General features: G+C 44.3%; 36 protein-coding genes, 1 pseudogene and 1 riboswitch. Of the genes and pseudogenes, 19 read left to right on the forward strand and 18 right to left on the reverse strand.

What is annotated here, in order from left to right:
- The 9 genes from AC4IFO_RS19995 to rpoC form a co-directional block, all read left to right on the forward strand.
- Positions 1-74 (forward strand): EF-Tu C-terminal domain-related protein (locus tag AC4IFO_RS19995; protein ID WP_202932829.1); only part of this gene is annotated, 74 nt, incomplete at its 5' end.
- A 581-nt stretch (positions 75-655) separates the two neighbouring features.
- Positions 656-1,042 carry a preprotein translocase subunit SecE gene (gene secE / locus AC4IFO_RS20000; protein ID WP_004265885.1) on the forward strand — a complete coding sequence of 129 codons (387 nt, stop codon included), beginning with the start codon at positions 656-658 and terminating at the stop codon, positions 1,040-1,042.
- Positions 1,043-1,588 carry a transcription termination/antitermination protein NusG gene (nusG, locus tag AC4IFO_RS20005; protein WP_490737086.1) on the forward strand — a complete coding sequence of 182 codons (546 nt, stop codon included), beginning with the start codon at positions 1,043-1,045 and terminating at the stop codon, positions 1,586-1,588.
- 174 nt (positions 1,589-1,762) lie between these two features.
- A complete protein-coding gene (rplK, locus tag AC4IFO_RS20010; protein ID WP_004264379.1) occupies positions 1,763-2,191 on the forward strand; it encodes a 50S ribosomal protein L11 in 429 nt (142 codons plus the stop codon).
- A gap of 4 nt (positions 2,192-2,195) precedes the next feature.
- A complete protein-coding gene (gene rplA, locus AC4IFO_RS20015; protein WP_490737088.1) occupies positions 2,196-2,897 on the forward strand; it encodes a 50S ribosomal protein L1 in 702 nt (233 codons plus the stop codon).
- 325 nt (positions 2,898-3,222) lie between these two features.
- Complete coding sequence (gene rplJ, locus AC4IFO_RS20020; RefSeq protein ID WP_102140205.1) at positions 3,223-3,720, forward strand: 50S ribosomal protein L10; 498 nt, start codon at positions 3,223-3,225, stop codon at positions 3,718-3,720.
- Between the two features lie 60 nt (positions 3,721-3,780).
- Entirely contained in the window at positions 3,781-4,149 is a 369-nt protein-coding gene (gene rplL / locus AC4IFO_RS20025; protein WP_219245466.1) for a 50S ribosomal protein L7/L12, read from the forward strand.
- Positions 4,150-4,505: 356 nt separating this feature from the next.
- The gene (rpoB, locus tag AC4IFO_RS20030; protein ID WP_490737091.1) at positions 4,506-8,534 is read left to right on the forward strand and encodes a DNA-directed RNA polymerase subunit beta; all 4,029 of its coding nucleotides are present in this window, start codon (positions 4,506-4,508) and stop codon (positions 8,532-8,534) included.
- Positions 8,535-8,642: 108 nt separating this feature from the next.
- Entirely contained in the window at positions 8,643-12,866 is a 4,224-nt protein-coding gene (gene rpoC, locus AC4IFO_RS20035; protein WP_490737093.1) for a DNA-directed RNA polymerase subunit beta', read from the forward strand.
- Positions 12,867-12,943: 77 nt separating this feature from the next.
- Here rpoC and AC4IFO_RS20040 read toward each other — a convergent pair whose 3' ends face one another.
- The gene (locus AC4IFO_RS20040) at positions 12,944-13,453 is read right to left on the reverse strand and encodes a pyridoxamine 5'-phosphate oxidase family protein (protein ID WP_490737095.1); all 510 of its coding nucleotides are present in this window, start codon (positions 13,451-13,453) and stop codon (positions 12,944-12,946) included.
- Positions 13,454-13,494: 41 nt separating this feature from the next.
- Complete coding sequence (locus tag AC4IFO_RS20045) at positions 13,495-14,211, reverse strand: class I SAM-dependent methyltransferase (protein WP_490737097.1); 717 nt, start codon at positions 14,209-14,211, stop codon at positions 13,495-13,497.
- A 337-nt stretch (positions 14,212-14,548) separates the two neighbouring features.
- Between AC4IFO_RS20045 and AC4IFO_RS20050 the strand changes: the two genes are divergently transcribed.
- Positions 14,549-15,466, forward strand: coding sequence for a VWA domain-containing protein (locus AC4IFO_RS20050; protein WP_490737137.1), 918 nt, complete (start codon positions 14,549-14,551; stop codon positions 15,464-15,466).
- Positions 15,467-15,535: 69 nt separating this feature from the next.
- Here the strand turns inward: AC4IFO_RS20050 and dcuC are convergent, their stop codons facing one another.
- Complete coding sequence (dcuC, locus tag AC4IFO_RS20055) at positions 15,536-16,909, reverse strand: C4-dicarboxylate transporter DcuC (protein WP_490737099.1); 1,374 nt, start codon at positions 16,907-16,909, stop codon at positions 15,536-15,538.
- Positions 16,906-18,159: a peptidase T gene (pepT, locus tag AC4IFO_RS20060; protein ID WP_490737101.1), complete on the reverse strand. Its 1,254-nt coding sequence runs from the start codon at positions 18,157-18,159 to the stop codon at positions 16,906-16,908. Before pepT ends, dcuC begins: the two co-directional genes overlap by 4 nt.
- 787 nt (positions 18,160-18,946) lie before the next feature.
- Here pepT and AC4IFO_RS20065 point away from each other — a divergent pair.
- The 3 genes and pseudogenes from AC4IFO_RS20065 to AC4IFO_RS20075 all read left to right on the forward strand — a co-directional run bounded on the left by AC4IFO_RS20065 (position 18,947) and on the right by AC4IFO_RS20075 (position 20,852).
- Positions 18,947-20,248 (forward strand): uracil/xanthine transporter, encoded by a 1,302-nt coding sequence (locus AC4IFO_RS20065; RefSeq protein WP_490737103.1) that lies wholly within the window; start codon positions 18,947-18,949, stop codon positions 20,246-20,248.
- Positions 20,249-20,331: 83 nt separating this feature from the next.
- Positions 20,332-20,583 carry a type II toxin-antitoxin system Phd/YefM family antitoxin gene (locus AC4IFO_RS20070; RefSeq protein WP_490737105.1) on the forward strand — a complete coding sequence of 84 codons (252 nt, stop codon included), beginning with the start codon at positions 20,332-20,334 and terminating at the stop codon, positions 20,581-20,583.
- Positions 20,573-20,852 (forward strand): annotated as a pseudogene (locus AC4IFO_RS20075) (type II toxin-antitoxin system RelE family toxin). The gene AC4IFO_RS20070 and the pseudogene AC4IFO_RS20075 overlap by 11 nt, the downstream one beginning before the upstream one ends.
- Before the next feature lie 59 nt (positions 20,853-20,911).
- Here AC4IFO_RS20075 and thiH read toward each other — a convergent pair.
- From thiH to AC4IFO_RS20135, 12 genes are all read right to left on the reverse strand, one after another.
- On the reverse strand, positions 20,912-22,033 hold the full coding sequence (gene thiH / locus AC4IFO_RS20080; RefSeq protein WP_490737107.1) for a 2-iminoacetate synthase ThiH: 1,122 nt from the start codon (positions 22,031-22,033) through the stop codon (positions 20,912-20,914).
- A complete protein-coding gene (locus tag AC4IFO_RS20085) occupies positions 22,030-22,800 on the reverse strand; it encodes a thiazole synthase (protein WP_219245475.1) in 771 nt (256 codons plus the stop codon). Before AC4IFO_RS20085 ends, thiH begins: the two co-directional genes overlap by 4 nt.
- 2 nt (positions 22,801-22,802) lie before the next feature.
- Positions 22,803-23,003, reverse strand: a complete 201-nt coding sequence (gene thiS, locus AC4IFO_RS20090) for a sulfur carrier protein ThiS (RefSeq protein ID WP_490737109.1) — start codon at positions 23,001-23,003, stop codon at positions 22,803-22,805.
- Complete coding sequence (locus tag AC4IFO_RS20095) at positions 22,991-23,749, reverse strand: HesA/MoeB/ThiF family protein (protein WP_490737111.1); 759 nt, start codon at positions 23,747-23,749, stop codon at positions 22,991-22,993. Before AC4IFO_RS20095 ends, thiS begins: the two co-directional genes overlap by 13 nt.
- A 74-nt stretch (positions 23,750-23,823) precedes the next feature.
- Positions 23,824-24,489, reverse strand: a complete 666-nt coding sequence (gene thiE / locus AC4IFO_RS20100; protein ID WP_490737113.1) for a thiamine phosphate synthase — start codon at positions 24,487-24,489, stop codon at positions 23,824-23,826.
- Entirely contained in the window at positions 24,473-26,458 is a 1,986-nt protein-coding gene (gene thiC / locus AC4IFO_RS20105; RefSeq protein WP_490737115.1) for a phosphomethylpyrimidine synthase ThiC, read from the reverse strand. Before thiC ends, thiE begins: the two co-directional genes overlap by 17 nt.
- A gap of 146 nt (positions 26,459-26,604) precedes the next feature.
- Positions 26,605-26,717, reverse strand: a riboswitch (TPP riboswitch).
- Positions 26,718-26,966: 249 nt separating this feature from the next.
- The gene (locus AC4IFO_RS20110; protein ID WP_490737117.1) at positions 26,967-27,629 is read right to left on the reverse strand and encodes an HAD family hydrolase; all 663 of its coding nucleotides are present in this window, start codon (positions 27,627-27,629) and stop codon (positions 26,967-26,969) included.
- An 18-nt stretch (positions 27,630-27,647) separates the two neighbouring features.
- Positions 27,648-28,664, reverse strand: a complete 1,017-nt coding sequence (locus AC4IFO_RS20115) for an ABC transporter ATP-binding protein (RefSeq protein ID WP_490737139.1) — start codon at positions 28,662-28,664, stop codon at positions 27,648-27,650.
- Complete coding sequence (locus AC4IFO_RS20120) at positions 28,664-29,488, reverse strand: ABC transporter permease (protein ID WP_490737119.1); 825 nt, start codon at positions 29,486-29,488, stop codon at positions 28,664-28,666. Before AC4IFO_RS20120 ends, AC4IFO_RS20115 begins: the two co-directional genes overlap by 1 nt.
- Complete coding sequence (locus tag AC4IFO_RS20125) at positions 29,478-30,380, reverse strand: ABC transporter permease (RefSeq protein ID WP_490737121.1); 903 nt, start codon at positions 30,378-30,380, stop codon at positions 29,478-29,480. The genes AC4IFO_RS20120 and AC4IFO_RS20125 overlap by 11 nt, the downstream gene beginning before the upstream one ends.
- Positions 30,380-31,195 carry an alkaline phosphatase family protein gene (locus tag AC4IFO_RS20130; protein WP_490737123.1) on the reverse strand — a complete coding sequence of 272 codons (816 nt, stop codon included), beginning with the start codon at positions 31,193-31,195 and terminating at the stop codon, positions 30,380-30,382. The genes AC4IFO_RS20125 and AC4IFO_RS20130 overlap by 1 nt, the downstream gene beginning before the upstream one ends.
- 32 nt (positions 31,196-31,227) lie before the next feature.
- Complete coding sequence (locus tag AC4IFO_RS20135) at positions 31,228-32,280, reverse strand: ABC transporter substrate-binding protein (protein WP_490737125.1); 1,053 nt, start codon at positions 32,278-32,280, stop codon at positions 31,228-31,230.
- Between the two features lie 266 nt (positions 32,281-32,546).
- On the opposite strand from AC4IFO_RS20135, the gene nudC reads away from it, so the two are divergent.
- From nudC to AC4IFO_RS20165, 6 genes are all read left to right on the forward strand, one after another.
- Positions 32,547-33,338 (forward strand): NAD(+) diphosphatase, encoded by a 792-nt coding sequence (nudC, locus tag AC4IFO_RS20140; protein WP_490737127.1) that lies wholly within the window; start codon positions 32,547-32,549, stop codon positions 33,336-33,338.
- Between the two features lie 92 nt (positions 33,339-33,430).
- On the forward strand, positions 33,431-34,495 hold the full coding sequence (gene hemE, locus AC4IFO_RS20145) for a uroporphyrinogen decarboxylase (protein ID WP_219245485.1): 1,065 nt from the start codon (positions 33,431-33,433) through the stop codon (positions 34,493-34,495).
- Between the two features lie 108 nt (positions 34,496-34,603).
- Entirely contained in the window at positions 34,604-35,275 is a 672-nt protein-coding gene (nfi, locus tag AC4IFO_RS20150; protein WP_490737129.1) for a deoxyribonuclease V, read from the forward strand.
- A 74-nt stretch (positions 35,276-35,349) separates the two neighbouring features.
- On the forward strand, positions 35,350-35,937 hold the full coding sequence (locus AC4IFO_RS20155) for a YjaG family protein (protein WP_430255374.1): 588 nt from the start codon (positions 35,350-35,352) through the stop codon (positions 35,935-35,937).
- A gap of 199 nt (positions 35,938-36,136) precedes the next feature.
- Positions 36,137-36,409 (forward strand): HU family DNA-binding protein, encoded by a 273-nt coding sequence (locus AC4IFO_RS20160; RefSeq protein WP_206086787.1) that lies wholly within the window; start codon positions 36,137-36,139, stop codon positions 36,407-36,409.
- Positions 36,410-36,498: 89 nt separating this feature from the next.
- Complete coding sequence (locus tag AC4IFO_RS20165; RefSeq protein ID WP_490737131.1) at positions 36,499-37,125, forward strand: DUF1481 domain-containing protein; 627 nt, start codon at positions 36,499-36,501, stop codon at positions 37,123-37,125.
- A 320-nt stretch (positions 37,126-37,445) separates the two neighbouring features.
- Here AC4IFO_RS20165 and purD read toward each other — a convergent pair whose 3' ends face one another.
- Together purD and purH are read right to left on the reverse strand one after the other, a co-directional pair.
- Positions 37,446-38,729: a phosphoribosylamine--glycine ligase gene (gene purD, locus AC4IFO_RS20170; protein WP_490737133.1), complete on the reverse strand. Its 1,284-nt coding sequence runs from the start codon at positions 38,727-38,729 to the stop codon at positions 37,446-37,448.
- Between the two features lie 18 nt (positions 38,730-38,747).
- Positions 38,748-40,337 (reverse strand): bifunctional phosphoribosylaminoimidazolecarboxamide formyltransferase/IMP cyclohydrolase, encoded by a 1,590-nt coding sequence (gene purH, locus AC4IFO_RS20175; protein WP_490737135.1) that lies wholly within the window; start codon positions 40,335-40,337, stop codon positions 38,748-38,750.
- Between the last annotated feature and the right edge of the window lie 370 nt (positions 40,338-40,707).

The following is a 40,707-nucleotide window of genomic DNA, read 5'->3' on the forward strand; positions in this document are numbered from 1 at the left end:
ACGGTTTACGTTTCGCAATCCGTGAAGGTGGCCGTACTGTAGGTGCGGGTGTTGTTGCAAAAATCATTGCATAATACCGCTCTTTCTGAATAAGAAAGAACTACTTAGTAAAAAGGGCGTCTTATAGACGTCCTTTTTATACGTTGCAAAATTAAGAACCTATCTCATCAATCATTTCTCAATAATTATTGGTGAGATAGGCTCTGAAACAACGAATTGATAATTGCGTGAACTCCTTTGCGCAGTTATATGAGATTTATTAAGGTTTTGCTCAGAAGATATGGTATATTTTACCGCTGCCACAAAAAGAACCTAATTTTTCCAATTGGTGTGGCTGAAAATTTACTGAGCATGCTGAAAATTCCTGCAAAATGGATAGCACTTGTGAAATGGAAAGTACTGACGAACGAATAGTACTTGCGAAATAGAATGTGGCTGCATGGGCTGTATTTGCAGAACGAATAGCGCTAATTACCTCCATCAACAAGGCTAATTGTTTTAACTCGCGGGTGATGTTATTGATATCCCTATCAAATTTTGCAGGCTTGGTTTGTAGTAATTGAGGGATATGTTGGCATATTCTATTGGTTTGGCTTGATTACTTACCCTTGTAGGTAACAGGCTTTGTACATACTTCATGGTAACAGGTTGAATTATGAGTGCGAATAGCGAAGCTCAAGGAAGTGGACGCAGTGCAGACATTTTCAAATGGGTAATTGTCTGTGCCCTATTAATAATTGCGATTGTTGGCAACTATTACTTCCGTCAATATAATCTCGCGCTGCGTGCTTTTGCAGTTGTGGCTGTGGTCGCTATTGCAGGTGCTGTCGCTTTATGGACAACAAAAGGTAAAGCAACACTGGCGTTTGCACGCGAAGCTCGTGTCGAGATGAGAAAAGTCATTTGGCCAACTCGCCAGGAAACATTACAAACTACTTTAATTGTTGCTGCAGTAACGGCTGTAATGTCATTAATACTGTGGGGATTAGATGGTATCCTGGTGCGTTTAGTTTCATTTATTACAAGCCTGAGGTTATTCTAAATGTCCGATTCACCTAAAAAGCGCTGGTATGTCATTCAGGCATTCTCTGGTTTTGAAGGTCGCGTAGCTCAATCTTTACGTGAACATATCAAATTACATGCTATGGAAGATTCTTTTGGCGAAGTTATGGTTCCAACAGAAGAAGTTGTTGAAATTCGTAGCGGTCAGCGCCGTAAGAGTGAACGTAAATTCTTCCCAGGCTATGTCTTAGTCCAAATGGTCATGAATGATGACTCTTGGCACTTAGTACGTAGTGTTCCTCGTGTAATGGGGTTCATTGGTGGGACGTCAGATCGTCCAGCACCAATTAGCGATAAAGAAGTTGATGCTATCATGAACCGCTTGCAACAAGTTGGTGATAAACCACGTCCGAAAACACTGTTCGAACCAGGTGAAATGGTTCGTGTTAGCGAAGGTCCATTTGCTGACTTTAATGGTATTGTCGAAGAAATCGACTACGAAAAGAGCCGCTTAAAAGTCTCTGTTTCTATCTTTGGTCGTGCAACTCCAGTCGAATTAGATTTTGGTCAAGTAGAAAAAGCTTAATCTAAACGACAAAACTGACTTGCAAAAGGCGTGAAATTTGACTACAATTTCGCGCCTTTTGTTTTTATGCTTTGCCAATTTGCTTCTTAATTGAGCTTACATAGGCGGGGCATGTTTAATTAACGGGGAGCCTTACAAACGTTAAGGCGTTATCACCCATCTAGAGGAAATATCATGGCTAAGAAAGTTCAAGCCTACGTCAAGTTGCAAGTTGCAGCTGGTATGGCGAACCCAAGTCCACCAGTTGGTCCAGCTCTGGGTCAACAAGGTGTTAACATCATGGAATTCTGTAAAGCGTTCAACGCAAAAACAGATAGCCTGGAAAAAGGTTTACCAATTCCTGTTGTTATTACTGTTTACGCAGACCGTTCTTTCACTTTCGTTACCAAAACTCCACCTGCAGCAGTTCTGCTGAAAAAAGCAGCTGGCGTTAAGTCTGGTTCAGGCAAGCCTAACAAAGACAAAGTTGGTAAAGTGACCTCTGCTCAGATTCGCGAAATCGCTGAAACTAAAGCTGCGGACATGACTGGTGCTGACGTTGACGCTATGATGCGTTCAATCGAAGGTACTGCTCGTTCCATGGGCCTGGTTGTGGAGGACTAAGACAATGGCTAAACTGACTAAGCGCATGCGCAATATCCGTGAGAAAGTTGATGCTACTAAACAGTATGACATCGCTGAAGCCGTTGCACTGCTGAAAGAATTAGCGACTGCTAAATTCGTTGAAAGCGTTGACGTTGCTGTTAACCTGGGCATCGATGCTCGTAAATCTGACCAGAACGTTCGCGGTGCAACTGTACTGCCACACGGTACTGGCCGTTCAGTTCGCGTTGCTGTGTTCGCACAAGGCGCAAACGCTGAAGCTGCTAAAGCGGCTGGCGCTGAACTGGTTGGTATGGAAGATCTGGCTGATAAAATCAAAGCTGGCGAAATGGACTTTGACGTTGTTATTGCTTCTCCAGATGCAATGCGCGTTGTTGGCCAATTAGGTCAAGTTTTAGGCCCACGTGGTCTGATGCCAAACCCGAAAGTTGGTACTGTAACTCCTAACGTTGCTGAAGCAGTTAATAACGCTAAAGCTGGTCAGGTTCGTTACCGTAACGACAAAAACGGAATCATCCACACCACTATCGGTAAAGTTGATTTCGACGCTGACAAACTGAAAGAAAACCTAGAAGCACTGCTGATCGCGCTGAAAAAAGCAAAACCAGCTTCTGCTAAAGGCATTTTCATCAAGAAAGTTAGCCTGTCTACCACTATGGGTGCAGGTGTTGCTGTTGACCAAGCTGGTCTGTCAGCGACAGTTTAATTGCTATAGCTTCGGCTAATAAGTAATTAGGCTTTACCTTTGCGTCAAATTTGTATAAAATTTGACGCCTTGAGTTTGTTGGGTGTAGCAATATATCCAACAAACCACAAATTTCGGTATGGAGTCTGGCCTTTCCAGACCCCGTCCAAGACCGCAGGTGTGCTATTTATAGTCACTTAATTTACCTGCGTAGACGGTGACAGAGATACCTAGAATTTTATTCTGGATTCTATTCTGCTCACCGTGTTTTAGCGCTCAAATACATGTTGTATCTGAGTGATGTGAGTCCCGGGGTTTTCCCGGTTAATCCAGGAGCAAGAAGCTAATGGCACTAAATCTTCAAGACAAACAAGCGATTGTTGCTGAAGTCAGCGAAGTAGCCAAAGGCGCGCTTTCTGCAGTTGTTGCTGATTCACGCGGCGTAACTGTAGCAAAAATGACTGAACTGCGTAAAGCAGGTCGCGAAGCTGGCGTTTATATCCGTGTTGTTCGTAACACACTGATTCGCCGTGCTGTTGAAGGTACTTCTTACGATGTACTGAAAGACGTGTTTGTCGGTCCAACCTTAATTGCTTTCTCTAACGAACACCCGGGCGCTGGCGCTCGTCTGTTCAAAGAGTTCGCGAAAGCGAATCCAGCATTTGAGATTAAAGCTGCGGCCTTTGAAGGTGAGTTAATCCAAGCGAAAGATATCGATCGTCTGGCAACTCTCCCAACTTACGATGAAGCAATCGCACGCCTGATGGCAACCATGAAAGAAGCCGCTGCCGGCAAATTGGTTCGTACTCTGGCTGCTCTGCGCGATCAGAAAGAAGCTGCATAAGCCCTTTCCTTCGTTGCTTTTTAACGTATAAACTATTTCTGAATTTTAGGAACACTTGTTATGTCTATCACTAAAGACCAAATCCTTGATGCAGTTGCAGAAATGTCTGTAATGGACGTTGTTGAACTGATTACTATGATGGAAGAAAAATTCGGCGTTTCTGCTGCTGCGGCTGTTGCTGTTGCTCCAGGTGCTGCTGCTGAAGCTGCTGAAGAAAAAACTGAATTCGACGTTGTTCTGTCTGCTATCGGCGGTAACAAAGTTGCAGTTATCAAAGCAGTTCGTGGCGCAACCGGTCTTGGCCTGAAAGAAGCTAAAGACATGGTAGAATCAGCTCCAGCAACTATCAAAGAAGCTGCAAGCAAAGACGAAGCTGAAACTCTGAAGAAAGCTCTTGAAGAAGCAGGCGCTTCTGTTGAACTTAAATAAGTTCAATTTCAAGAACGCAGCTTAATCTAATTAGGCTGACGGCTGGTGATTTTTTAATCACCAGCCTTTTTGCGCTGTAAAGCGTGATGGGTGTTAACAGCTTTTCACGCAGTTTTATTGTTAACAACAACCCTCCAATACTTCTTTCTATTGACGACTTAATATACTGTGTTCTTCGCTACGACCCGCTCGGGTAGCTCGGTAGCCAAAGCGCACAATGAAATGATTTAAGAGTAATAGCAATGAGTATTACGGAAAGTATTCATTTTCCATTTCTTATATAAAACGCGTTGCGGTTAAGACTCTTTTTTAAGAGCTAACCACTTGGGTCACTGATCAACGAGCTGAGGAAACCTATGGTTTACTCCTATACCGAGAAAAAACGTATTCGTAAGGACTTTGGTAAACGTCCACAAGTTTTGGACATACCTTACCTCCTTTCTATCCAACTTGACTCGTTCCAGAAGTTTATCGAGCAAGATCCCGATGGCCAGAATGGGCTGGAAGCAGCTTTCCGTTCTGTGTTTCCAATTCAGAGCTACAGTGGTAATGCTGAACTGCAATATGTCAGCTATCGTTTAGGCGAGCCTGTTTTTGATGTTAAAGAATGTCAAATTCGCGGTGTAACTTATTCTGCTCCTCTGCGTGTTAAATTACGCCTCATCGTTTATGAGCGTGAAGCACCAGAAGGCACCGTTAAAGATATCAAAGAACAAGAAGTCTACATGGGTGAAATTCCACTCATGACTGAAAACGGAACTTTCGTTATCAACGGTACAGAGCGTGTTATCGTATCCCAGTTACACCGTAGTCCAGGTGTATTCTTCGATAGCGATAAAGGTAAAACACACTCTTCAGGTAAAGTGTTATATAACGCACGTATTATCCCTTACCGTGGTTCATGGCTTGATTTCGAATTCGACCCGAAAGATAACCTGTTTGTACGTATTGACCGTCGCCGTAAATTACCTGCGACCATTATTCTGCGTGCAATGGATTACAATACCGAAGAAATCTTAAATCTGTTCTTCGATAAAACTGTATTCCAAATCCGTGATAATAAACTGATGATGACGCTGGTTCCTGAGCGTCTGCGTGGTGAAACTGCTTCTTTTGATATCGAAGCGAACGGTAAAGTCTATGTTGAAAAAGGCCGCCGTATCACTGCACGTCATATTCGTCAGTTAGAAAAAGAAGAAGTTAACAACATCGAAGTTCCTGTTGAATATATCGCAGGCAAAGTTGTTGCAAGAGACTACATCGATGAAAGCACCGGTGAGCTGATTTGTGCAGCGAACATGGAGCTTTCTTTAGACATGTTGGCACGTCTGAGCCAATCTGGTCATAAAACAATCGAAACATTGTTTACCAATGACTTAGACCACGGTGCTTACATTTCTGAAACCGTTCGTGTCGATCCAACTAACGACCGTCTGAGTGCATTGGTAGAAATCTACCGCATGATGCGTCCTGGTGAGCCACCGACCCGTGAAGCGGCAGAAAACCTGTTCGAGAACCTGTTCTTCTCTGAAGACCGTTACGACTTGTCTGCTGTAGGTCGTATGAAGTTCAACCGTTCACTGAACCGCGATGAAATCGAAGGTTCTGGTATCCTGAGCGAAGAAGACATCATCGAGGTGATGCGCAAACTCATCGATATCCGTAACGGTAAAGGCGAAGTCGATGACATCGACCACTTAGGTAACCGTCGTATTCGTTCCGTTGGCGAGATGGCAGAGAACCAATTCCGTGTCGGTCTGGTTCGTGTTGAGCGTGCAGTGAAAGAGCGTCTTTCTCTGGGCGACCTCGATGCATTGATGCCACAGGATATGATCAACGCTAAGCCTATTTCAGCCGCAGTTAAAGAGTTCTTTGGTTCCAGCCAGCTGTCACAATTTATGGACCAGAACAACCCACTGTCTGAAATTACGCACAAACGTCGTATCTCTGCATTAGGCCCAGGTGGTTTGACTCGTGAACGTGCGGGCTTTGAAGTACGTGACGTACATCCAACTCACTACGGTCGTGTATGTCCAATCGAAACGCCTGAAGGTCCAAACATCGGTCTGATCAACTCATTATCTGTTTATGCACAGACCAATGAGTACGGTTTCTTAGAAACCCCATACCGTTTAGTTCGTGATGGCTTAGTGACTGATGAAATCCACTATCTGTCTGCGATTGAAGAAGGTAACTTCATCATTGCTCAGGCGAACACCGTATTAGGTGAAGATGGTAGCTTTATCGAAGAATTAGTCACTTGTCGTAACAAAGGTGAATCAAGCTTATTCAGCCGCGAACAGGTTGAATATATGGACGTTTCGACTCAACAGGTTGTTTCTGTTGGTGCGTCACTGATCCCATTCCTTGAACACGATGACGCCAACCGTGCATTGATGGGTGCGAACATGCAACGTCAAGCGGTTCCAACTTTACGCGCTGACAAACCATTAGTCGGTACAGGTATGGAACGTGCAGTAGCGGTTGACTCTGGTGTAACAGCTGTTGCAAGACGTGGTGGTTCAGTTCAGTACGTTGATGCCTCTCGTATCGTTATCAAAGTTAACGAAGATGAGATGTATCCGGGCGAAGCTGGAATCGACATTTATAACCTGACTAAATATACCCGTTCTAACCAGAACACCTGTATTAGCCAGATGCCTTGTGTATCTTTAGGTGAGCCAGTTGAACGTGGTGATGTGTTAGCAGATGGTCCTTCAACAGACCTCGGCGAATTAGCACTGGGTCAAAACATGCGCGTGGCATTCATGCCATGGAATGGTTATAACTTCGAAGACTCCATCTTAGTTTCTGAGCGTGTTGTTCAAGAAGACCGTTTCACAACTATTCACATTCAGGAACTGTCTTGTGTGTCTCGTGACACCAAATTAGGGCCTGAAGAAATCACTGCGGATATTCCAAACGTCGGTGAAGCTGCACTTTCTAAACTGGATGAATCTGGTATCGTTTATATCGGTGCAGAAGTGAAAGGCGGCGACATTCTGGTTGGTAAAGTAACACCGAAAGGTGAAACTCAGTTAACCCCAGAAGAGAAACTGCTGCGTGCTATCTTCGGTGAAAAAGCGTCAGACGTTAAAGACTCTTCTTTACGTGTTCCTAACGGTGTTTCTGGTACGGTTATCGACGTACAAGTATTTACCCGTGATGGTGTAGAGAAAGACAAACGTGCGTTAGAGATCGAAGAAACTCAGTTACGTGATGCGAAGAAAGACTTAACAGAAGAGCTGCGTATTTTCGAAGCTGGCCTGTTTGCTCGTATCCGTTCTGTACTGGTTAACGGCGGAATTGAAGCTGAAAAACTGGACAAACTGCCTCGCGACCGTTGGTTAGAGTTATCTTTAGCTGATGAAGAGAAGCAAAACCAGTTAGAGCAATTAGCTGAACAGTATGACGAACTGAAATCTGAGTTCGAGAAAAAACTCGATGCTAAACGTCGTAAGATTACCCAAGGTGATGATCTGGCACCTGGCGTACTGAAAATTGTTAAGGTTTATCTGGCTGTTAAACGTCAGATCCAACCGGGTGATAAAATGGCGGGTCGCCATGGTAACAAAGGTGTTATCTCAAAAATCAACCCAGTTGAAGACATGCCTTATGATGAAAACGGTAACCCAGTTGACATCGTTCTGAACCCACTGGGCGTACCATCACGTATGAACATCGGTCAGATTTTGGAAACCCACTTAGGGATGGCAGCAAAAGGTATTGGTGAGAAAATCAATGCTATGCTTAAACAGCATGAAGAAGTTGCCAAACTGCGTGAGTTTATCCAAAAAGCGTACGATTTAGGTGATGATCCACGCCAGAAAGTTGACTTGAACACTTTCTCTGACGAAGAAGTTATGCGTTTGGCTGAGAACCTGAAAAAAGGTATGCCAATTGCGACACCAGTGTTTGATGGTGCGAAAGAGAAAGAAATCAAAGAACTGCTGAAACTGGGCGGTCTACCAACTTCAGGTCAGATTACATTATTCGATGGTCGTACTGGCGAGCGTTTTGAGCGTCAAGTTACTGTCGGCTACATGTACATGCTGAAACTGAACCACTTGGTTGACGATAAGATGCACGCCCGTTCAACAGGTTCTTACAGCTTGGTTACTCAGCAACCGCTGGGTGGTAAAGCGCAGTTCGGTGGTCAGCGTTTCGGGGAGATGGAAGTGTGGGCACTGGAAGCATACGGTGCAGCCTATACTCTTCAAGAAATGCTTACAGTTAAATCGGATGACGTTAACGGCCGTACGAAGATGTATAAAAACATCGTCGATGGCAGCCATCAGATGGAGCCTGGCATGCCGGAATCTTTCAACGTATTGCTGAAAGAAATCCGCTCACTGGGTATCAACATCGAGCTGGAAGACGAGTAATTCGTTTTGTGCCGGAGGGTTCGCCTTCCGGCCAATGTAAGCACTGGGATTTGGGGAGAGTGGCTTTGAACACTCACCTGACAGGTCTAACTCCGACAGGAGCATTTTGTGAAAGACTTAATAAAGTTTCTGAAAGCGCAAACCAAGACCGAAGAGTTTGATGCTATCAAGATTGCTCTGGCATCACCTGATATGATCCGTTCATGGTCATTCGGTGAAGTGAAAAAGCCAGAAACCATTAACTACCGTACGTTCAAACCTGAGCGTGATGGTCTTTTCTGTGCGCGTATTTTCGGGCCAGTAAAAGACTACGAATGTCTGTGCGGTAAGTACAAACGTTTAAAACACCGCGGTGTGATTTGTGAGAAGTGTGGCGTTGAAGTTACACAAACCAAAGTCCGTCGTGAGCGCATGGGTCACATTGAACTTGCTTCTCCGACTGCACATATTTGGTTCTTAAAATCACTGCCATCCCGTATCGGTTTGCTGCTCGATATGCCACTGCGCGATATCGAACGCGTTCTGTACTTTGAATCATATGTGGTTGTTGAAGGCGGTATGACTAGCCTTGAGCGCGCACAGATTCTGACAGAAGAGCAATACTTAGATGCGCTGGAAGAATTCGGTGACGAATTTGATGCGAAAATGGGTGCGGAAGCTATCCAAGGCCTGCTGAAAAACCTCGATCTTGAGAACGAGTGTGAAACGCTGCGTGAAGAGTTAAACGAAACTAACTCTGAAACTAAGCGTAAAAAGCTGACCAAACGTATCAAACTGCTGGAAGCGTTCATTCAATCTGGTAACAAACCAGAGTGGATGATCTTAAACGTGCTGCCAGTATTACCACCGGATCTGCGTCCATTAGTTCCACTGGATGGTGGCCGTTTCGCTACGTCGGATCTGAACGATCTGTATCGTCGCGTGATCAACCGTAATAACCGTCTGAAACGTCTTCTGGATCTGGCTGCGCCAGACATCATCGTACGTAACGAAAAACGTATGTTGCAAGAAGCGGTTGATGCGCTGTTAGATAACGGTCGTCGTGGTCGTGCTATCACAGGTTCTAACAAACGCCCTCTGAAATCTTTGGCAGATATGATCAAAGGTAAACAAGGTCGTTTCCGTCAGAACTTACTTGGTAAGCGTGTTGACTACTCAGGTCGTTCTGTTATCACCGTAGGTCCATACCTGCGTCTGCATCAGTGCGGTCTGCCGAAGAAAATGGCTCTTGAATTATTCAAACCATTTATCTATGGCAAATTAGAATTACGTGGTCTGGCTACAACCATCAAAGCTGCGAAGAAAATGGTTGAGCGCGAAGAAGCGGTTGTTTGGGATATCTTGGATGAAGTTATCCGCGAACACCCAGTTATGCTGAACCGTGCACCAACACTTCACCGTCTGGGTATCCAAGCGTTCGAGCCAATTCTGATCGAAGGTAAAGCTATCCAATTGCACCCACTCGTTTGTGCGGCATACAACGCCGACTTCGATGGAGACCAAATGGCGGTACACGTTCCTCTGACTCTGGAAGCTCAGTTAGAAGCACGTGCGTTGATGATGTCAACCAACAACATCCTGTCACCAGCAAGTGGTGAGCCTATCATCGTTCCTTCACAGGACGTTGTATTGGGTCTCTACTACATGACGCGTGACTGCGTAAACGCGAAAGGCGAGGGCATGGTATTAGCCGGTCCTAAAGAAGCTGAGCGTGTTTATCGTTCAGGTCATGCTTCACTGCATGCCCGCGTTAAAGTCCGTATCACTGAAGAAGTAAAAGATTCGGAAGGTAACATCACTATCAACACGGGGTTAGTTGATACCACGGTTGGTCGTGCAATTTTATGGATGATCGTACCAAAAGGTCTGCCTTACGCGCTGGTTAACCAAGCGTTAGGTAAGAAAGCGATCTCTAAAATGCTGAACACCTGTTACCGTGTTCTGGGCCTGAAGCCTACGGTTATTTTTGCTGACCAAATCATGTATACCGGATTTGCCTATGCGGCACGTTCAGGTGCATCAGTTGGTATCGACGATATGGTTATTCCAGAGAAAAAAGCTGGGATCATCGCCGAAGCAGAAGCGGAAGTGGCAGAAATTCAGGAACAGTTCCAGTCTGGTCTGGTTACAGCAGGCGAACGTTACAACAAGGTTATCGATATCTGGGCAGCGGCAAACGAACGTGTTGCTAAAGCGATGATGGAAAACTTGTCAACTGAATCCGTTATCAACCGTGATGGCGTCGAAGAACAACAAGTTTCTTTCAACAGTATCTTTATGATGGCCGACTCCGGTGCTCGTGGTTCCGCCGCTCAGATTCGTCAGTTGGCGGGTATGCGTGGTCTGATGGCTAAGCCAGATGGCTCCATCATCGAAACACCAATCACGGCAAACTTCCGTGAAGGTCTGAACGTTCTCCAGTACTTTATTTCAACGCACGGTGCGCGTAAAGGTCTTGCCGATACCGCATTGAAAACAGCGAACTCCGGTTATCTGACTCGTCGTTTAGTCGACGTTGCACAGGACTTGGTTGTTACTGAAGACGACTGTGGAACTCATGAAGGTATCCTGATGACTCCGGTTATCGAGGGTGGCGACGTTAAAGAACCATTGCGTGAGCGTGTACTGGGTCGTGTGACTGCTGAAGATATCCTGATCCCAGGTACAGCGGACATTCTGGTTCCACGTAACACTCTGCTTCACGAAAAACTGTGTGACCTGTTAGAAGCTAACTCTGTCGACAGCGTGAAAGTGCGTTCAGTTGTAAGTTGTGAAACTGACTTCGGTGTGTGTGCTCACTGTTATGGTCGTGACCTTGCTCGTGGTCATATCATTAACAAAGGTGAAGCTATCGGTGTTATCGCGGCACAGTCAATCGGTGAACCGGGTACACAGTTAACGATGCGTACGTTCCACATCGGTGGTGCGGCATCTCGTGCGGCAGCTGAATCTAGCATCCAAGTACGTAACACAGGTACGCTGAAACTGTTCAACGCGAAATACGTGACGAACTCAGAAGGCAAACTGGTTATTACTTCACGTAATACTGAACTGCGTCTAATTGACGAATTCGGTCGTACGAAAGAAAGCTACAAAGTTCCTTATGGTGCACACCTGTCTAAAGGTGATGGCGCTGCGGTAACGGGTGGCGAGACTGTTGCGAACTGGGATCCACATACCATGCCAGTCGTCAGTGAAGTTTCTGGTTTCATCAGCTTCTCTGACATGCTTGATGGTCAAACAATGACACGTCAGACTGATGAATTAACCGGTCTGTCTTCAATCGTTGTTCTGGATTCTGCGGAACGTACCAGTGGTGGTAAAGACCTGCGTCCTGCTCTGCGTGTTATTGACGCAAATGGTAACGATGTTCTTATCCCTAACACGGACATGCCAACTCAGTACTTCTTACCGGGTAAAGCAATTGTTCAGTTAGACGATGGCGTTGCTATCAATGCGGGTGATACTTTAGCGCGTATTCCACAAGAATCTGTGGGTACTAAAGATATCACGGGTGGTCTGCCACGCGTAGCTGACTTGTTCGAAGCACGTCGTCCGAAAGAGCCTGCAATCTTGGCTGAAATCAGCGGTATTATCTCGTTTGGTAAAGAAACCAAAGGGAAACGTCGTCTGGTTATCACGCCATTAGATGGTAGCGATCCGTACGAAGAGATGATCCCTAAATGGCGTCAGCTCAACGTGTTCGAAGGTGAGATTGTTGAACGTGGTGACGTTGTTTCTGATGGTCCAGAATCTCCACATGATATTCTGCGTCTGCGTGGTGTCCATGCTGTTACGCGTTATATCACGAACGAGGTTCAGGAAGTTTACCGCTTACAAGGCGTTAAGATAAACGATAAACACATCGAAGTTATCGTTCGTCAGATGCTGCGTAAAGTCACCATCGCGGATGCAGGAAGCTCTGAATTCCTCGAAGGTGAACAAGTCGAGTACTCACGTGTTAAAGTTTCAAACCGTAAACTGGAACAAGAAGGTAAAATTCCAGCTAATTACGCACGCGACCTGTTGGGTATCACTAAAGCATCTCTGGCAACAGAATCCTTTATCTCAGCGGCATCGTTCCAAGAAACAACACGCGTACTGACAGAAGCAGCGGTTGCGGGTAAACGCGATGAACTGCGTGGTCTGAAAGAAAACGTTATTGTTGGACGTCTGATCCCAGCGGGTACTGGTTTTGCGTATCACCAAGACCGTATTCGTCGTCGTCATCTGAACGAAGTTGTGGATGCTCCACAAGTTAGTGCAGATGAAGCAACAGCGAACTTAGCTGAACTGTTAAATGCGGGTTTCACTAGCGATAACCAGAACTAATTTCTGATATCCAAGTGTCTCTTGATTGAAACCGGTGTCGTAAGGCGCCGGTTTTTTTATGCTTAATGGAAATAAGCTTATTTATTGTTAAGCAATGATATTGGTACGGTGACTCTTCGACTTTCTTGTTTTTCCTCCCAGCTTTTCATATCGAACATCCATAAATTTTCAACAGTGATTTCATAAAAACGCGAATGACCATTACCGGTTAGTTCATCAAGTGGAATTCGAGTCGCAGTGGCAGAAACCTCATCAAAGGGGGATTGAGGGTAAAACTCATCCAGTGCTTCCTCACATTCCAGCGCAGATAGCTCTCGTGCTTTTCCTGTAAATTGCATTCCATCTAGTCCCAATTTATGCATTTCAGGTAACGAGTGATTAAATAATGAGCCACTGACCTTTTCATTATGTTGGATATTTTTAGAATGCTTGGCTTGCCGAGATGAGAACCAAATAAAGCGTAGAGGGTTTAATTTGACGCAATGTTCGACGGTTGATGCCCAAGGTAATTGGTCATCACCTTGCGTGGCGAGTGTTAAAAAGCGGGTATTTTGCAATAATAACAAACTGCGCGTTTTTAAATTCATATTGAGTCCTTTTATCCAAAATGTAGTTTTATTAGCCGTAATTAGGCTATTTTCACTGCCGTTATAAGTTGAGCATGAGGGCATTGGAGGTAATTAAAAAATGGTTCTATGGTTTCAGGATGGTCAGCAATCATATTTTCATACAGGAGATAGTTGAATCCAGTTTGTAAAATAACCTTTCCTAAAGTGCTATCTGAATAATAGTAAGCTTGTACGATTTCATTATAAGGAGGCATACAAATATTAAAATAAATGGAACTTCCATCCTTTCTGGGTTGTTTTTCAATTAATCTGAAACCATAAGAGCGATAATATTCACTATCCGTAGAAAAATCGGGATTAATTGTTAATAAAATTAAACGGCCATTTGGTTTTAATACACGATATATTGACTGTACAACGGAACGGACTTCATCTAAATTCTTGCAATAAGGGATAATATAAATGGCAAGAGCTAAATCAAAATTTTCAAAATAATTATCAAGGCTTGGGGTATAAATAATATCTAAACCATACTTTTTTGCATTTTTTCTTGCGAGGCTGAGCATGTTGGGTGAAGTATCGAATCCTACGATATTTTTTGCGCCTTCTTTTTCTAGCCAATGTGATATAAAACCTGCTCCGCACCCATAATCTAAAATAGTTCGTGTTTCTAGCTGACTTAAATGTGATTTTATCGTAGGAATATCCACGTACATACGAAAGGGCCACAGAAAGGAATAGCTGTAAATCTCAGTGATTTGATCAAATTTTTTCATATTTATTGAAGTAATTATTAAATGATATTAATCGCTTGTTTTATATTTTACTGTCATTTTGTAATCTTATGTTTTTACTTATTTTTTTAACTTCCTTTTAAATGAGTGATAAAAAATTTGAAATAATATAAAGGTGAGTAACTAATATATAAATATCGAGTTTTATTAGTATTTATTAATTTTTGTAGGGTGATGATAAATAAAAAACAGTGATAATAAATGGCCTCGATAACACTTTGAGGAAATAATAAAGTAATCAATTATTTTTTTATTTTAAATTTAAAAGGAATATTAAATGGATAAAGATATGATAAATAATCAAGTTGATGATGAAAAAATGAATTTGCCGGCTCAACAAGGTGGTTCTTCGAATACGTTTGGTGCGATTAATACTTCTCAAGTTGTCACTGGCAGTGGCTCTATTGCATTGGATTTAGTCGTTATCATTGATACCAGTGGCTCAATGTCAGATGAATCAAATGACCTGAGCCAGCAAATTGATGCAGCAATTGAAAAAGCCGCAGCAAATTGTCCCTCTCAATTAAGAGCGACATTTTTAGGCATTCAAGGGACGTGGGATAACACTAAATTCGATCAGTCAGTGAGTGATTATTTAACTGCTTTGGGGGTTAGCCAAGGGAGCTTACAAGCGAGGCAGCCTTTTAAAGAGGCTGATGGCATTGACCATGCTGGCAACAAAGAGGATTTGTGCCGTGCTGTCATTGATGTCAGTAACTATTTTGATTGGCGCGATAACGCCCGCCGCGCGATTTTTGTGTTAGGTGATGAAGGTTTAGAAGGGGGTGGAGGGACATTAACCAGTGCGGCAGTACTGAAAAATAATGAGGCCATTGCCGTTGCACAAAACGCCCACGTCAAAGTGTATACCTACCAAGGAACACCGAATGATGATCCTTCGAATATAGATCGCTTCCCAACCTTGGGTGACCGTGACAAAGTCACGAAAGAATACGAGCGCCTAGCAATACAAACGGGAGGACGTTCATACATTTATACCACTGGGATCGCGAATTTCACGTTAGTCTTACAGGAAATTTTATGCGATAGCTTAACGCCTCCTGGGCGCCCAGAAATAGAGAAATCTAGCTGTGTAACAGTTTGTGAGCAACTTCCTTTGATTATAGCGACGGTTAATACGTTGGCTGAGATTATCAATAAGACGATTGATGCTTGCTGCCCAAAAGAACCTGATAAGCACCTTGATGTGGCAAAGGCTTGCCAATGTGACCATTAATGTCTGATTAACAGACAAAAAAAGAGGGAGAATCTCCCTCTTTTCTATTTTTGCGTATAGCGCTATGGACTAATAGAAGATACCAATGATTGCACAGTGTGCAACAAAACCGACCATTAGCGGCACCGCCGTTCGTTTCACTACATCGAAAGGCTGTAGCTTAGCACCACTGGACACGGCAATGATCACCCCTGCAACTGGAGACATACCACGACCCATATGGGAAGCTTGCTGCATTGGTAGGATCATTGAAATCGGGTTCACGCCCATGCTGTGTGCGATTTGTGGAATTAACTCCACAAACGCTAAGAATGGCGCATTACCTGAGCCCATGATAATTGCGGCAGCGAGTGTGACGAGGGCGAAAACGATCGCCATGGCAAACGGCGGCAAACCGACAGATTCTGCGCCTAAAATCAGTTGGTCGATAGCACCACTGACTTTGATACCATGTGCAAATACCCCAGCAGCAACCAATAAGCCAACAACATTACTAAAAGCATGCCCCATTCCATTGAGGAACGTTTGGAAGCCATTACAGACCAATTTAAAATTGCGTACTCTTAGAGTTTCAATCACCATACAAATTGCCATCGCAATCAATACAATGGTCACCACATCTAAGTGAATACCTGCAAAGAATAAATTGGATGTACCGACCGCCATTACGATTGGCAGCATAGGAAGAAATGCATAGTATCCCGGGACGGATTTTTTACTTTCTTCTTTTTCGTGAGACTGAACGGCTTTCCCGATCTCAGGCACAAAGCCTTGTTTACGGTCACAATGACGTTGCCAGAAAATATGGGTAATACCCACCACCAGCACAGTGGCTAATGCCGCTGGACCTTGGTAGTAAAGCACATATTCAACGACAGACATATCAACGGCTTTTGCGCCACGGATCGCATCGATGGCTGTTGGTGTATATGCAACACCAAGGGAGGTTGCAATAACCCCAGCCGCAGATGCGGGCGACAAACCTAAGCCAATCATGATCGGGAACATGGTTCCCATGAGTAACACAGCGAGGCCCGTTGCTGATGGGATTGCCAGTTGTAGGATACTTGCCAATAAGAAAGAGAAAAACAACAACACATAGGGTGAGCGCATGTTTTTCAGAGGCTTAGTGGCAACACGAACAACGGCTTCATTGGCACCGATATGGTCCATATATTGTGCAAAGCCCATCAGTGCCATGATCATCAAACCAAGATCTGCTGCACGACTACTGAAAAGGTCGCGCATCACTTCAAATGGGTCAAGCCAAGTTATCCCTGTGGTTGCAACGTTTTTAGGCAGGATTGGACCCCAACCCAATGCCATGGTGAAGATCATCAACACTAAACCGGCGATTAATAACACCGGTTCTGCTTTGTAGCCCTTCAAAATAAACCGTGCAACCAAAACAACGATAATCAGAACCGTTAGAATTGGGATCATGCTTTTGCTCCTGGTTTGAAGCGTTCAGCGGTGATCTGGACCACTTGCTTCAGAACATCACTTGCTGCATACAGAGACTTCACTGGGAGGTATTCATAGATTGAATGGAAGTTATGAGCGCCAGTGAAAATATTTGGGCAAGGTAAGCCATTTTGCGACAATGCCGCGCCATCATAGCCACCGCGCATTGGGATAACTTTTGGTGTAATGCCACAGGCGTGGTAAGCATCGACAGCAATATCAATCGGATAGCTATTTTCACCTTGCAGGCTGTTATACACATTAGAATAGCGATCCGCTAGCTTACAAACGACGCTTTCTTTGCCCCACAAGTCTTCACAGTTTTCAGCCAGTTTTTTCAAGAAAGCCATACGTGCACGGTAGCCTTCTTCAGTGAAATCTCGAACGTCCATTTTTAACACGGTACGTGCGCTATTCCCTGACATTTGCTTGACCCAGTAGTAGCCTTCACGACCTTCGGTATATTCAGGTGCTTCACCGCCCGGTAGCATGGCAATAAATTTTTGCGCCATCAGTAATGAGTTGATTAATTTACCTTTTGCCGACATTGGGTGAGCTGATTTACCTGTAAAGATAATCTCTGCATCCCCTGCATTCCAGTTTTCATACACTAATTCACCAATACCACAGCAGTCGAGGGTGTAGGCAAAGTCAGCACCAAACTCTTTCACATCAAATACTTTGGCACCGCGCAGGCCTTGCTCTTCATCCGGTACAAAACCGACTTTGATGGTGCCATGTTTGACGTCTGGGTTTTGTTTGAAGTATTGCAGCATATCCATAATCGACGCGATAGCGGCTTTATCATCGGCACCTAATAAGCTGGTTCCATCAGTGACAATGATGTCATCGCCAATGTAATTGACCAACTCAGGGAATTCGCTTTTACGTAGGTAAATATTTAACTCTTTGTTCATGCACAGGTCTTCACCGGTATAGGGTAAAATTTGTGCTTTAGTATCATTGGTTTGCTCTGCACTTGTATCTAAGTGACCAAAAAATGCGACAGTTGGGACGTCGTAATCAAGGTTAGAGGGGAGAGTGGCTGTTACAATGGCGGTATCACGTAGTTTGATATCTTCAACGCCGAGTGCTTCTAATTCTTGCACGAGTTGTTTCGCTAATACACGTTGCCCCTCGGAGGATGGCATGATCCCCGCAGCGCCTTTTTCCCGATCAGTGGTGGTGTTCACTTTGGTGTAAGAAATAAAACGGTCAACAATATTCATTATTCTCATGCTCCAACATTATTATGAATGTTTTATACTTTAGTTATCGCTGTGTTTGTAATCTCATTTCACAGTATTATTCTTTTATCATAACTAAAGAGAGCTTGAATATCCGACCTGTTGAATTTTTTTAAGAAATGCTAGGAAGAATATAAAATCAATAATTAATACTGGCTTTATTCGTATAATGAATTAAAATGCGCAACTTTATACCCTGCCTATTTAATTATGTTAATTTATTGATATTAAAGCGTAATAAATCCATCCTGTATGTTTTTTTATTTAACATCTGATGTTATCTTGCCTTATCTGAAATCTATTTATTAATAATCTAAACTGAATAAACTAAATTAATTTTAATCATTACTACTGAATTTTTATTTTGATTTTCTGAAAGTTAAATCGCTCTTTAGTGAGTTATTTATGAATGGATAAGGTGATGTTTTAGTATTTAAAACTAATTTGGGATGGTAGTACTTAATTGTCTTTGAAGTTGGCACTATTGTAATTAACTGTTTAGTATTTTTACTTGAATTGTGGGAGCGTTCAAGAATTAAGGTTCTAGTTTATTATTAATATCCATTTATAAATGGATAAAATAGATTAATGAATAGGATTGAACCACAAAATCAAATATGTTTTGTTTTTAAATCTTATTTTAATGGCACCTATGGTGTTTTTTTGACATGATGCAATTGGTGCCTAGCGAGTTTACTTAATGAAATAAAAAGAAAACTGAAGTGAGGGGCCATATTCTATATTTAATACAGTAAGGCAAGGGATCAGGATGGCTTCAATTAACATTAAAAAAAATAATATTATTTCTGGCTTTCAATGGTTCTTTTTTATCTTCTGCAATACGGTCGTTATTCCTCCAACGCTACAGTCGGCTTTTCATTTATCAGACCAAACTACTTTTACCATTACCCAGTATTCATTTCTATTAACTGCGTTAGCCTGCTTGTTGCAAGCTTTTTTAGGGCATAAGCGGTCGGTGATGGAAGGGCCAACGGGGCTATGGTGGGCGACGATTTTAACCGTGACATTATCGGAATCAATGCAAGGAACTGCCCTTGGTACCATTGGTTGGAGTCTTGCTATAGGTATTTTTCTCTCGGGGATTATCACCATTTTAATTGGTTTAAGTGGGCTTGGTGGCTGGCTAGCCAGTTTATTTAAGCCGGGTGTGTTAGTGGTGTTTATGTTTTTGTTGGGTGCTCAATTGGTGACTATATTTTTAAAGGGAATGCTAGGTCTTCCATTTGGTGTTGGCGGAGCAGAAGTGACAGTGAATTATCCCGTTTTCTTTCTAGCCCTTGCTGTGCTTGCTTTGGTGATTGGGGTTATTATTTATTTACCCGCGAGTATCAGTAAATACGCGTTGCTGATTGGCACTATCATCGGTTGGGCAGTGTATAGCATCCTGTTTGGTAGCAGTTCATTACCTGTATCTTCTTCTTCGTGGGCGCTTTTTCCGCTCGGTAAATCGGATGAAATTAGCGTGAGTATTATTTTAACCGCTATCTTTGCAGGTATTCTGAACACCTCAAATACCTTTGGGGCGATGCGAGGAACCGATGTTTTTTATCCAAATTCACAACCAACGAAGTCGCTATACCGACGCAGTTTTGTGATGTCAGGGATTGTGACGGTACTTGCTGCCCCTCTGGGTATTGTGCCTTTTTCGCCTTTCGTGTCTTCTATTGGCTTGATTACTCAAACAAAAGACAGCTCTCGCATTTCATTTGTCATTGGCAGTGGGATTTTTCTTTGTGTGGGGGGGATTGCCGTACTGACGCAATTTTTCCGTTCATTGCCCCTTGCGATTGGCAGCGCGGTGATGTTAGCCACGTATTTGCCATTGCTGTTTTCGTCATTCTCATTTCTGACGGATATGAAATTAAATGCACGTAATATTTACCGATTAGCGCTGCCGATTTTTGTCGGAATATTTTTAATGTCAGCACCGCCAGCGGTATTAGATTCGTTACCCACAATGTTCAGTTCACTGTTAGGTAATGGGCTTTTAATGGGGATTATTTTTGCACTCATTCTGGAAAACACCATTAAGTGGGACAAAATTGCTTAGAAAAGTGGTATTGCGGAAAGTATCTTTAAAGGTGCTTTTACTAGTGCCATTATGGGTGTGAAATTTCAGTTTGGAGATAAAGCATGACTTATCAAATTTTGAGTGATACTGCTGCAAGTATCACTGATTTGCAAAAAAATCCAATGGGTATTATTGCTGAAGGTGAAGGCAACCCTGTTGCTATTCTTAATCGAAATGAACCAGCTTTTTATTGTGTGCCGCCTGAGTTATTCGCGTGGTTTATGGAACTAGCAGAAGATGCAGAACTTAATAAGATTGCAGATGAGCGTGTCCAATCACTCGATACCGTTAGTGTAAATCTCGATGACCTATAAACTCGAATTTGATAAACGTGCATTAAAGGAATGGCAGAAATTAGCGCCTCCGATTCAGAATCAATTTAAAAAAATTAGCGGAACGCCTTGAAAATCCTTTTGTACCATCAGCTCAACTTAGTGGTAAACACAATCGTTATAAAATAAAGCTACGCTCATTAGGCTACCGCTTAGTTTATGAAGTGATCGAGGACAAAATTGTTTTACTGGTTATTGCAATCGGTAAAAGAGAGGGGAATGTGGTTTACTTTTCTTCTGATGAACGTTGACACGAGAAGTTCTAAGGCATAGGCAATTAAAGGGCTAACGTCATGTTAGCCCTTTAATTTTAACGCCCCAAATAGCCATCCCAATCTTTCCAAACGGGTTGTAACCCTGCTTGTACGAGGGCATTTGCCACTTGTGCCGCACTGCGGTTATCGTTTGGTGAAAACTGTTCTAACTCTTCTTTGGTATCTGCATAACCCCCCGGTTGGGTCTTTGAGCCTGCGCTGACATTATTAATGGCGAGTGGCACCACATGATCGCGAAAATACGGGGACTCACGAGTCGACAGCGAAAGCTCAACATTCGGGGCGAGTAAGCGAAAGGCGCAAATGAGTTGGACCAATTCCGCTTCATTCATCAGTGATGCAGGCTCAACGCCACCCGCACAAGGGCGCAAACGTGGAAACGAAATGGAATAGCGGCTTTGCCAATAATATTGCTGCAAATACAGCAAATGCTCAGCCACCATGTAGCAATCGGTGCGCCAACTGTTAGATAAACCAATTAATGCGCCAAGGCCGATTTTATCTACACCAGCCTCGCCAAGACGTTCAGGGGTGGCTAAACGCCAGTGAAAATCTTGCTTTTTGCCCTTGAGGTGATGCAGTTGGTAGGTCGGCTCGTGGTACGTTTCTTGGTAAACCATCACACCATCTAATCCCAGTGTTTTCAATTCCTTATATTCTTCAGTGCTTAAGGGCTGCACTTCCATCATCAATGAACTGAAATAAGGGCGAATGATAGGCAAAGTATGACGGAAGTAATCCATCCCCACTTTACTTTGGTGTTCCCCTGTGACTAACAATAAGCTATCAAACCCAATTTTACGGATTGTTTCGCACTCATTGACAATCTCAGCGTCATTGAGTGTTTTACGTTTGATTTTGTTGCTCATCGAAAAACCACAGTAAGTACAATCGTTTGCGCAAAGGTTTGATAAATAAAGTGGGACGTAAAACCCAACTGCGTGGCCAAAACGTTGGCGAGTAAGCCGTTGTGCTTTTTGCGCCATCGCTTCAACGTAAGGCCTTCCTGCAGGGGAAAGTAGCGCCATAAAATCGTCGAGGGTGAGGATATCACTGGCTAAGGCGTGTTCTACATCGTGGGCGGTTTTGCTATTAATTCGCAGCGTAGTATCGTCCCAATCCAGTGCATTTAGGCGCTCTTGGAAAGGGGGGATCATGATAGTGCTCCCAAAAAGCTGGTGAGTGGGCTGGATGCTTGCGCCTGCTGCTTCGGTGCTGCTAAGCCACTTTGATAAGCCAATTCGGCAGCTTCGACAGCCAGTTTAAAGGCTTTTGCCATTAAAACGGGTTGCTTGGCAACGGCAATCGCCGTATTCACCAGTACGGCATCTGCCCCCATTTCGATAGCTTCTGCGGCGTGGCTTGGCGCACCAATCCCTGCATCTACCACGACTGGCACGGTGGCTTGCTCGATAATAATTCGCAGCATTTCTTTGGTAGCTAAACCTTTATTGGTACCGATAGGCGCCCCTAATGGCATGACTGCCGCGCAGCCAACTTCTTCAAGACGGCGGCACAATACGGGGTCTGCACTGCAATAAGGCAACACCACAAACCCCTCTTTGACCAGTTGCTCCGCTGCTAACAGTGTTTCGATAGGGTCGGGTAATAGATAACGCATGTCAGGGTGAATTTCGAGTTTGACCCAATGGGTACCAAGGGCTTCTCGCGCCAGTCGCGCAGCAAAAACGGCTTCTTGCGCGTTTTTTGCCCCGGATGTATTGGGTAAAAGCTTTACGCCAAGCTCTTGAAGTGGCTGCAAAATACCATCATCCTGCCCGCGCAAGTTAATCCGCTTCATCGCCATGGTGACTAATTGGCTTCCTGAGGCTTGAATAGACTCTTGCATTAACGTGGCATTGGCAAACTTCCCTGTTCCCGTAAATAAGCGTGATTGAAAGGTCACATCAGCGATTTTTAACATGGTTAGCCCCCTGCGATAGCTTGAAATAACAAGATATTATCTTGGTCATTAATGAGATGAGAATCCCACTGACTCTTTGGAATGATGACTTGGTTGATGGCCAGTGCGGTGCCCGCAGTGGAGCGGCCTAGCGCCTCAAACAACTGGTTGACGGTTAGCGGGGCATCAAGCGTCATATTTTGGTCATTAATTAGGATATGCATGCTTCTTCCCGACAAACTGGACATTGCAACGATGGCGTGAGCTGCAAGGTGTTCCATTGTTGTTGTTTCCCATCGAATAAGCGTAATTTCCCACTTAAAGATGAAGGCAACCCGACAAGTAATTTAAGGGCTTCAAGGGCTTGTAGCGTACCGATAACGCCAACAACAGGCCCCAATACCCCAGCGGTACGGCAGTTACGCTCAGGTTCATCTTGGTCTGGATAAAGACAGGCATAACACCCTGAACTAAACGGCGGTTCGAGTACCATCAGTTGTCCACCAAAGCCCACCGCACTACCACTAACGAGAGGTGTGTTAGTGATGACACAGGCGGCATTGATGGCATGGCGCGTTGCCATGTTATCGCAACAATCAAGGACTAAATCGACTTGCTCAACGAGGGGGATTAATGTCTCAACCTCTAATTTCTGCGCAATTGCCCGCGTTTTCACGAGCGGGTTAAGTTGGCGAAGCCGCTTTGCAGCTAATTGCGCTTTTGACTGTTCGATATCATCCGTATCGTAGAGTACTTGTCTTTGTAAATTAGAGACATGCAAATCATCGTGGTCAGCAAGCCATAACTCGCCAACGCCAGCACCGGCTAAGTAGAGGGAAGCGGGGGAGCCTAACCCGCCTAAACCGACAATCAGCACTTTGCTATTTTTCAGTTTTTGTTGCCCTTCAGGGCTAACGTCTTCAAGTAATAGCTGGCGGCTGTAACGCATGAATTCTTGGTCACTTAACATGATTAAATTCCTCGAATTATCAGCCGTGTGTCTATTTCACTAAATACACGGCTAATTATTTGATTATGAATTAATTAACAAGCGCGATGGCGCTCAATTAAATTCAGTAACGTTTCAGTGGCTGCCCGCCAATCATCAGCTTTGGTGATCGCGCTGACCAGAGCCACACTGCCGACACCCGTTGCTAAGACAGCCGGTACGCGGTCAATGGAAATTCCACCAATGGCGACAGTGGGATAATCCGGCGTTGCTTCTACCATCGCTTTAAGGGTTTCCAGCCCTTGGGGGGACGATGGCATCTCTTTGGTTTGCGTGGGGAAAATATGCCCCATGGCAATGTAAGAGGGGCGCACAGATTTGGCGATGGCTAACTCATGCTCATCGTGGGTGGAAATACCTAACCGAAGGCCAGCTTGGTGGATTGCCAGCAAGTCAGTGGTTTCCAAATCTTCTTGGCCAAGGTGTACGCCGTAGGCGCCAAACTCCACGGCTAAGCGCCAGTAGTCGTTGATAAATAACCGTGCGTTATGTTTTTTACCCAAAGCAATAGCTTTTTGGATATCATCACGCACGTCAGCATCTGCTTTGTCTTTGATGCGTAATTGGAGGGTGGAAACACCTGCACTAAGCAGGCGTTCAATCCATTCAACGGAATCAACAACAGGGTAAAGGCCGAGGTATTGCTCGGTCTCTGGAAAAGGTGATGTTGGCGCAACAATAGCGTTAGGCGATTTTTTCATTATCAGCGACCTCTGCGTTCACAATTTCTGCGCCATGGTATAGCTCGCTACCGTGGGCACGGAAGGCTTCAGACATCTGCTCCATACCCGCTTCTTTTTCGTTTGCCTCTTTTTGGGCTGCGTAATCACGCACTTCTTGGGAAATTTTCATCGAGCAGAATTTCGGACCGCACATTGAGCAGAAATGGGCAATTTTCCCCGAGGCTTGCGGCAAGGTTTCATCGTGGTATTTACGTGCAGTTTCGGGGTCTAATGCCAAGTTAAATTGGTCTTCCCAGCGGAATTCGAAACGTGCTTTTGACATAGCATTGTCGCGAATTTGTGCACCGGGGTGGCCTTTGGCAAGGTCAGCTGCGTGCGCTGCAATTTTATAGGTGATAAGCCCTTGTTTAACGTCATCTTTGTTCGGCAAGCCCAAATGCTCTTTTGGTGTTACATAACAGAGCATTGCACAGCCAAACCAGCCGATCATTGCTGCGCCAATACCTGAGGTAAAGTGGTCATAACCCGGTGCAATATCGGTTGTAAGTGGGCCTAAGGTATAGAATGGGGCTTCGTGGCAATGTTCCAATTCTTCCGTCATGTTGCGGCGGATCATCTGCATCGGGACATGTCCGGGGCCTTCAATCATCACTTGGACGTCATATTCCCACGCAATTTTGGTTAACTCGCCAAGGGTATGAAGCTCGGCAAATTGTGCAGCATCGTTTGCATCTTGGATTGAGCCTGGGCGTAAGCCATCACCTAATGATAAGGAAACGTCGTAAGCGGCACAAATTTCACAGATTTCACGGAAGTTTTCATACAGGAAGTTTTCTTGGTGATGGGAGAGGCACCATTTTGCCATGATAGAACCACCACGCGAGACAATGCCCGTCAAGCGTTTAGCGGTCATTGGCACGTAACGCAGCAAGACCCCAGCGTGGATAGTAAAGTAGTCAACGCCTTGTTCTGCTTGCTCTAATAACGTATCGCGGAACATTTCCCACGTCAGGTTTTCCGCTACGCCGTTGACTTTTTCAAGGGCTTGGTAGATTGGCACTGTGCCGATAGGGACTGGGCTATTACGTAAAATCCATTCACGTGTTTCATGGATGTAACGGCCTGTGGACAAATCCATGACGGTATCTGCGCCCCAACGTGTTGACCAAATCAGTTTTTCCACTTCTTCTTCGATGGATGAAGTGACCGACGAGTTACCGATATTGGCGTTCACTTTCACCAAGAAGTTACGGCCAATAATCATCGGCTCAGATTCAGGGTGATTGATATTAGCAGGGATGATGGCACGACCTGCGGCGACTTCTTGGCGAACAAACTCAGGGGTAATATTTTCGGGCAAATTAGCCCCAAAGCCTTGCCCCGGATGTTGTTGCAGTAAAACTTCACCACGAATACGTTCACGGCCCATATTCTCGCGGATAGCGATAAATTCCATTTCTGGGGTAATGATGCCTTTACGAGCGTAGTGAAGTTGGGTGACGCATTTGTTGACTTGTGCTTTTAATGGGTGTGGGCGGTTGTTAAAGCGCAAGTGGTCGAGGCCTGCATCGGCAAGTCGCTGTTGCGTGAAATCAGAGCTTAAGTTTTCTACTTTGGTGGTGTCTGAGCGTTCGTTTATCCACGGAGCGCGAATTTTTTTCAGACCTTTGTGGACGTTGAGTTCTGATGTTGGGTCGCCGTAAGGGCCAGAAGTATCGTAGATAGGAACGGGTTCGTTGTCTTCAAATTGCGGGTTGTCTTTGTCGCCACCAATAAGGGTTTGAGAAAGCTGGATTTCTCGCATCGGAACTTGGATATCGTCTCTCGAACCTTGGAGATAAATACGTTCAGAATTGGGAAATGAAACGCCAGAAACTGTGTTGATAAAGTTTTCAGCGGCGTCACGTTGGGCTTTACGTGTGCGAGCAGGTGCAGCTTGTGGGGATAAATCAGCGGTCGGGATAACATTATTTGTAATATTGGACATAGCAATTTCCTGACATTGTCACGGCTATGATGCAAAACGCACCAAGCGGGTTTATCGAAAGAAAGTTGCTTGTCAGGAGTTCGGAGGAGTAATAAAAAGACGTTGCGTTTAAATTTTCACCAAACGGAAAATGGCAAAAATGGCGCTGAGTGATTACTCTTGTTCCCTTCGCGGGTATTAACCCGATCAGGTTCCGCGGATCCCGAATTAACGGTCTCAGCCTGATGTTTTCACATACTAGGCACTCCGACAAGAATTAATTAGTATAGAGAGCTTCCTGTGATTCTCAAGCTTTTTCCTCGTCATTCTTCGCGCGATAGGTGCGTTGGCTGCACTAAGTTACCCTAGTCACATACTTGTGTATGCTCCTAGGATATCTTAGTTTGCCGCCTTCCTCTAGCACGAATAATTTAGAGGAACCTTTGGAAGGCAAGTTAGTTAAAACCTAAAACCTAAAACCTAAAACCTAAAACCTAAAACCTCAAAAATTAAAAATTAAAAATAAGGTTTATAAATTCCACTGATATTGCGGCCAATTATTTTCATTGGCGACTTTGAGAAGGCGTGGGTCACCGTTAACGATAAACGTTTCATCGGCGAATTGGCACATTGGGAGATCGTTGGCAGAGTCGGTGTAGAAATACACATACGCATCGGTGATTGGCTGGTGGCGAACCCAATCCATAAGGCGTTTAACTTTGCCTTCCTTGAAGGTCGGGATACCGTCAATTTCAGTGGTGTAGCAGCCATTTTGCTGTTTAATATCGATGCCCATCGCGACATCGGCATTGAGTTGATCTGCGATCTTTTTGACAATAAATGAAACGGTCGCGGAGATCACAATAATTGGGATCCCTTTGGCACGGTAGTGGGCGATCGTTTGAATCGCATCAGGGTAGATCCTCGGTAAAATCACGGTTTGCACAAAATCATCCAGCCAGATATCCACTTGCTCCGTTTTGATATCAGCGAGGGTTTGCAGGTTAAAGCGCAGGTAAGTTGGCATATCCAACGTTCCTGCATTGTACTGCGCCATCATGGCTTTATCGGCTTCCACAAACTGTGGGTCACGGATAATTTGCTTATCCCACAGATATTGCGTCCACAATACGCTGCTATCCCCTTGAATCAACGTATCATCTAAGTCAAAAATGGCTAATTTGTTTTGCATTATATTCCTATCGTATGATTAGCTAAGTGCACGAATTTCATTTTTATTAAACATTAACTCAAGGCGGGTGCCGGGTTCAAATAAACGTTCAGAGGAGCGATTGAGCAAATCTACCGTCATATCCCCTGCGGGGGTATTCACGCTATAACGAATAATATTACCAAGCAATTGATGGTCTAAAATTACGGCATCCACAGGGTGTGATATATGTGTCCCGTATTGGCGACCTGCTTCTTTCACATAAATAGATTCAGGGCGGATAGCGAGGGTGCCTTGTAAATTGACGCCTAACATTGCGTTGGCTTTGTGAGCATCCACCAAATTGTAGTGGCCCATAAAGCGAGCAACAAACTCGTTGGCGGGCTGGGTATAAATATTCTCTGCCGTATCGCTTTGTACAATCTGCCCTTTATTCATCAAAAAGATCCTATCGGACATGATCATCGCTTCGTCTTGGTCATGGGTAACAAAAATCGTCGTGAGTCCAAGCTCCCGCTGAATATGGCGAATTTGCTGGCGCAAATGCTTACGAATGCGCGCATCAAGGGCGGATAACGGCTCGTCGAGTAACAAAATTTGCGGTTTCATCACTAGCGCCCTTGCCAGTGCGACGCGTTGGCGCTGCCCGCCGGATAATTGGTGAGGAAATTGTTGTTCTTTTCCTTGCAACTCAACCATTTCGATAACTTCTGCAACAGCTTTAGCTCTTTCGTTGCTATCGATTTTACGCATTTTTAAGCCGAAGGCGATATTGTCCGCGACGGTCATATTGGGGAAAAGTGCATAGCTTTGAAACACCATACCCACGCCACGTTGCTGGGCAGGCTGATGGGTAATATTTTTACGGTTAATATAAAGCTCACCGCTATTCGGTTGCTCGAGGCCTGCGATACAGCGTAATAAAGTGGATTTCCCACAACCACTCGGCCCCAATAGGGTGATAAATTCGCCTTTTTCAATGGTAAATTGAATATCCGCAAAGACCTGATTTGACCCGAAGGATTTTGTTAAATTCTCAGCAATTACATAGCTCATCATTCATCTCCTGAACGATTCAAACGCATCGCTAACCACGTCAGCAATAACGTAAATAAGAAGTAAGACATCACCAGCGCGGAAGTGAAGTGCCCACTGGTTTGGCGCATATTGAACAAGTAGATTTGCAAGGTTTCATAACGTGTTCCCACTAAAATATTGGCAAACACAAACTCACCCATTAAAAATGAAAATGAAATTAATAATGAAACCAACATACCTTTGCGGATATTTGGTAACACAATCATCATGAAAGCGTTAAAGGTATTCGCACCCAATAAATGCGCAGCATCCATCAGGTCATGTAAGTTAATTCCTTGAAAACTGTTGGCGAGGGCGCGGTACATAAATGGCAACGTGATGGTGAAATAGGTGCCAATTAAGATCCACGGCGTGCCTACTAACATAAATGGTTCGTCCGCAAAAATTTGCAATAAACCGACAGATGACACCACTGGTGGGATAGCGAAAGGCAGGATAATCAATAAATCCATCAATCCTTTTAGCTTGGGAAAGCGATAAAACACCGCAAATGTCATCGGTAAAATGACCAAGGTGCTGATTAACAGTGTGCCAAAACAGATAATCAACGAACGACCAAATGCCATTAAAAAGCGCGGGTCTTGCCATAATTGCAGATACCATTTAATGGACAACGCATCGGGTAATACGGTTGCTCCCCAAGAACTGGCAATGGAATACAAAAACGTGGCAATAATCGGCAACGCTAATAAGCTGGCAATACTGATTAACACTAACTTATGAAACCATAAACCAGCATTCTTATTGGTTATTACTGGGCTAATCACATTGTTATTTTGCATGGTAGCTCCGCTTGATTAACCAATGATGGATCCCAGTGATAAACCCTAAGATAGCGATAAGCAGGACGGATAATGCCGCCGCCATATTCGGTTCGAGGAATAAATCACCAGACACTAAACTGGCAATACGGATGGTCACAAGGTTGTAGTTACCGCTGGTTAACGCATAAGTACTGGCATACGCGCCCATCGCATTGGCAATTAAGATAATAAACGTGCCGAGTAAAGCAGGGGAAAGCACCGGAATCGCGACTTTTAACCAATAGGTTAATTTGCTGGCCCCCATGGTTTTTGCCGCATCTTCCCATTCAGGTTTGAGGGCATCAAAGGCTGGGTAAAGCAACAACACACCGAGTGGAATTTGAAAATAGACGTACAGCAGCATTAATCCGCTGGCGCTATAGATATTAAAATCTTCAATAATTCCCCATGCTTTGAGCTGCAACGTGATTGCGCCATTAAAGCCCAAAATAATGATAAACGCGAAAGCTAAGGGAACGCCGCTAAAGTTACTTGCCATGGTGGTGAATGAAATCATCATTCGGCGCACCTTGCCTTGCATCTTGTAGATAGAAAAGGCGGTAACGCTGGCGATAAACAAACCGACTACGCTACAAATTATTGATAACCATAAAGTATTTTCGAAGGCTTGCAGGTAAAAATCATTGGTAAACACCTCAAGGTAATGACTGAAGGACCAGACTTCTTCATAGATAAAGCTGTTGATAAGCACCCAAATCATCGGGGCGATTTGAAATAGGCCAAACAGCACAAAAAAGGGCAGCAATAATAATGCCGCGCGCCAATGAAAACGGGCAAAAGTTTTTTTTAACATGGCCATTTTCCCTACCTGTGGTTGGGCTTGCTCGTAGGGTGCAGTCAGGTCAGCCATTATGCATCTCCTTGTAATAGTGCATCACATACCGATTTATCGAGTGGGTCGATGCCCAATAAACGGCAGACCGTGCCACAAATATCGATTTGCTGAATATCGCAAGGCTGATGGGCAAACTTTGAACCGATGACAAATAGCGGAACTAGACACTCTTCGGGGAGTGTGCCGCCATGGCTGCGATCGTTGTTCATGCCATGGTCGCTAGTGACAAGAATTTGATACCCCTGTTCAATCCACGTCGGGATGTAATTCGACAAAATAATATCTGCGTGGCGAGCTGCATTGCGGTATTGGGGTGAATCAACCCCAAACTTATGCCCTGTATCGTCAATATTCATTGGGTGAATCAATAAGAAGTCAGGGTTAAATTGACTACGCAAATATTCTGCATCCAGAAAGAGATGGTCATCGGGGTAGCTGTCTGCTTGGTAAAAGCAGCCGTGCTGAATAGTAAGTAGTTCATCATGCGTAAAACGGTCTCGAGTCGCCACAAAGGGTGCGCGGTTATAGAGCTCGCTCACCCAATAATAAGCGGCAGCGGCCGTGGTTTTACCCGCAAGACGCGCGAGAGAAAAAATGCTGTCAAAGTGGGATAAACGTACAACTTCATTGTTGACGACCCCGCTTTGCACTGGTGGTACACCCGTTAAAATACACTCATACAACGGGCGAGACATGGAAGGGAGTTCGCACTCCAATTGGTAAAGTGTTGCGCTGTCGGCTTTGATGAGTCCATTGAGATAGCCCATGCAATGATGGGCTACTGAATAACTTAAACCGTCTAGGACAACAAGTATGACTTTCTCAGACATCAGACTTTTATTCCTAAATTCAACAAATTCGATTACTGCTGGTGGATCAGAACTTGTTGTTGCCACATTTTTGGTAAATTACGCGATGATTTTTCCCAGCCTTCAGCATCTTTAATTGGCTGAACATTTTTATATTGTGCTTCTGGCAGCAATTTGGCTTTAACGTCATCAGGTAATGTCAGGTATTGTGCGCGGATTGGGCGTGCATAGCCTTCAGCAAGGTTCAACTGGCCTTTATCACTGAAAATAAATTCACGCGCTAACTTGGCCGCATTTGGGTTTTTCGCAAACTTATTGATAATCGTGGTGTAGCCAGAAATTACTGAGCCATCGGATGGGATCACAACCGTAAAGCGATCGCGGTTGATCTGATCGCGATAATTCAAGGCGTTGAAGTCCCATAAGATCCCAACTTCCACTTCACCTTTTTCGATGTTTGCAACAGTAGGGTCATTAACGGATAGGCGTTTTTGCTTCGCTAACTCCGCAAATAATTCAATGGCGGGTTTAAGGTTGTTTTCATCGCCACCACGGGCAAATGCAGCCGCTAAAACGGCGTTATTGGCTTGCGCTGCAATTCCAACATCCCCCACGGTGACTTTGTATTTGCCTTTCAGTAAGTCGTCCCAACTTTTTGGCGCATCTTTGACTAAGTCGTTATTAATCATAAAGGCAATCGAACCGGTATAGGCTAACGCCCAATGGCCGTCTTTATCTTTTGCCCAATCAGGGATTTGTGACCATGTGGTTGGTTTATAAGGCTGAGTAACCCCTTTTTGCACCGCGACAGGGCCAAATGAAGCACCAACATCACCGATATCTGCTGTTGCGTTATTTTTTTCGGCGGCAAATTTGGCAATTTCTTGTGCAGAACTCATGTCTGTATCTTGGTGTTTTAAGCCATATTGCGTGGCTAAATCTTGCCAAGTTCCTTTCCAGTTTGCCCAAGAATCAGGCATCCCAACGCTGTAAACTTGCCCTTCTTTTTTCGCCGCATTGATCAACTCTGTTAAATTAGCATCCGCAGCAAATGTCATACTGGATGCGGTCAGTGATAGTAAAATCGCAGGAACGATAGTTTTCATTGTTTTCTCACTTTTGAGGAACGGTGAACCAGATTGGTTACTGAGCATCCTAATTTTAATAAGTGACAGTGAGTTGACCGTTTTATGACAGTTTTTAGACATTTTAGGGGATGAACTGTCTAAAAAGTGTCAAAATTGACAGGGATAGAAAATGAAACAAACGTTTGAATGACATTGTGTCAAAGAAGTGTATTGTGTGATTCGAAACTGATTTTTTTATCGACAACCTTTTTATCAACAATGAAAAGCCAAAAAAGATAGAGAAAATGAATAAATTAACGTTAGTAGGAACAGAAAGTGGCTGGTGGTTCGTCTGTTTCGCTGGTCGGCTGTGGTTACCGAAAGGGGACATTCCACGCGGCAGTGCTAAAGACTATTCATTAGAAGGTAAAAGTGCGACGCCAATCGGTGAATGGCAAGGGGAAATTGTCTGGCTGATCGCGGAAAAAATGCCATCCGATATGGCATCTCCGCGGGTTGTTGCCGCGCAGGATGAAGGTTTATTTCGCCTAGCTGGGCGCGGCGTGCAATTGGCGGAATTCTATCGCTCCCACCGCTATTGTGGCTATTGTGGTACCGCCATGCGCCATAGTGCGACGGAATGGGCGTGCTTGTGTGATCATTGCCATGAGCGTTACTACCCGCAAATTGCCCCTTGCATTATCGTGGGGATCCGCCGTGATGACCATATTCTCTTGGCACAGCACCGACGTCATTCTCAAAATCCATTATTTACCGTATTGGCAGGCTTTGTTGAGGTGGGTGAAACATTAGAAGAAGCCGTTATGCGCGAAGTCATGGAAGAGAGCCAAATAAAAGTGAAAAATATTCGCTACGTATCCTCACAGCCATGGCCGTTCCCTCACTCCTTAATGATGGGTTTCCTTGCGGATTACGAGAGCGGTGATATTCAGGTTGATCCGAAAGAACTGGTTAGCGCAAATTGGTATCATTACAATGATTTACCACTTATTCCGCCTGGGGATACCATCGCAAGGCGCTTAATTGAGGATACAGTCGCATTGTGCCGTCAAAGTGAGTACGAATCGGACAAATAGCAGTGCGCTGATATTGTTGCCTTTTACATGTTACAATAGCCATCTTTGCTTATAGCCATTTGCGGCGGCCACTAATAATAATGGAGTAAATAATGACTGAGTTAAAAAATGACCGCTATCTACGTGCTCTGCTACGTCAGCCTGTAGATGTGACCCCGGTATGGATGATGCGTCAAGCGGGGCGTTATTTGCCTGAATACAAAGCAACGCGCGCCGAGGCTGGTGATTTTATTGCTCTGTGCAAAAATACTGAGCTTGCGTGCGAAGTGACACTTCAGCCATTACGTCGCTTTCCATTAGACGCCGCAATTTTATTCTCTGATATCCTAACTATCCCTGATGCTATGGGGCTTGGGTTGTATTTTGAAACAGGCGAAGGCCCACGTTTTCAAAAGCCTATCACCAGTGCGGCAGATGTGAAAAACATCCCAATTCCCGATCCTGAAATGGAGCTGGGATATGTGATGGACGCGGTTCGCGCCATTCGTAAAGCCCTTGAAGGAAATGTCCCGCTGATTGGTTTCTCTGGAAGCCCATGGACATTGGCGACATATATGGTGGAAGGTGGCAGTAGCAAAGCGTTCACTAAAATCAAAAAAATGATGTATGAAGACCCGAATACACTGCATTTATTACTGGATAAACTGGCGGATAGCGTCATTTTATACTTAAATGCGCAAATTCGTGCGGGCGCTCAATCCATCATGATTTTTGATACATGGGGCGGTGTATTAACCAAACGTGATTATTTACAGTTTTCACTGAATTATATGCATAAGATTATCGATGGATTAATTCGCGAAAATGATGGTCGTCGAGTGCCTGTTACCTTATTTACTAAAGGTGGCGGTCAGTGGTTAGAAGAAATGGCGGCAACAGGCTGTGATGCATTAGGTCTTGATTGGACAACAGAAATTGCTGATGCACGTCGTCGTGTGGGGGATAAAGTTGCATTGCAAGGCAATATGGATCCTTCTATGTTGTATGCACCACCTGCACGTATTGAAGACGAAGTGCAAAATATCCTGTCTGGTTTTGGTCACGGCGAAGGGCATGTATTCAACTTAGGTCACGGTATCCATCAGGATGTACCACCTGAGCATGCAGGCGCATTTGTTGATGCGGTTCACCGTTTCTCTCGTCAATATCACCAGTAATCATCATTTCTTGATGTTCTTGATTTGTGGTGTATTTATGGAACCTTGTAAGTACACCATTATCATCTATGATTAAGAATAATTCAGTATCGAAGCATTGGATGCGCTATGGTTTTAGATACTCAACAGTTACGAAAAGAACAAGTTAGCCAAGCCTCAAAAATCATTTTGCAAGATGAGTTTCCACCAGTGAAACTGATTGGTGGAGCGGATGTGGGCTTTGAACAAGATGGCACTATCACCCGTGCGGTGGTGGCAGTCCTATCTTGGCCGCAGCTAGAGCTTGTTGAGTATCAAATCGCACGCATACCGACTCAACTGCCTTATATACCTGGGTTACTTTCATTTCGTGAAGTACCTGGTTTAATGGCCGCGTGGGGGAAAATACAGCATAAGCCTGAATTAGTTCTCGTGGATGGGCAAGGCATTGCTCACCCAAGGCGCTTTGGTGTGGCTTGCCATTTTGGTTTGCAAGCCAATGTGGCAACGATAGGTGTAGCAAAAAGCCGTTTATGTGGCGATGCAGCCGAATTAGATGAAGCCCCCGAAAGTGTTCAGCCATTAATGGCAGGTGAAAATCAACTCGGTTGGGTCTTGCGGAGCAAAAAACGCTGCAAACCATTATATGTTTCGCCGGGGCATAAAGTCGGTTTTTCGTCTTCCTTAGAGTGGGTTAAACAGTGTCTAAAAGGTTATAGGTTGCCTGAACCAACACGTTTTGCTGACGGAATTGCATCAAATCGAACGTTTTTTAAGCGAATGAATGAGAAAATCAGCTAATTATCAGCAAAATATGTGGCATTGACAGATTTTCAGGTAAACTGCGAAGTATTAAGATTGATGAGTCAGAAATTATGTTAAGAAATCCCATTCATTTGAGGTTGGAAAAATTAGAAAGCTGGCAGCATACAACTTTCATGGCAAGTCTATGTGAAAGAATGTACCCCAACTTTCAGATGTTTTGTCAGCAAACTGAATTTGCCGATGCAAAAGTTTATCGTTCCATCCTTGATTTAGTTTGGGAAACTTTGGTCATTAAAGATAGCAAAGTCAATTTCGACAGTCAGTTAGAAAAATTAGAAGAAATTATCCCATCAGCAGATGATTTCGATATGTATGGTGTGTATCCAGCTATTGATGCCTGTATTGCATTGGGTGAAGTTATTCACTCAAAACTGAGTGGTGAAACGCTTGAACATGCGATATTGGTTAGCGAAGCCTCCATTCGTACGGTTGCCATGCTCGAAATGACTCAAGCAGGGCGGGAAATGACAGAAGAAGAACTCAAAGAAATTCCTGCGATTGAAGAAGAGTGGGATATCCAGTGGGACATTTTCCGTTTACTGGCAGCTTGTGAAGAGCGCGACTTAGAGTTAATTAAAGGATTAAAATCTGACCTTCGCGAAGCGGGGGTGAGCAATATAGGTATTACTTTAGGCTAATTTTTACGCTTTCGTTATCGAAAACGTGACTTAGCGCAGTAATGCTGAGTACTAAGACTTCACATTTGCCCCTACTCTGGTCTACATTTAGGGGCGAGAAGAAGTGGCTATCGGGGGCGTGTATCAGGGGCTGTCAATTTGGCATATCCGACGCACTCGATGCTTTGCAAACGATAAACACACTGTGTAAGGATAATTTATGAACAAGACTGAATTAGTTGATGCTATCGCAGAATCAGCAGACCTGACCAAAGTTCAGGCAAAAGCAGCTTTAGAATCTACTCTGAATGCTATTTCTGAAACGCTGAAAAAAGGTGACAGTGTACAACTGGTCGGTTTCGGTACTTTTAAAGTTAGCCACCGTGCTGCTCGTACTGGTCGTAACCCACAAACTAAAGCAGAGATCCAAATTCCTGCGACAACTGTACCAGCTTTCTCTGCCGGTAAAGCACTGAAAGAAGCTGTAAAATAAGTACATTGTATACTCGAATTATCAGAGGGGGTAAGAAACTACCCCTTTTGTTTATTCAAAAAGGGTTGCTGGTATTGGGAGCTCTCTCAATGCTAAGCGCCTGTTCCTCGAATGCGCCAAAACTCCCAGAGTTTAGTGCAAGCGGGTTTATTGCTGATGATGGCGTCATTCGGATGTGGCGGCTGAACGATGCAAAAAGCCAACCTCTTGTCCTGATGGTGGTTTATAGCCCCTATAAAGGCACAGACACTTCCGTTAATTTCTTTGAATACCGTTCTGGTAATCTCTGGCAAATTCGCAGCCAAATCTTGAATCAACAAGGTGGCGATATCACAGAACAGTTACGCTTCGATAAAAATAATGACGTTATTTTTATGCAGCGTGCTCAGGATGGCAGCAAGACCCCACTTTCTACGGATGAAATCACGCGTTGGCGTTTTGAAGCGCAAAGGGTACTTGAGACCAACACTGCACTTATTGTTGGTGGCGTTAAACTTTACCAAGGGCGTTGGCAGCAAGGCAAAGTGACAACTTGTGAAGGTGACGTGCGGGAAGTGACTTTCGAACCCTATGCTGAAAACTGGTTACAAAGCCGTGCGAAAGTGTGGCACTCCCAATTGAACTTGGCCTGGCTAGAATCTTCTGAGGGGAATCAGCTTTTGATGGTGGCGGATACGGATTTTTGCCGCTGGCAACCTAGTAAAGATTCGCTGTAACCTCATTGCTCGTCGTCTTTCAATCCATGGCGTTGTTAGCTGCTCTCAGCTACCCTAGTCACATACTTATGTATGTTCCCCAAGCTATCCTCATTTTGCCGCCTAGCCACAACGCGAATAATTGAGGAAATTACGGTAAGCTAGAAACAGATTAACTTATTCAATAATGGCCCGTTATATTCCCCAAACTATCCTCATTTTTCCACCTAGCCATGAATTGAAATCCTTAGAGCCATTGCCTACTAGTAAAAATAAACAACAATAAAAAAGCTGATAAAAGTTTCCTCTTATCAGCTTAGGGAATGGTTTAGTGCTTTGTATTACTTAATACGTGCGATAGCGCGGTAGCCGATGTCGTTGCGATAGAAGCTATCATTCCAGCGAATGTTTTTAGCGGCTTCATACGCTTTTGTTTGGGCTTTCTCGATATCATCACCCAGTGCCGTTACGCATAATACACGGCCACCGGCGGTAACGACTTCGCCATCTTTCATGCGAGTGCCAGCATGGAACACTTTGCTATCAGCGGATTCAGTGGTTGGTAATCCAGAAATGGCATCACCATTTCGGTAATCCCCAGGGTAACCACCTGCGGCAATAACAACCCCTAAAGCAGGTCGCTCATCCCACAGTGAATCCTTGCCTGCCAACTCACCATTTGCACCCGCCAAACAGAGTGCGACTAAGTCAGACTGTAGACGCATCATGATAGGTTGCGTTTCAGGATCGCCAAAGCGGCAGTTAAATTCGATAACTTTTGGGTTGCCCGCTTTATCAATCATTAGCCCTGCGTATAAGAAGCCTTGGTAACGGTTACCTTCTTGGTCCATCCCTTTAACAGTAGGATAAATCACTTGTTCCATCACTCGTTGATGAATTTCATCGGTGACAACCGGAGCAGGAGAGTAAGCCCCCATGCCCCCTGTATTGAGTCCCGTATCACCATCACCAACACGTTTATGGTCTTGGCTAGTCGCCATTGGGATGACATTCTCACCATCAACCATTACGATAAAGCTGGCTTCTTCACCATCAAGAAACTCTTCAATGACAATGCGATGGCCTGCATCACCGAACGCATTGCCTGCTAACATATCTTGCACAGCGTCTTTTGCTTCTTGGAGTGTCATCGCGACAATCACGCCTTTGCCCGCCGCTAAGCCATCGGCTTTAATCACGATAGGCGCGCCGACTTTATCTAAATACGCTAAAGCAGGTTCCACCTCGGTGAAATTTTCATAAGCGGCAGTAGGAATATGATGGCGAGCCAAAAAGTCCTTAGTAAATGCTTTCGAACCTTCGAGCTGAGCAGCGCCTTTTGTTGGGCCAAAAATTGTTAAGCCAGCCGCTTTAAATGCATCGACAACGCCAATCACTAATGGCGCTTCAGGGCCGACGATCGTTAAATCGATCTGTTTTTCTTTGGCAAATTGCAGCAGGCCATCAATATCAGTGGCAGAAATGTTCACATTTTCAAGAGCAGGTTCGAGCGCTGTTCCTGCATTACCCGGAGCAACATAAACTTTTTTTGCTAAAGGTGATTGCGCCGCTTTCCACGCTAATGCATGTTCACGACCACCACCGCCAATAATTAATATGTTCATGAGTGATCTCCTAATAAATTAGTGACGGAAATGGCGCATATTCGTGAAAATCATTGCGATGCCATGTTCATTTGCCGCAGCAATAACTTCTTCATCGCGAATCGATCCACCTGGTTGAATTACACAAGTCACTCCAACGGCGGCAGCTGCATCAATACCATCGCGGAATGGGAAGAAAGCATCTGAAGCCATCGCACAACCTGCAACTTCTAAACCTTCGTCGGCCGCTTTGATACCCGCAATTTTAGCTGAGTACACACGGCTCATTTGGCCTGCACCAATTCCGATGGTCATGTCATTTTTTGAATAAACAATGGCATTTGATTTAACAAATTTCGCGACTTTCCAACAGAATAGGGCGTCTTTTAGTTCACGTTCAGTCGGTTGGCGTGTCGTAACAACACGTAACTCTTCTTTTTCTACCATGCCTAAATCACGGTCTTGCACTAATAAACCACCGTTGACACGTTTGAAATCTAAGCCTGCAACTGGTTTATTCCATTCACCACAAACAAGTACGCGAACGTTTTGTTTGGTTTCTAGAATAGGTAATGCATCAGTAGCGACGGATGGCGCAATAATCACTTCAACAAATTGGCGCTCGATAATCGCTTGTGCGGTTGTTTTATCTAGCGGACGGTTAAACGCAATGATACCGCCGAATGCAGAGGTCGGGTCAGTTTTGAATGCATTATCATAAGCTGCATGAATATCTTTGCCGATAGCGACACCACAAGGGTTTGCATGCTTCACAATCACACAAGCAGGTTCGTCGAATGATTTAACACATTCAAGAGCAGCATCAGTATCCGCGATATTATTATAAGAAAGTGCCTTGCCTTGAATTTGCTTTGCGGTCGCAATCGATGCTTCTTTTGGATTCTCTTCTATATAGAAAGCGGCATCTTGGTGGCTGTTTTCGCCATAGCGCATATCTTGTTTTTTTATAAAGTTTAAATTCAAGGTGCGAGGGAAGCGGCCTGAAGGCTGTGTGGTGTCACCATAATAAGGTGCAACAAGCTCGCCGAAGTAGTTAGCAATCATGCTGTCGTATGCCGCGGTATGTTCGAATGCCTTTATTGCCAAGTCAAAACGGGTTGCCCAATTCAGAGAATTTTGGTGGTTATCCATTTCATCAATAATAGTTTGGTAGTCATTGCTGTTGACTACGATCGCTACGTCTTTATGGTTTTTAGCGGCGGAGCGCACCATGGTTGGACCACCGATATCGATGTTCTCAACAGCGTCTTCCAGTGTACAGTTCGGTTTTGCGACGGTTTGAGCAAAAGGATATAAATTCACAACAACCATATCGATAGGTGAAATATCATGTTCTTGCATAATTGCGTCATCAGTACCTCGACGACCTAAAATTCCACCATGAACCTTCGGGTGCAATGTTTTTACGCGGCCATCCATCATTTCAGGGAATCCGGTGTAATCTGAAACTTCAGTCACGTTAAGACCTGATTCTGCGAGGAGTTTCGCAGTACCGCCAGTTGATAGAAGTTCAACACCGCGTTCGGAAAGCGCTTTAGCGAATTCAACAACCCCTGTTTTATCAGATACACTAAGCAGGGCACGACGAATAGGACGAAGCAGTTGCATGAGATAGATCCCTTGGATTTGAATAAATAAGGCAATACGAATATCAATGAGTGAAAAGCCGCTGGCTCTTCTTATATACCTATTTATAAAAGCGGAATTTGGTTGCTTCTTCAATAGCTATATATAAGTCACTAACAATTTCAGAACATAAAAACAAAATCAACGCTGAAATTTCATGCTAATTGTAACGCAAACGTTTGCGTAAAGCGCGATAAATTTTAAATTATTTTCACTGTGTGGATAACTTAGTGGATAAGTCAGTATAAGTAGGGGTTTTGCTGTGGAATGCAGCAGTTGAATAAAAAAATGCAAAAAAGGGGTTGCCAGATTTTTCTGACTCCCTATAATGCGCATCCACTGACCGGGAACA

The organism is Providencia sp. UF-224, assembly GCF_058245955.1.

Excerpts from the sequence above, each read along its gene's own strand:
- secE (WP_004265885.1), top strand. The coding sequence starts at position 656 with ATGAGTGCGAATAGCGAAGCTCAAGGAAGTGGACGCAGTGCAGACATT.
- nusG (WP_490737086.1), top strand. The coding sequence starts at position 1,043 with ATGTCCGATTCACCTAAAAAGCGCTGGTATGTCATTCAGGCATTCTCT.
- rplK (WP_004264379.1), top strand. The coding sequence starts at position 1,763 with ATGGCTAAGAAAGTTCAAGCCTACGTCAAGTTGCAAGTTGCAGCTGGT.
- rplA (WP_490737088.1), top strand. The coding sequence starts at position 2,196 with ATGGCTAAACTGACTAAGCGCATGCGCAATATCCGTGAGAAAGTTGAT.
- rplJ (WP_102140205.1), top strand. The coding sequence starts at position 3,223 with ATGGCACTAAATCTTCAAGACAAACAAGCGATTGTTGCTGAAGTCAGC.
- rplL (WP_219245466.1), top strand. The coding sequence starts at position 3,781 with ATGTCTATCACTAAAGACCAAATCCTTGATGCAGTTGCAGAAATGTCT.
- rpoB (WP_490737091.1), top strand. The coding sequence starts at position 4,506 with ATGGTTTACTCCTATACCGAGAAAAAACGTATTCGTAAGGACTTTGGT.
- AC4IFO_RS20040 (WP_490737095.1), bottom strand. The coding sequence starts at position 13,453 with ATGAATTTAAAAACGCGCAGTTTGTTATTATTGCAAAATACCCGCTTT.
- AC4IFO_RS20045 (WP_490737097.1), bottom strand. The coding sequence starts at position 14,211 with ATGAAAAAATTTGATCAAATCACTGAGATTTACAGCTATTCCTTTCTG.
- AC4IFO_RS20050 (WP_490737137.1), top strand. The coding sequence starts at position 14,549 with ATGAATTTGCCGGCTCAACAAGGTGGTTCTTCGAATACGTTTGGTGCG.
- dcuC (WP_490737099.1), bottom strand. The coding sequence starts at position 16,909 with ATGATCCCAATTCTAACGGTTCTGATTATCGTTGTTTTGGTTGCACGG.
- pepT (WP_490737101.1), bottom strand. The coding sequence starts at position 18,159 with ATGAATATTGTTGACCGTTTTATTTCTTACACCAAAGTGAACACCACC.
- AC4IFO_RS20065 (WP_490737103.1), top strand. The coding sequence starts at position 18,947 with ATGGCTTCAATTAACATTAAAAAAAATAATATTATTTCTGGCTTTCAA.
- AC4IFO_RS20070 (WP_490737105.1), top strand. The coding sequence starts at position 20,332 with ATGACTTATCAAATTTTGAGTGATACTGCTGCAAGTATCACTGATTTG.
- thiH (WP_490737107.1), bottom strand. The coding sequence starts at position 22,033 with ATGATCCCCCCTTTCCAAGAGCGCCTAAATGCACTGGATTGGGACGAT.
- AC4IFO_RS20085 (WP_219245475.1), bottom strand. The coding sequence starts at position 22,800 with ATGTTAAAAATCGCTGATGTGACCTTTCAATCACGCTTATTTACGGGA.
- thiS (WP_490737109.1), bottom strand. The coding sequence starts at position 23,003 with ATGCATATCCTAATTAATGACCAAAATATGACGCTTGATGCCCCGCTA.
- AC4IFO_RS20095 (WP_490737111.1), bottom strand. The coding sequence starts at position 23,749 with ATGTTAAGTGACCAAGAATTCATGCGTTACAGCCGCCAGCTATTACTT.
- thiE (WP_490737113.1), bottom strand. The coding sequence starts at position 24,489 with ATGAAAAAATCGCCTAACGCTATTGTTGCGCCAACATCACCTTTTCCA.
- thiC (WP_490737115.1), bottom strand. The coding sequence starts at position 26,458 with ATGTCCAATATTACAAATAATGTTATCCCGACCGCTGATTTATCCCCA.
- AC4IFO_RS20110 (WP_490737117.1), bottom strand. The coding sequence starts at position 27,629 with ATGCAAAACAAATTAGCCATTTTTGACTTAGATGATACGTTGATTCAA.
- AC4IFO_RS20115 (WP_490737139.1), bottom strand. The coding sequence starts at position 28,664 with ATGAGCTATGTAATTGCTGAGAATTTAACAAAATCCTTCGGGTCAAAT.
- AC4IFO_RS20120 (WP_490737119.1), bottom strand. The coding sequence starts at position 29,488 with ATGCAAAATAACAATGTGATTAGCCCAGTAATAACCAATAAGAATGCT.
- AC4IFO_RS20125 (WP_490737121.1), bottom strand. The coding sequence starts at position 30,380 with ATGGCTGACCTGACTGCACCCTACGAGCAAGCCCAACCACAGGTAGGG.
- AC4IFO_RS20130 (WP_490737123.1), bottom strand. The coding sequence starts at position 31,195 with ATGTCTGAGAAAGTCATACTTGTTGTCCTAGACGGTTTAAGTTATTCA.
- AC4IFO_RS20135 (WP_490737125.1), bottom strand. The coding sequence starts at position 32,280 with ATGAAAACTATCGTTCCTGCGATTTTACTATCACTGACCGCATCCAGT.
- nudC (WP_490737127.1), top strand. The coding sequence starts at position 32,547 with ATGAATAAATTAACGTTAGTAGGAACAGAAAGTGGCTGGTGGTTCGTC.
- hemE (WP_219245485.1), top strand. The coding sequence starts at position 33,431 with ATGACTGAGTTAAAAAATGACCGCTATCTACGTGCTCTGCTACGTCAG.
- nfi (WP_490737129.1), top strand. The coding sequence starts at position 34,604 with ATGGTTTTAGATACTCAACAGTTACGAAAAGAACAAGTTAGCCAAGCC.
- AC4IFO_RS20155 (WP_430255374.1), top strand. The coding sequence starts at position 35,350 with ATGTTAAGAAATCCCATTCATTTGAGGTTGGAAAAATTAGAAAGCTGG.
- AC4IFO_RS20160 (WP_206086787.1), top strand. The coding sequence starts at position 36,137 with ATGAACAAGACTGAATTAGTTGATGCTATCGCAGAATCAGCAGACCTG.
- AC4IFO_RS20165 (WP_490737131.1), top strand. The coding sequence starts at position 36,499 with ATGCTAAGCGCCTGTTCCTCGAATGCGCCAAAACTCCCAGAGTTTAGT.
- purD (WP_490737133.1), bottom strand. The coding sequence starts at position 38,729 with ATGAACATATTAATTATTGGCGGTGGTGGTCGTGAACATGCATTAGCG.
- purH (WP_490737135.1), bottom strand. The coding sequence starts at position 40,337 with ATGCAACTGCTTCGTCCTATTCGTCGTGCCCTGCTTAGTGTATCTGAT.